Origin of the sequence: Spirosoma liriopis (genome assembly GCF_023196085.1) — a bacterium.
Lineage (GTDB): Bacteria > Bacteroidota > Bacteroidia > Cytophagales > Spirosomataceae > Spirosoma > Spirosoma oryzicola.
On sequence record NZ_JALPRF010000014.1, the window covers coordinates 1 to 57671 of the forward strand.

At 47.4% G+C, this 57671-nt stretch carries 55 protein-coding genes and 1 pseudogene (1 of these 56 running past the window's edge); 24 read left to right on the plus strand and 32 right to left on the minus strand.

The window, feature by feature from the left end; genetic code table 11:
- Both M0L20_RS29175 and M0L20_RS29180 read right to left on the minus strand, forming a co-directional pair.
- Positions 1 to 1054, minus strand: a 1054-nt coding sequence (locus tag M0L20_RS29175) for a sensor histidine kinase (RefSeq protein WP_248480794.1), incomplete at its 3' end; no start/stop codon positions are given.
- Positions 1055 to 1059: 5 nt separating this feature from the next.
- Positions 1060 to 1872: a LytR/AlgR family response regulator transcription factor gene (locus M0L20_RS29180; RefSeq protein ID WP_248480795.1), complete on the minus strand. Its 813-nt coding sequence runs from the start codon at positions 1870 to 1872 to the stop codon at positions 1060 to 1062.
- 171 nt (positions 1873 to 2043) lie between these two features.
- Between M0L20_RS29180 and M0L20_RS29185 the strand changes: the two genes are divergently transcribed.
- Positions 2044 to 2286 carry a helix-turn-helix domain-containing protein gene (locus tag M0L20_RS29185; protein ID WP_232564060.1) on the plus strand — a complete coding sequence of 81 codons (243 nt, stop codon included), beginning with the start codon at positions 2044 to 2046 and terminating at the stop codon, positions 2284 to 2286.
- Positions 2287 to 2849: 563 nt separating this feature from the next.
- Here the strand turns inward: M0L20_RS29185 and M0L20_RS29190 are convergent.
- Both M0L20_RS29190 and M0L20_RS29195 read right to left on the minus strand, forming a co-directional pair.
- Positions 2850 to 3314, minus strand: coding sequence for a cold-shock protein (locus tag M0L20_RS29190; RefSeq protein WP_248480796.1), 465 nt, complete (start codon positions 3312 to 3314; stop codon positions 2850 to 2852).
- 529 nt (positions 3315 to 3843) lie between these two features.
- Positions 3844 to 4041, minus strand: a complete 198-nt coding sequence (locus tag M0L20_RS29195) for a hypothetical protein (RefSeq protein WP_248480797.1) — start codon at positions 4039 to 4041, stop codon at positions 3844 to 3846.
- A gap of 830 nt (positions 4042 to 4871) precedes the next feature.
- Here M0L20_RS29195 and M0L20_RS29200 point away from each other — a divergent pair.
- Positions 4872 to 5747, plus strand: a complete 876-nt coding sequence (locus M0L20_RS29200; RefSeq protein WP_248480798.1) for a helix-turn-helix domain-containing protein — start codon at positions 4872 to 4874, stop codon at positions 5745 to 5747.
- 79 nt (positions 5748 to 5826) lie between these two features.
- Positions 5827 to 6939 (plus strand): FAD-dependent monooxygenase, encoded by a 1113-nt coding sequence (locus tag M0L20_RS29205; RefSeq protein ID WP_248480799.1) that lies wholly within the window; start codon positions 5827 to 5829, stop codon positions 6937 to 6939.
- Between the two features lie 339 nt (positions 6940 to 7278).
- Here the strand turns inward: M0L20_RS29205 and M0L20_RS29210 are convergent, their stop codons facing one another.
- A complete protein-coding gene (locus M0L20_RS29210; RefSeq protein WP_232564065.1) occupies positions 7279 to 7815 on the minus strand; it encodes a hypothetical protein in 537 nt (178 codons plus the stop codon).
- A 438-nt stretch (positions 7816 to 8253) separates the two neighbouring features.
- Between M0L20_RS29210 and M0L20_RS29215 the strand changes: the two genes are divergently transcribed.
- Positions 8254 to 8697, plus strand: coding sequence for a hypothetical protein (locus tag M0L20_RS29215; protein WP_248480801.1), 444 nt, complete (start codon positions 8254 to 8256; stop codon positions 8695 to 8697).
- Between the two features lie 67 nt (positions 8698 to 8764).
- Here M0L20_RS29215 and M0L20_RS29220 read toward each other — a convergent pair whose 3' ends face one another.
- From M0L20_RS29220 to M0L20_RS29245, 6 genes are all read right to left on the minus strand, one after another.
- Positions 8765 to 8962 carry a hypothetical protein gene (locus M0L20_RS29220; RefSeq protein ID WP_248480803.1) on the minus strand — a complete coding sequence of 66 codons (198 nt, stop codon included), beginning with the start codon at positions 8960 to 8962 and terminating at the stop codon, positions 8765 to 8767.
- A 270-nt stretch (positions 8963 to 9232) separates the two neighbouring features.
- A complete protein-coding gene (locus M0L20_RS29225) occupies positions 9233 to 9631 on the minus strand; it encodes a cbb3-type cytochrome c oxidase subunit I (protein WP_248480805.1) in 399 nt (132 codons plus the stop codon).
- Positions 9632 to 9680: 49 nt separating this feature from the next.
- A complete protein-coding gene (locus tag M0L20_RS29230; RefSeq protein WP_248480807.1) occupies positions 9681 to 10070 on the minus strand; it encodes a putative quinol monooxygenase in 390 nt (129 codons plus the stop codon).
- A gap of 575 nt (positions 10071 to 10645) precedes the next feature.
- A complete protein-coding gene (locus M0L20_RS29235) occupies positions 10646 to 11458 on the minus strand; it encodes a DUF5694 domain-containing protein (protein ID WP_248480809.1) in 813 nt (270 codons plus the stop codon).
- A gap of 324 nt (positions 11459 to 11782) precedes the next feature.
- Positions 11783 to 12577 (minus strand): alpha/beta fold hydrolase, encoded by a 795-nt coding sequence (locus M0L20_RS29240; RefSeq protein ID WP_248480811.1) that lies wholly within the window; start codon positions 12575 to 12577, stop codon positions 11783 to 11785.
- 204 nt (positions 12578 to 12781) lie between these two features.
- Complete coding sequence (locus M0L20_RS29245; RefSeq protein WP_248480813.1) at positions 12782 to 12946, minus strand: hypothetical protein; 165 nt, start codon at positions 12944 to 12946, stop codon at positions 12782 to 12784.
- A 529-nt stretch (positions 12947 to 13475) separates the two neighbouring features.
- On the opposite strand from M0L20_RS29245, the gene M0L20_RS30280 reads away from it, so the two are divergent.
- From M0L20_RS30280 to M0L20_RS29295, 11 genes and pseudogenes are all read left to right on the plus strand, one after another.
- Positions 13476 to 13601, plus strand: coding sequence for a hypothetical protein (locus tag M0L20_RS30280; protein WP_262924063.1), 126 nt, complete (start codon positions 13476 to 13478; stop codon positions 13599 to 13601).
- An 18-nt stretch (positions 13602 to 13619) separates the two neighbouring features.
- Positions 13620 to 14144 (plus strand): annotated as a pseudogene (locus M0L20_RS29250) (alpha/beta fold hydrolase); the annotation flags it as partial.
- A gap of 63 nt (positions 14145 to 14207) precedes the next feature.
- The gene (locus M0L20_RS29255) at positions 14208 to 14336 is read left to right on the plus strand and encodes an alpha/beta fold hydrolase (RefSeq protein WP_248480817.1); all 129 of its coding nucleotides are present in this window, start codon (positions 14208 to 14210) and stop codon (positions 14334 to 14336) included.
- 155 nt (positions 14337 to 14491) lie between these two features.
- A complete protein-coding gene (locus M0L20_RS29260; RefSeq protein WP_248480818.1) occupies positions 14492 to 15058 on the plus strand; it encodes a Crp/Fnr family transcriptional regulator in 567 nt (188 codons plus the stop codon).
- A 74-nt stretch (positions 15059 to 15132) separates the two neighbouring features.
- Positions 15133 to 15732, plus strand: a complete 600-nt coding sequence (locus M0L20_RS29265) for an HD domain-containing protein (RefSeq protein ID WP_248480819.1) — start codon at positions 15133 to 15135, stop codon at positions 15730 to 15732.
- 765 nt (positions 15733 to 16497) lie between these two features.
- Positions 16498 to 17574, plus strand: a complete 1077-nt coding sequence (locus M0L20_RS29270) for a replication initiation protein (protein WP_248480820.1) — start codon at positions 16498 to 16500, stop codon at positions 17572 to 17574.
- Positions 17575 to 18237: 663 nt separating this feature from the next.
- Entirely contained in the window at positions 18238 to 20181 is a 1944-nt protein-coding gene (locus tag M0L20_RS29275; RefSeq protein ID WP_248480821.1) for a glycoside hydrolase family 97 protein, read from the plus strand.
- Positions 20182 to 20374: 193 nt separating this feature from the next.
- Positions 20375 to 21487 (plus strand): Fic family protein, encoded by a 1113-nt coding sequence (locus M0L20_RS29280; RefSeq protein ID WP_248480822.1) that lies wholly within the window; start codon positions 20375 to 20377, stop codon positions 21485 to 21487.
- Between the two features lie 107 nt (positions 21488 to 21594).
- Positions 21595 to 22293 carry a response regulator transcription factor gene (locus M0L20_RS29285; protein WP_232564076.1) on the plus strand — a complete coding sequence of 233 codons (699 nt, stop codon included), beginning with the start codon at positions 21595 to 21597 and terminating at the stop codon, positions 22291 to 22293.
- The gene (locus M0L20_RS29290) at positions 22290 to 23552 is read left to right on the plus strand and encodes a sensor histidine kinase (protein WP_248480823.1); all 1263 of its coding nucleotides are present in this window, start codon (positions 22290 to 22292) and stop codon (positions 23550 to 23552) included. The genes M0L20_RS29285 and M0L20_RS29290 overlap by 4 nt, the downstream gene beginning before the upstream one ends.
- A 59-nt stretch (positions 23553 to 23611) precedes the next feature.
- Positions 23612 to 24460: an HAEPLYID family protein gene (locus tag M0L20_RS29295; protein ID WP_248480824.1), complete on the plus strand. Its 849-nt coding sequence runs from the start codon at positions 23612 to 23614 to the stop codon at positions 24458 to 24460.
- A 35-nt stretch (positions 24461 to 24495) separates the two neighbouring features.
- On the opposite strand, the gene M0L20_RS29300 is transcribed toward M0L20_RS29295, so the two are convergent.
- Positions 24496 to 24888 (minus strand): barstar family protein, encoded by a 393-nt coding sequence (locus M0L20_RS29300; protein ID WP_248480826.1) that lies wholly within the window; start codon positions 24886 to 24888, stop codon positions 24496 to 24498.
- Positions 24889 to 25614: 726 nt separating this feature from the next.
- On the opposite strand from M0L20_RS29300, the gene M0L20_RS29305 reads away from it, so the two are divergent.
- Complete coding sequence (locus M0L20_RS29305) at positions 25615 to 26511, plus strand: TlpA family protein disulfide reductase (RefSeq protein ID WP_248480828.1); 897 nt, start codon at positions 25615 to 25617, stop codon at positions 26509 to 26511.
- A 565-nt stretch (positions 26512 to 27076) separates the two neighbouring features.
- Complete coding sequence (locus M0L20_RS29310) at positions 27077 to 27730, plus strand: recombinase family protein (RefSeq protein WP_248480830.1); 654 nt, start codon at positions 27077 to 27079, stop codon at positions 27728 to 27730.
- A 40-nt stretch (positions 27731 to 27770) separates the two neighbouring features.
- Here the strand turns inward: M0L20_RS29310 and M0L20_RS29315 are convergent, their stop codons facing one another.
- Positions 27771 to 28208 (minus strand): DUF1810 domain-containing protein, encoded by a 438-nt coding sequence (locus tag M0L20_RS29315; protein WP_248480831.1) that lies wholly within the window; start codon positions 28206 to 28208, stop codon positions 27771 to 27773.
- Positions 28209 to 28735: 527 nt separating this feature from the next.
- On the opposite strand from M0L20_RS29315, the gene M0L20_RS29320 reads away from it, so the two are divergent.
- Entirely contained in the window at positions 28736 to 29377 is a 642-nt protein-coding gene (locus M0L20_RS29320; protein WP_248480832.1) for an AAA family ATPase, read from the plus strand.
- 11 nt (positions 29378 to 29388) lie between these two features.
- Positions 29389 to 29640 (plus strand): hypothetical protein, encoded by a 252-nt coding sequence (locus M0L20_RS29325; RefSeq protein ID WP_248480833.1) that lies wholly within the window; start codon positions 29389 to 29391, stop codon positions 29638 to 29640.
- A 195-nt stretch (positions 29641 to 29835) separates the two neighbouring features.
- Here the strand turns inward: M0L20_RS29325 and M0L20_RS29330 are convergent, their stop codons facing one another.
- From M0L20_RS29330 to M0L20_RS30455, 3 genes are all read right to left on the minus strand, one after another.
- Positions 29836 to 30330 carry a hypothetical protein gene (locus M0L20_RS29330; RefSeq protein ID WP_248480834.1) on the minus strand — a complete coding sequence of 165 codons (495 nt, stop codon included), beginning with the start codon at positions 30328 to 30330 and terminating at the stop codon, positions 29836 to 29838.
- 60 nt (positions 30331 to 30390) lie between these two features.
- Positions 30391 to 30600: a hypothetical protein gene (locus M0L20_RS30450; RefSeq protein WP_354004309.1), complete on the minus strand. Its 210-nt coding sequence runs from the start codon at positions 30598 to 30600 to the stop codon at positions 30391 to 30393.
- A gap of 108 nt (positions 30601 to 30708) precedes the next feature.
- Positions 30709 to 30864, minus strand: coding sequence for a carboxypeptidase-like regulatory domain-containing protein (locus M0L20_RS30455; protein WP_354004310.1), 156 nt, complete (start codon positions 30862 to 30864; stop codon positions 30709 to 30711).
- A gap of 1081 nt (positions 30865 to 31945) precedes the next feature.
- Here M0L20_RS30455 and M0L20_RS29340 point away from each other — a divergent pair.
- The 4 genes from M0L20_RS29340 (at position 31946) to M0L20_RS29355 (ending at position 40304) form a co-directional block, all read left to right on the plus strand.
- Entirely contained in the window at positions 31946 to 32332 is a 387-nt protein-coding gene (locus M0L20_RS29340; RefSeq protein ID WP_248480836.1) for a hypothetical protein, read from the plus strand.
- A gap of 219 nt (positions 32333 to 32551) precedes the next feature.
- Positions 32552 to 37015, plus strand: a complete 4464-nt coding sequence (locus tag M0L20_RS29345; RefSeq protein ID WP_248480837.1) for a CusA/CzcA family heavy metal efflux RND transporter — start codon at positions 32552 to 32554, stop codon at positions 37013 to 37015.
- 8 nt (positions 37016 to 37023) lie between these two features.
- Entirely contained in the window at positions 37024 to 38232 is a 1209-nt protein-coding gene (locus tag M0L20_RS29350; RefSeq protein WP_248480839.1) for an efflux RND transporter periplasmic adaptor subunit, read from the plus strand.
- Positions 38233 to 38576: 344 nt separating this feature from the next.
- Positions 38577 to 40304, plus strand: coding sequence for an FAD-dependent oxidoreductase (locus M0L20_RS29355; protein ID WP_248480841.1), 1728 nt, complete (start codon positions 38577 to 38579; stop codon positions 40302 to 40304).
- Between the two features lie 102 nt (positions 40305 to 40406).
- On the opposite strand, the gene M0L20_RS29360 is transcribed toward M0L20_RS29355, so the two are convergent.
- Positions 40407 to 41243 (minus strand): helix-turn-helix domain-containing protein, encoded by an 837-nt coding sequence (locus tag M0L20_RS29360; protein ID WP_248480843.1) that lies wholly within the window; start codon positions 41241 to 41243, stop codon positions 40407 to 40409.
- A 120-nt stretch (positions 41244 to 41363) separates the two neighbouring features.
- Here M0L20_RS29360 and M0L20_RS29365 point away from each other — a divergent pair, with 120 nt between their 5' ends.
- Positions 41364 to 42233 carry a 3-keto-disaccharide hydrolase gene (locus tag M0L20_RS29365; RefSeq protein ID WP_248480844.1) on the plus strand — a complete coding sequence of 290 codons (870 nt, stop codon included), beginning with the start codon at positions 41364 to 41366 and terminating at the stop codon, positions 42231 to 42233.
- A 176-nt stretch (positions 42234 to 42409) separates the two neighbouring features.
- On the opposite strand, the gene M0L20_RS29370 is transcribed toward M0L20_RS29365, so the two are convergent.
- From M0L20_RS29370 to M0L20_RS29440, 15 genes are all read right to left on the minus strand, one after another.
- Complete coding sequence (locus M0L20_RS29370; protein WP_232564034.1) at positions 42410 to 42805, minus strand: hypothetical protein; 396 nt, start codon at positions 42803 to 42805, stop codon at positions 42410 to 42412.
- 40 nt (positions 42806 to 42845) lie between these two features.
- Complete coding sequence (locus M0L20_RS29375; RefSeq protein ID WP_248480845.1) at positions 42846 to 43076, minus strand: hypothetical protein; 231 nt, start codon at positions 43074 to 43076, stop codon at positions 42846 to 42848.
- Positions 43077 to 43176: 100 nt separating this feature from the next.
- Positions 43177 to 44331, minus strand: coding sequence for a DUF7005 family protein (locus tag M0L20_RS29380; RefSeq protein ID WP_248480846.1), 1155 nt, complete (start codon positions 44329 to 44331; stop codon positions 43177 to 43179).
- 3 nt (positions 44332 to 44334) lie between these two features.
- A complete protein-coding gene (locus M0L20_RS29385) occupies positions 44335 to 47250 on the minus strand; it encodes an NHLP bacteriocin export ABC transporter permease/ATPase subunit (protein ID WP_248480847.1) in 2916 nt (971 codons plus the stop codon).
- Positions 47251 to 47264: 14 nt separating this feature from the next.
- Entirely contained in the window at positions 47265 to 49454 is a 2190-nt protein-coding gene (locus tag M0L20_RS29390; RefSeq protein ID WP_248480848.1) for an NHLP family bacteriocin export ABC transporter peptidase/permease/ATPase subunit, read from the minus strand.
- 14 nt (positions 49455 to 49468) lie between these two features.
- Positions 49469 to 50731: an NHLP bacteriocin system secretion protein gene (locus M0L20_RS29395; RefSeq protein ID WP_232564039.1), complete on the minus strand. Its 1263-nt coding sequence runs from the start codon at positions 50729 to 50731 to the stop codon at positions 49469 to 49471.
- A 4-nt stretch (positions 50732 to 50735) separates the two neighbouring features.
- Positions 50736 to 52307 (minus strand): TolC family protein, encoded by a 1572-nt coding sequence (locus tag M0L20_RS29400; RefSeq protein ID WP_232564040.1) that lies wholly within the window; start codon positions 52305 to 52307, stop codon positions 50736 to 50738.
- 20 nt (positions 52308 to 52327) lie between these two features.
- The gene (locus M0L20_RS29405; RefSeq protein WP_232564041.1) at positions 52328 to 52849 is read right to left on the minus strand and encodes a cyclic nucleotide-binding domain-containing protein; all 522 of its coding nucleotides are present in this window, start codon (positions 52847 to 52849) and stop codon (positions 52328 to 52330) included.
- Positions 52850 to 52967: 118 nt separating this feature from the next.
- Complete coding sequence (locus M0L20_RS29410) at positions 52968 to 53621, minus strand: helix-turn-helix transcriptional regulator (protein WP_248480850.1); 654 nt, start codon at positions 53619 to 53621, stop codon at positions 52968 to 52970.
- A gap of 210 nt (positions 53622 to 53831) precedes the next feature.
- A complete protein-coding gene (locus M0L20_RS29415; RefSeq protein ID WP_248480852.1) occupies positions 53832 to 54083 on the minus strand; it encodes a redox-active disulfide protein 2 in 252 nt (83 codons plus the stop codon).
- Positions 54084 to 54192: 109 nt separating this feature from the next.
- On the minus strand, positions 54193 to 54468 hold the full coding sequence (locus M0L20_RS29420) for a hypothetical protein (protein WP_248480854.1): 276 nt from the start codon (positions 54466 to 54468) through the stop codon (positions 54193 to 54195).
- A 462-nt stretch (positions 54469 to 54930) separates the two neighbouring features.
- Positions 54931 to 56136, minus strand: coding sequence for a cupin domain-containing protein (locus tag M0L20_RS29425; RefSeq protein WP_248480856.1), 1206 nt, complete (start codon positions 56134 to 56136; stop codon positions 54931 to 54933).
- Positions 56137 to 56802: 666 nt separating this feature from the next.
- Positions 56803 to 57168 carry a class IIb bacteriocin, lactobin A/cerein 7B family gene (locus tag M0L20_RS29430; protein WP_248480858.1) on the minus strand — a complete coding sequence of 122 codons (366 nt, stop codon included), beginning with the start codon at positions 57166 to 57168 and terminating at the stop codon, positions 56803 to 56805.
- 48 nt (positions 57169 to 57216) lie between these two features.
- Positions 57217 to 57573, minus strand: coding sequence for an NHLP leader peptide family RiPP precursor (locus tag M0L20_RS29435; RefSeq protein ID WP_248480860.1), 357 nt, complete (start codon positions 57571 to 57573; stop codon positions 57217 to 57219).
- A 60-nt stretch (positions 57574 to 57633) separates the two neighbouring features.
- A protein-coding gene (locus M0L20_RS29440; protein ID WP_248480862.1) for an NHLP leader peptide family RiPP precursor crosses the window boundary here: on the minus strand, positions 57634 to 57671 show its final stretch. The gene runs 301 nt beyond the window's last position; the window shows 38 of its 339 coding nt (coding positions 302-339); its start codon lies off the right edge, out of view — the gene reads right to left on this strand; its stop codon occupies positions 57634 to 57636.

A 57671-nucleotide genomic window follows, 5' to 3' on the forward strand; every position in this document is an offset into this window, starting at 1 on the left:
CCCCCCCCGGCTCTGTCCCGGTTTTATCTATCTCGGAGATGCCGAGGCTGTTTTTGACAATAAATGTGAATAGTCCGTCCTGCATAGAGGCATGTATATAAATAAAAGCTGCTTGCTTACTTTTGCGCACGCCATGTTTGAAGGCGTTCTCCACAAAGGAAATTAGCAATAGTGGGGCGATCTTATACCCTGCGAGATTTCCCCTTTGGTCAAACGTAATGGTTACTTGGTGCCCATGTCGGATACGTTCGAGATCCAGATAATTCTGAATGTAAGCCAGTTCTTTTGCTAAATCAGCCTGGCCTTGATTCGACTCGTAAAGCCCGTACCGCATTAAGCTGGCGAGTTTCAAAACCTGTTCAGCCGCTTGCTCATTCGTATCCATGATATCGACATAGACACTGTTCAGCGTATTGAACAGAAAGTGTGGGTTGATCTGCGATTTAAGAAAGTTGATTTCAAGCTGAAGATTTTCCTGCTCTAAAGCCAGCTTATCTCGTTCCAACGTCAGTTTATCCCGCTCCAAGACGATCCTGTCTAACTCTAACTTAGCGTTCTTTTTTTGGATGAAAATGATATCACGTATTGATTTGACCGATATGGTTATGGTTGGTATAAACAAGGCAAGGGTGTAATTCCAAGTGGCTATGCGTGCACTCTTGAAACAACCCAACCAGCCTCCGTCCTTCAAAAACAACTCCCAGGCTATTGTTATGTACGTCTTTTCTTTACCTACGTATCCATCCGTAACATCCAATAAACTCTTGAACATCAAATAATTGATCGCGTAAGTCACATAAAAAACACCTATCAGATACCCTAGTGTAACAAGTAACTTTTTTTTGTAAAGAAATTTAGGGAAAATGAAATAACAAGTAAGATAAAATAGAGTAATATTTATTAACAAATCTATCAGACTAACAACGTTAATAACCAATGCGTTGTCTCTATAGACTGCCTTTGTCACTACTCGCCCCACGCAGAAATAAAACAGTATCCACAATCCTACATGCAATCCAACTCTTAACCACTTCTTCTTTGTTAGCTGTTTCATGCTCCCTACCGCATCATCCGTTTCAACACGTCCATTACTCGCTCCCGGTACGTAACGCCAATGGGTACGCGCTTTCCGTTTAATGTTGTAATCAGGTTTCCATCTATTTCCTTTATAGCGCCCAACCGGATTAGATACGAGCGATTGACCCGTAGAAATTCATCCGCGGGCAGCATCGACTCCAGCTTACTCATTGTCATGTAGGTCAGAATCGAACGTTCTGATAAATGGATGGTCAGATAATCGCTGTCGCTCTCCACGAAGAGTATATCAGAAGGAGCCACCCGGATTAACTTCTTATCTTCTTTTACCAGAAAGAAATTCCCTTTTTGCCCCGCTGGCTCTGTCAGTTCTGATTCTGCGATAGGTGCCGGCACTGGCTCAGCGGTCGGTATGTTGGGTGTGCTATCGGGAGTGGTCACGGGTGCGATACTTACTCCCTGACGGGCTTTATACTTGTTAATCGTTTGCATAAACCGCTCAAAAGGAGTCGGCTTGAGCAGATAGTCTAGTACGTCGTGCTCGTATCCCTGCACGGCATATTCAGAGTAGGCCGTTACCATTACTACCGCCGGACGTGGAAAATTGGGCCGACTCGCCGGTAAAGCTTTTAGAAACTCGATTCCCGTCATCTCAGGCATCTCAATATCCAGAAAAATCAGGTCGGGTTTAGCCTGTTCAATCTCAAACAGGGCATCAACAGCATTGTAGGTCTGCCCTACGACCAGCAGGTAAGGTACGCGCTTAATGTATCTTTCGAGCAAGACATGAGCGGGAGCTTCATCGTCTATAATAAAGCAACGGATAATGGGCTGCATAGGTAAGGTTGTATCACAGGGAGGTAAACGATGAGTTCAAACACCGTAATAATACATGGATTCACCGAAACGGATGCGCAGTTGACCGAAATAAGTTGATCGATTTCATTGACGGCATTTACTTCGATTCACCAAGCAACCCAAAATTAAACAACCAAACGCTGTACTCACATGAATCCAATTGCGCTCAAAATCCGTAAGCTTCGCGAAATTCACAACTACCCACAGGAATATGTTGCGTTTCAGTTGGGAGTAAGCCAAGCCGCCTACAGCAAAAAAGAAACGGGTCGCACCGAACTGTCGCTAACTGTTTTACAGCAGGTGGCCACCCTCTACGGTATCAGCCTTGTAGACCTCATTGGTCTGACACTACAGGATCTTATTGTTCATGCCGTGAAGCAGCAGGTTTCGTAGAGCTTATTGATCGTATATTCCTAGAAAGCTTGACCAGTTTTAGACCCATTGTAGGTAGTAGGCCCTCCCGTTCACCTTCCACGGGTGAATAGCGAAAATAGTTAAGCTAGGAGTAACTATCCTATTCAAAGGCTGAGTTATCTTGACTGCCCCCGGTTGATCATTCCGAGAGTCAATGCCAATACCCGGCAAACCCAAAGCATAGCTCAGTCTGACCATAATGAGGAGTAAGAGACCGTTAAGAGGTCGACCAAAGCAATCTTCGCCGATGTGCAGCAATCGTTGTCTTCTTCCAGTACCAGTTGTTAATTCTGGGGTAATCCTGTTTTGATCGGACTCTTTGCTTATGTAAGCGTCAAGCGACTTAAGTTCCAAAATCAATCCGAAAGCGGTAGCTTAATTCTGAAGGTCATCAACGCATAGTATAATACCCGCACCACGGTGGCCTTCACCATAATTGAATCTTTAATCGGGCCGACGGCATCAAATCAAAAAAGTTGACATGAACGGGGTCAGACCTCTCGTTTTTGTCAACTTGTACACGGGGCAGGGGCTATCGGCGCTTAATTTGGAGTCTTGACCAGCTTTCTGACCTGTACGGCACTGGCTCCTTTGGGCGTATTTTTGATTTCGAACGTAACCCGGTCATTCTCTTGAATCGGATCGATTAGTTCGTTCTGATGCACAAAAACGCTTTGCTGGTTTTGCTGATCCCGGATGAAACCAAAGCCTTTTGCCGAATTGAACATGGTTACGGTGCCGCGTCTGACTACCTCTACCAGTTCAGGCTCACGTTTGGCGATCCCAATCACAATTTCCTCCTGGTCGACAGATTTATACCCTTTAGGGTCGGGTGGCGTCGTGGACAGATTGCCATTTTCGTCGACATACGCTAACATCTGATCCAGGCTCTGCCCCTTCGTGAGGTTAGCTTTTCGATCGTCGCGCTTTCCCTGCTTGTCCTGTTTCTTTTTTTGCCGGGCTTTTTCTTTTTCCCGTTTACTGAAGGTTTCGTTGGATGCTCCCATGGCCCGTCAATTAGTTTAGTAGTGAATAATAGCTGTTCGAACCGACAGCACGCTTGTACGACTCCATGCCAACCAGTCGCTCTTGGCTGTTTCCGAAAAACAATCTGGAGTAATACGATTATCGTCGGTAGACTGCATGATGACCTATGATCATCGACTGGGACAAATCAGGAAGGAACTACCGGATGAGCGCTTTAACGACAACCGGCAAATTAATTCTTTAGTTCTACTAACGAGGGTTGTGGGTTATTAAGCCGGGAGAATGGCTAGGTTTTGCCTGCTTCTTGGGATGGAATGCGGAGCAACCGCATTTACCAAGCATTATTTGTTTTGCGCGAACACACCGACAGATAAGCGCCTGAAATGGTTTTTCTTGTCAACGTACCCTTGTTCATTTTTAGTGCCTGTTCCACTGCCCTTAACGCCAATTTGCAGATCCGATAGTGCAGACAAGGACTGAACGACAAACATATCTAAACCAACCCGCGTAGCAGACCCATCATTTCGAAAAAGATGGGTCTAACCGATGTTATGACTGGCTCAGTTGATCAATGACAAAATTGTATTCAGCAGATAAGGCTCTGCCTACCAGATAATGGCTACTAAGTAAACCGATGAACAGCAGCGGGCTTTTATTCATTGCCCCCAGCACCGCATTATGTTCCAATAACTGACTCTTAAGCATGTACTTACGTCGATACAGCTTCTTACGGACCTGATAATCCATAGACTTATTCTGTTATTCTTTATTAAACGGTAACCGCCCCTATTAATTGTTCGAGTACACGAATTTATTTATAACGTTGATTAGTAGCGTTTGTTGGCTGTATTTTGAAGAACGGCTTAGAACACGCTGGTTCGTCCCCCATCGATTCCGGTTAGCTAGCCATACTGTTTTTACTACTGATCGGGTGTTCGCTCAACGATCTTTACTGCGTTTTTTATGCCACTGCCTCACTCTTAACCGCCCCGGTTGTCCCGGCGGGTTATAGAGCCACGTAGTTAGTTTAATGTGTTATGATCGAACTGGTAAGCCCGGATGCCCTGCGCCCGGGCTTATTTGATCCCGTACACTTGGATTCGATCCAAAGAAGCCTAACCGCTAGCTTCTGACCGTAGAGAGCAGCTTTTACACCAGTGAAAACTTACTATTATCAACTATGGCCATTGCGCGCTGTTTTAGCAATCAGGCCAGCCAATAAAAAGCAAAGTCCGGGCCATCGTGGGTCCGGACTTTTAATGATTGAACGTTGAGTATGAGTAATCTATCTATAGCAAAGCTACTCGTGGTAGCGAACAACTGATGGAAAGTAATGTCTGTATAGATATACCTTACCCAAAACGTGCCAATTTAAACTCAATTCAATAATCAATTGATAATCAGCAAATTGTTCTTCTACATTAATCTCCCTAAGCGGTCAGGGTGTGATTTTTATCCTCAACTTTGTCTTTTCAGGTCAACACTGAATATACACGCGTTTCCACACCGTACTGAAACAACCGCTATTAAGTAAGTACCTTCCCCGGCTGAATCTCCCGGCAACTACAGCGCATCCAATGGGCAAAAAGAAAACATCTATACCGGTCAACACCATGACTGACGACCGGGACGCCGGGATTGCCATAGAGAAAGTCGTTTTTTCCCGTTTGCCGCCACCTGGCAGCGGAAATACCGTCGAAGCCAATCGAGAGGTACACCGCCACAACACCCATACATTTCACCTGCTACAGAAAGGAATCGTTCACATTGACATCGATTTTGAACACTACACGATGGAGTCTCCGTCGGTCATTTACGTTCATCCCGATCAAGTGCATCGCACAACGGCCATTGATCAGGTAACCGTTGTCAGCCTGGCCATTACCAACGAAAACCTAAATCCGGAATACCTGAACCTACTGGAGAACCTCACTCCCGTGAAACCCCTGGCAGTCGCGCCCGACGCGCTGACACTCCTTGACGATGCCGTATCGCTTTGCCTAAATGTGTCCGAACGCCGGGAAAACAGATTACATCACTCCTTGCTGAAAGATGCCTGCAACACCCTGGTTGCCTTGATTCTTTCGGCCTATGTAGAGCAAACAAAATCGACGGGCCGACTTTCACGGTTCGATCTGGTAACCAAAGCCTTTCGGGAACAGCTGGACCGTCATTATGCAACGATTAAACGTCCGGCAGACTACGCCCGGAAACTACACTTGTCAACGCCTTACCTCAACGAATGCGTCAAACACACAACCGGTCAGTCTGTTTCCGGGCATATCCAGCACCGCATTATTCTGGAAGCCAAACGGTTACTATATCACTCTGATCATTCGGTGAAAGAAATTGCCGCTCAGCTAGGCTATGACGATTACCCGTATTTTTCCCGGCTCTTTGCAAAAGTGACAGGCATGACTGCACTAGCCTTTCGAACAAAAAACCGCGATTAGTCCAATACCTACCCTACCCCGGCCTTTCCGGCTTCGATCCGTCAACGTTGCTTTGTGCCAGCAAAAAATCACCTGCACAATGGACACAATCACAGGAAAAGAAGTACTGATTTCGGGGGCCAGCATTGCCGGGCTTAGCACCGCCTGGTGGATGAATCAATTGGGCTATCGGGTAACGGTAGTAGAGATGGCTCCGCAACCGCGTGTCAATGGGGCCGCCATCGATTTGAAAGGCGATACAATAGCGGTTATTAAACGCATGGGTCTGTTTGACGAGTTGACAAAGCACCGCTTACACGTTGACCGCGTCGAATTTAAGAATGCGGATGATATGACGGTTGGTTCGGTACAGACAGCGGACAACGAGTCAGACGAACTGGAAATCGAACGGGAAGCCTTTATTCATATCCTGCTGGAGAACCTGATCGACAAGGTTACTTTTCAGTTTAACGACAGCATCACCGCCCTTCATCCGACCGAAGACGGAATGGCTGTTGAATTCAAGCAGGGTGCCCAGCGCTTGTTTCATCTGGTGCTGGGCTGCGATGGGGTACACTCGGGCGTCAGACGGCTTTGGTTCGGGGACGAGGCTGAGTACGCCCACTTTATGAACGCCTACGGCTCGCTCACCATTCTGGATAAACTACTGATCAGGCCAGGCACGATGCAGTTGTTCCGGGTGCCGGGCAAGTCAATTACCCTAAATGCCTATCGCACTAAGACAGACGTTATTTTCAGCTTTGTTTCAGACACAAAAATCGATTATGATTATCGCAACAAGGGGCAGCAACGACAGCTGATTCTTGACCAGTTTGCCGGGCAGGGCTGGCGAACTGCCGAGCTCCTGGCCGAAATGCAGCAGTCAGATAATTTTTACCTGGTTGAATTTTATCAGATCCATATGCCGTCTTGGACCAAAGGCCGGGTGGCGCTGGTAGGCGATGCGGGCTATTGTGCTTCTCCGGCTGCGGGTATGGGTGGCTCCCTGGCGGTGAGCGGGGCTGCGGCCCTGGCCGATGCGTTACAAAAACACGCTGGAAACTTCGAGGTGGCGTTTGAGGAATATAATGACACCTTTCGTCCGTTTATCGAACGCGTACAGGCCGAAGCCCGGCAAAACCTAAAAACGGTGTTCCTGCCCGAAACCGAAGAAGGTGTTCAGCAAAGTAACGCCCAAACAAACCCTTTTTAGGAGTTGATGTAGCAATCGGTTCGGTCGTTCTATTCCCCATAAAGACAGCTAATTGTTAATAACCATCGGTTCATCCTCCTGGGCACCCCCCAACCCCGGTTCAGATAATCGTTGTCTAAACCGGGGTGGGGAGTTTACTTATCTGGTAAGCCCGATCAGAACATAAGCAAGAAGGGGCTTTTTGTTTTACAAGTCGTTTAACTTAATGTGGTGCCGATGGCTGTTGCAGGAAGGCTGAAAGATGCTAGTTAAACTAGCTATGTTCAGCCTGATTATGACTTGATAAACAAAGCAGTAACCGCCAATAGTACGGTATTATGGCATTTAAACTGGTCTTCTTCAGTGCCCAAAGTAAAAGTTAACCGATCCTTGAAAACTTGGTTGAAACCAGTTGACCTGTGTTAATTTACCTACTTTAACGACTCCTTCTATTGACAGTTGCTTTCGAAGGGGATACTCAAGACCGAAGCCCGCATTCAGCTTAGCACTATAGAAGGGCTGAGGTGGCTGCTGACCCTGCTCAACCTCCCAAACCCAGTCCTTGAAACGACCGTAGGAAAGTCCGGCCTCCGAAAAACCGGATATAAAACCGCCATTCCACAAATAATAACGGCCAAAAAGTCCCGCTTCCTGCCGTTGCGAAAAGAAATTATGCACCTCGCTCTCTACACCAACCCAGCTACGGTTGGCTACAAACTTGCCTACTTTAGCGGTAAATCCAAGTAAAGTTAGCCCTCCCCCAGCTAGCCATCTCCCCTGCTGGTGATAAGAGACAGAAATTTTCTGCCAGTCGCTGTTTTTGTCTTCCGTTTGGGCAAAGCTGGTCGAATACAAGCCACAAAGTAAAGCGGTTATCAAGCTATAGTTGTTTTTCATCTGCTGAAGGCATTGGGTTGGTTGAAGGTGTAGGTTTATTTTATGTAGATCGTCATGCATTGACTATACATTGTACTAGTGGAATCCATGCTCTAGATAATTCAATCTCTCAGGGTCAATACACGTTGAATTGTGATCTTAAAGCTATTGCTTTTCCATCAATACCTACTCAGGATACGGCTTATGTTATCAGAAAAACCGTCCGTACACATGGGAATTAGAATTACAATGACCGAATCAAACTAACAGAAATACGAAGGAAATACGTGGTTCACTTTTGTACATTTCGTCACGGTGAGCAACTCATGAAGACACGTGGTTTCCAGGTAAAACCGACTAACAGAAGCCACTTACACAACTTTTAACTATAAACGTAGTTTATATACCTGAGTTGCTTATCTTACGTCCAGAAACTTAATTTTCTTAAATCTGTCAATCATGGAGCGATTAAGATTGCGTAACAATATATTTTTCTTTCTGTCATTTCTTACGTTTTTACTGCTGGCTTCCTATCAGAAAGCTTCCAGCGCTGACCGCGAAGTTGTAGTAACGACTCTACGAGGAAAGGTAATTATCAAGTTGGAACCTCACGGTAGTATTCGGGCCAAAGTATTTCAAGGCCAAGCGTTACAATATGAATTCATTTTAGATCGGGAGTCTCAGCAGAAACTGCTCACTCACAACATTGACAGAGCGAATATCTACTTGGTTGGTAAGCACGGAGAAGAATTGGTGATTGACGATCTGAAGACACAAAAGCGATTTATTTTATCAATGGTTGCTCGAGAGAGCACGTTCAAAAATAAACCATCCGCCCGAACCAGAACTATCCTCATAAAAGGCTATTCAGTAAGCCTGATCGATTCTCTCTCTTGTATGTAGCCGGTATATAGAATAGCATCCCCTTTGGACGGTTCTAAGAAAAGTCTCTTTACACAGGATGAGGTGTTCAACTGACCTTTATCTTACGTTGAGATCGACTTTTCCAAATGACCCTAACACCACTTAAACCGACCAACAATCTGAATTTTTCACTTTTAAGCCCATACAGCAGACCGAACTCGCTTACCATGACACCAAGCACATCATCTGAATGAATTTGACCGTTAAAGCTGTAGCTGGCAGGAACAAGAGTTGGTTTGTTCATAAACTCGTAACCCAGAGCGATCATACCACTGGGGTACTAGCTTTTTCCTAAACATAACCCCAGCCAGTAGTTATTCGGGAAGAGTTTTTAGGATTAAATTATGCTAGCCGAAGATGATGGTAAATGCAATCAAGACAGTGCTAAGCTTTACCATAGATGACACCGCAAAATAAATGAGCTTTTCATCAAGTATAAAGCTTAGACAACTTCAGATTTTGCCTGTCTTCGGGAAGAATTGTGTGATTAGAATATAGTATGCGACTCGCTAATCTACTTTCGTAATAGAGTCGCTACACTATTGACTATATAGGCACACTGAGCCAGGAGAAGTGTTAATAGCACTAAGAAAAGCCATTCTGTACCTGCCAAGCGATCACTGCTGAATAGAGGTGAAGTAACTATAACTAATCCACCTATAGTCAGAGAAAGATGACTTCGTGCAACAAATGGGTCGGTCGTTTTGCCACTCAAGCCTATTAACCAGTAGCCCATTCCAACGACTAGCAATAATATTGATCCTGCTAAAGCAACGTGCAGGTTAGCAATCACGAAATAAGTATCATAGAACTGGACATTCAAAGTATGCTCTCTAAATAAGAGACCAACCAAGACGAGTAAAGGAATAGCCAACCAGCTGATAAGATACGGCTTATTAGGCAAAATTTTCATGTCCATTCTGGTATATCAGTACTATTAAGTAAAGCCATAGAACACCGAATTATTTTATTTTCATAAAAGGTATAAGTGGATCGGTTTCGACTAGTTCAAGCGATTTGACCATGTTTTTTGTGGCCGTTTTATATTTAATAAAATGGGGTGTTTGTAGGTGTGCGCGATACGCTGTTGAATCAGCATAAATCTCTAAAATAGTAAAGTGAGTAGGATGTTCTTTTTCCGAAACAGCATACAAGGTCAAAACACCTGGCTCAACACGTAATGCTGTTTCAGCTCCCTCTTTTAACAACGCTTTGTAGTTTTCCAATTGAGTTGAATCAATGACCAACCTGGCTAATCGCACAATCTGTTTCTTGTCCTGGGCAAACGAATTGCTATAACAGATTAACAGCAGCAGTAGTGCAGCAGCTTTAGTTGGTAGTGACCCTATCATACGTGTTTTTATCTAACTGATCAAGGTTTCTAGGCTAGTGACAATTTTAAAGCATAGACAGAATTGTGCCTGTTGGTTCAAGCAGCTTCCATATTTTCTAACCAAACAATACGTTAAGCTACTTAGAATTGTTACGCCATTTGAGCTTGTAAGTTTAAAGAATGTGAATAAACCACATTACTTGCCTTGGCTTTCAGGCTGTGCTTCCACATTATGTTTTGAGGCCCGAGGTATGGACTATAAACACATTACCACTCCCCATCGTATTTATTTACCTTACCGGCCTGGTAACCGAGCATTGGATTGGCGCTCCCGGTCATTGTTGGGTTGCCCGCCTAAAGGCCGATCAGAATATCGAGGTTACCCAGTGTAGTCGAATTAGGTGTAGTAAGTACGTAAGTCTTAACTCCACTGTAGTCGTACAACGGCCATGAGCGTTCAGCAAGACGCTGACTAGTAAGAGGTTATTCGTCATTGATGCTCATTTCCAGCTACTCGCCCACAAAGAATAAACGTACGGAAGTGAATCGCTCCGTTCGTCAGAAGCGTTTCTGTAGTCTGGCGGATACGGTTACTTATTTCTTGAGTACATCGCTTACGTCAACTACCTCAAATTGGGTGTTTGACTCGAAGAGGTGTTTCAGAATAGGAATGTGACCATAACCAAACAACACCATAATGGCTCTATCACCGGGGCGAATCGCTCGTAGAATGTTAGTATAGATATGGAGATTTGTACTGTACCAGTTGGCTACCAGATCGGTACCCGGATAGTTTGATCCCTGTCCAATCCGTGTTGCAAATTCCGTATAGATTGAGGCATTTTTCCGAAGCTCCTCCTTCGAGTTGATAAACCGGTACAAGTCTGTTATCGATTGCTTTTCCTGAACGTCTACCACACCGGTCATGGTACGACTGGCAAACTGATCGAGTGCTTCCAGTATCGCTGTCTGCCCGTTCGCCTTTGCATACGCATTAACAGGCTCCAAGTCGAATGAGCCCCGGTAGTTGACGCAGGTTAGGGTTGGTAGTTTGAGCCGCTTCGCCAGCGGATAGGCGATCTGGTCAACTTCATCCGTGCCAGGTTTGAATTGACCTTTCAAATACTGATGGTATTCACTGTCGACCTTGCTTTGTCCCTTCGTAGGAACCTCAATACAGATTTGGTTTGGCAAAAACTGGCTCAACTGCGTGAGCATCTGATCAAGCTGCTTCTGGCGCTCCTTATCCCGAACATCAACCACCTTGTTTTGATAGGCGTCTTGAGTGGATGGGGTGAAGTGAATACTTCCCACCAGCAACACTTTTATCTTGGGCGAAGCCGCTGACTGGGCAGTTACGTTGAGAGAGATCAGAAAAAAAAGAAAACCAAATAGATACTTGAGCATAAGGTTGCGCGGTTCAGCGAGCAAAGGTACTCGCCTAGCCGTTTGTCCTTACGTATGAGCTAAAGTTTCTCTGTTTTTGAACCTGGAGAGTTGTTAGCAACAGGATTAACTCTTTTCAGTCTATGATCAGTCATGCTATCGGAGCAGTCGAACACACTATTATCCGGGTGAACGCTGCGGTAGTAATCGAGATTTCCATAACTATGCGCCCGAGAATGAGAACAACCGAATTTTTAATGTCTTCTGGTAAAGATGGTTGCGGTAATCTGTCGTAGGATCAATTTTGAATCGCACGGTTCCTTTGTATCTAGTAGATCTGATAGATTACAAGTGTTGCTTGTAGAAATGGACAATTTCTTCGATCAACAAGGCTGGCTTATCTTGAGGAATGTTGTGAGAAGTGCCTGCTGCATAAACCAGATGCCGGTTACCATGTCCTTTCACCAGGTTACGCTGGTCAGCCTTAAATCGCTCGTTTTCGCTAGCTTCTGAAAACGGTCCCCGCTCAGCCATGATATCCAGCAAAGGAATACTGGCGGGCAGCGTCAGTTGCCTGACATAGTCACTGGTCCGCTCCATGCGAGCCAGCAGATAGTACAAGCTCATGTACCCCGCTTCATAGTCTTTTCGATCCAGACGCTGAAAATAGGTTCTAGCTAGGCGCATGTCGGCGTAGGAGGGTATGCGCGGATCAACCAGAATAATGCCTTTCACCTGAGTCGGATGCCGGACCGCGTAAACCCAATTGTAAAAAGCACCTAACGACTGGCCAACCAGTAACAGAGGGGTATTGCGGTAGCCAAACTGGTACAACGCCTTCTCTAAACTTTTGATTTCCTGGAGGATCGTGTAACCCGCCGTATCAAAACTACTCTGGCCAAAGCCCGCCCGATCATAGGTAATGACAGTTGCCCCAAGACGCTGGTGCACAACTGCGGCAATCGAGTCCCACTGGGAAGCATCCTGTCCGCCCCCCGATTCGAAAAGGATGGGGGCCTTCTTACCTTTTAGCATCCTAACATGAAGTCGATAAGGCCGAGCGTTAACAAGTGTATCGATTAATTGCGCATGGGCATTCACGGTCAGTAGTAACAGCCAGACAAAAAGGATTTGTTTCAACGTCATTGGGTATTGTAGGCTTACTTGTATGTCTGAACGTGCGGCTTCGTATAAAAGAGTTTTCAACGCAACGATACCTTTCGCCGAAAGATGAAACAGTATGTCTTATAGCTAGTAATGAGGTAGTAAGCCCGAACAAAAACATAATCTAGACATTCGTTCGAAAAGCCAAGAAATAGGCCTGATATGCATGATGCTTACCTTTTAACCCCGCTTACTTGCGATCAATCGTCTCTGCCGACGATAAGACAGGCCAGCAGCCAGAAAGAAAAAGTCAGCGGGATACGCAAACAGATAATTACCCGTCATAGCAATGACTATCACACAGACAAGACCAGATGCAAGAAGACCTATATAGTTCATTTTCATGATTAAAAACGATTTAGAAGTTCTATAAGTGACCTTACGAAAAGCTATGTATATCAATCTTAACTTTTCCCCGGATCACATCCCAGAAAAACGTTTTCAGTTGACTAGCTATGTTCTTTATGCCTGAAAAAAATTCTATCTGTTTCATGATTTCTGAAGTCGTATAAGAGCCTATGGGTTGTAAGAGCATATGGATTGGTCGATCGACTAAACTGTGTACAATATAACAAAATATGGTAGAATAGAACCCAGCATGCTTTCGTATAACGTTTGTGCAAATGAGCCTTGTCAAGATTACAATATTCACTATCGAACATCTTCTGTCAAGATGGTGCTTATCATGCCCAACAAATCATAAAATCACTTAGGCCAGCTGGCAAATTAACCAGTGCATGGTTGATAACCCTCCCAGAGCGCCATAAATCACCTCTAATGCCATCAAAAACTTTTTATGAACCCTAGTTCATTTACAATAATAAACGCCGTAAAAGACAAATAAGGCATGTAGACAATTAACACCGCCGATCTTATGGCTGACGAAGAATTAGTAAAACAGTTACCCGGTTTCACGAGCAGCTACCTGACCGTCGATGGCGTTCGGCTCTACTACGTTATGGGTGGCCAGGGTAAACCACTGGTTCTGTTGCCCGACTGACCCCAGACTTGGTGGAGTTACCACAAAAGTATGCTCCTGTTGGCCGAAAATTACCAGGTAATCGTGGTTGAACTACGAGGAATAGGTAGTTCAGCCAAACCTCCGACGGGTTATACAAAAAAAGCGATGGCGGGCGATGTGGCGGGCTTGCTGGATCAGTTGGGCATCGGGCAGGCGAATATTGCTGGTCACGACATCGGTGCTGCCGTGGCTTTCAGCTTCGCGGCTCACTTTCCCCGGCAGACCAGCACGCTTATTCTGCTGGACAGTCCACACCCCGACAATCTGTACAAACTTCCTATGCTTCCAGTCGGAGCGGGTGTTTATCCGTGGTGGCTAGCCTTCAACCAGATCAGGGATTTGCCGGAACAACCACTAGAAGGCCGGTTTGATCTGGTGCAAAATTGGCTGTTTGACCAATTGCTGGAAGATAAGACAGCCATCAGCCCTTTCGACCGGCAGGTCTACGCACGGGCTTACAACAGCCGGGACGCGATACGAGCATCCAATGGCTGGTATCAGGCCTTTACCGAGGACATTTAGGCTGTCAGAGGCCAGAAGATCGAAGCACCAACGCTTGGCATCGCCAGCCCGGCCGGTTACGCGATGCTTACTTTAGTGCTCCCTCCTTATGTCAATAACCTGACACTCCAGAAAGTAGCGGGGTCAGGCCACTTCGTCCAGGAAGAGAAGCCAGTCGAAACAGCTAGATTCATCAGCGATTTTCTTGGCTAGACCGTTGCTCGGCGGATAAAGCCGTGCCAGCCTAACGATATCTATCGGGTATAAATCCAGGTAGACGGCACGACTTTATCCGCTTCGTTGTTCAGCAGGAGAACTTGTTCATCATTTTTACCGACACAACTACCGATCAACACCGGCTTTGGCCAATGGAAGAACTCTTCACCTATCTGGCCCAATTCGGCTACCTCAATGCGCAGCAGCGCGAACTCATCCGGATCAGGGCTAAACGCCGGACCATTGCCAAAGGGGCCTATTTTGCCGAAGCTGGAAAAATTTCTAACCAGATAGGCTACGTTACAGACGGTATTTTCAGGGTTTGTTACTACGACAAACGGGGCGACAGCTTCACCCGCTATTTCGTTTATGAAAACCGGTTCGTCGTCGACATCAACAGTTTTCGTGATGAGCTACCTTCTGCAGAATACATCGAAGCCATCACGGATTGTGATCTCTGGGTATTTTCCCGGAAAGATTTCAACCAGCTTTCCACACTCATCTCCGAATGGCCCGGCATGTTCGCCAACATTACACTGCACGCGCTGGAAAACAAGCTGAAATTTACCAGCAACATGCTCGTACAGGATGCCCAGCAGCGGTATCAGAACTTTCTTGACCATTATCCGGGGTTAGCCAACCGGGTTCCGCTCACGATGCTGGCGTCCTACCTGGGTATCACTCCTTCCTCGCTAAGCCGGATACGAAGAAACCGATAAGCTATTTCCTGTCATTTGGCAATTGAGTTTACACCCGTGCGGCTCAATTTTGTCCCATCACTAAAAAAACACCGATGAAATCGACAGATCTCTTCCGGCAAATTGCCTTCATCAAGGAAGTGGACAAGCTTAAGTACATTCTCCGCAGGACGAAACTTTTCAACAGTGACCGAAACGAGAACGACGCCGAGCACAGCTGGCATTTGGCCCTGATGGCGCTGGTCTTGGCCGAACATGCGAATGTTGCGGTTGATCTACTCAAGGTTATTAGGATGTTACTAATTCACGACCTTGTCGAGATAGACGCTGGAGACACGTTTATTTACGACACACAGAAAAGCCATGACAATACCGAGGAGGAACGAAAAGCCGCGCACCGGATCTTTGGTTTATTGCCCAATCATCAAGCCCAAGAACTGATGGCTGTCTGGGAAGAGTTTGAAGAAGGGCAAACCGACGAAGCGAAGTTTGCCCGCGCTATGGACCGACTGGAACCCCTACTTCAAAACACATCGAATAACGGGGGCACTTGGACTGAATTCGACGTGGACTACGAAAAAGTGTACGCTAAAAAGCAGGTTATACAACGAGGGTCCAAAGTCATCTGGCAATATGCCGAGCAGCTGATCAACGATAGTGTTGATAAAGGAATTCTTAAGAAGAAAGACGTCTAGTGCCAGTTCACAAAATTGTTCTGACTAATCACCCCCCTAAAAGCAGGCTCTTCATGGCTACGCAGACGGTTACTTTCAGCGTGATCTGTGTAGACAGAAGAGTTTGCTTTATTTACCTGAAAAGTAAATATTCCCTCTAGCCTGTTTCTTTTCTTTCTCCTCCGCTCTTTTGATTTTTTTTGATTTTTTTACTCTCGATGCAGATTGTGATGAGGTGATCAAATTTTGAAAAAGTTATCAAATATTTTTGTTTTGATTGATTTGTATTGATTAAGTGGCTTGCAACCAATTGATAGTCAACTTATTACAAGGAGAAAACCGACTTTTGGGGGGAGTAAAACCGACTTTTGGGGGGAGTAAAACCGACTTTTGGGGGGAGTTTCTGTAGTGAGAAAACCGACTTTTGGGGGGAGTAAAACCGACTTTTGGGGGGAGTTTCTGTAGTGAGAAAACCGCTTTTCCACAATTAAAAGTCGGTTTTTAGTTATAGGATAATGTAACGCCTGGTAATCTCTCTCAATGGCTACAATTTAGTGTAGCTATGTACAGTTTTTGTACACTAACTGTATTCTTTATACACCATACTTTACTTTTTACTTCTAGCTCCTTCTATTTTATAGCTTATCACACATAAAACACACACCCTTAGAAAACCGACTTTTGGGGGGAGTTTTTATTAGGTATATTCATTGATAATACCGACGTCATTCTTTCTGAAGTCGGTTTATATTCTTATCTTTCGTCCCTTAGATGCCCTCCTATCCCATGAGCTCGCAGACGGAACAGTTACAAATCGCTTTCTATCCCCGACCCAATAACTATCAGCCTAATATCATTACTGAAAGCAGGCAGGAGTTTACGGAGATGGAAAAGAAGATTGTAGTTCTAGCTATTAATCAGCTTCGACAAATCGCTCAGTCATGGCAGAAGGGGCAGAACGTTACCTTGCTGATCCCTTATACCGAACTGACTGACAGCCACCACGGCAAAATATCTGCGGCAGCCAACACGCTTAACACAAAACGCATTGTTTATCAGAACTTCTCTGATCCTTTCGAGCCAGAATTTGATTACATAGTGCCTTTTCCCCGCGTACGCAGTATGATACTAAACGGGAAGCGACACCTAGAGCTGTTGATGTTGTCTGAAGTTGTTCCGAGTTTCATCGAATTAGGAAAACGCTACACCAGCTATAGCCTCAAGCTCATGCTGTCGCTCTCCTCCATCTACGCCCAGCGTATGTACGAGATTATCATGATGTTCTACGGACGAGGACAGAAAGAGTTTACCTATGAAGTATCGAAATTACGTACCGCGCTCAACTACCCCCCCGAACACGATTACTACGATTTCAAGCGAAAAGCCCTGACCGTTGCTCAATCGGAACTGTCTCAAAAGATTGGTTTACAATTCGACTTTACACCTTCCCTCAAAAATGGCAAAGCGGTCACCGAGTTGCGCTTTGTAGTGCAGTCAGATCAAGACCTGATCAACAATGATGTGGAAGTTGATCTGCTCACGGCTCAGACTATGCAGCCTCACGAAGTCGTAGTCATTGCTCGTAACCTCATCCACGATTACAAGTTCACTAAAAAACAGCAGAATCAGATTCTGGAAGACATCGAGTTGATGAACACCTTTATCCGGCTGCACACCGAGTTCCATCACGGGAAGCGGGTGGCCAAGAACCCCACTGCCTACATGGCTCAGGCCCTTGGCTTCGGTAAAGCGGACACCAAATCGGAACCCCTCACTAAAGCAGCAACAGGCCGGAAAGGCAAACCGAAGGTGGTGAAGAATCTGTTGACTGATACGAGTGATAAACCAAAGCGTAACGCGTAGCTCCTTTTGCCTACTCGATGATCTTACACAACCTTTCGCGGTGTGGGCTATGATCATGCTAATTGGCTTAGGCAATTGGCTATGACAGATAACCAAACAAATAGCACTAAAGTAGTAGCATTAAGAACAGCTTGTTTTACTCGCTTAATGATCTTCAACTTACTGAATATCAATACTATGAGCGCTCTTATACTTTTGCAACCGTACGGCAGACCGTAGCCGCTCCCTTTTTATTATCTGGATTAATTTATGTTGTCAAATGCTTCCGAAATTGATTAAGCCATCAATCATCTCATTACCGTAAATTAGTCTTATCGCTTTCTTGATGCCCTTGTAAATGTTATAAAGGTTGCGGCAGACTGTAAACGCTCCAATTTTGGATTGACCCGGTGGGTCAATCCGTAACCTTTATCAGTATAAATCCGGTCAGCCTGCCTTCCAGAGTTGACTTTCAATCCGATACCAGCTTCTGCCCAGAGCTAGGAATCAGCCACTACTAGCTGTGCTGATGCGTGTTCTATTACCCTGGCATACTCGGGCATTTAGCTCTTCATTGCAATTCGGCATACAAGGTGGTAACGGGACGATGTCATTGAACGCCACGTCGCAATTTACGCCGTGAATAAAACAGTCCGCCTACATAGGATTCGTAAACCCACTTCTATGAAAATAAGTCCTTTAGCCTACCCGCTGCATTTTTTCAACGTTCTTTTCTGTTTAGCGGGAGCCATCGTCCTTTTCAGCGGCTTTGACGCAGCAAGCCAGTCGATGAGCCTGGGTTCGAAGCCTGAATCAACTAAAATCACCTTGTCTTTGACTAAAACCGGCGAATTACGTTACAATGTAACCCGCCGGGGTAAAATGATTATTGCCGACTCTCCGCTCGGACTGGACTGTAATGACCAGAACTTTACGGCTGGACTTTCAGTCGTTCATGTTTCACCCGTTGACGTAAGACGGGAGAATTATGAATTGAAAACAGGTCATTTCAAAACGATAAACCACGTGTTTGAAACAAAGAGCATAACGGTTAAAAATAAGTTGGGTGCTCGGATGATCATTGATTTGCTGACCGGTAACGAGGGCGTAGCTTTCCGCTATCGATTTCCGGATCAGACATCGACAATGCGGGTGATCAATGCGGAACGCACAGGGTTTCAGATTGAAAAAAAGGCGAAGGGCTGGTTGCAGCCGTATAACAAAGCCGGAAAAGTTACGCCGGGCTATGAGGATTTTTATTTTAGCGTACATCCCGGCGACTCAATCAGCAATCCCCGTAACCCATCTGTAGGGTGGTGTATGCCTGCCCTATTTCAAGTAAATGAAGGCAAAAGTTGGATCTTACTGGCTGAGTCGGGAACGGACGGTTCGTTTCCAGGGTGTCATCTGCAAGCCGATTCAAAAGGTGGACTGTATAAAATTGCCTTCGCTGAAAAAGACGAAAAATATACCCTTCCCCTCGGCGCTGACAATCATCCAACATCCACTCTTCCCTGGGCAATGCCCTGGCGGGTCATCATCGTTGGCGATCAGGCGGGGGACATTCTACTGTCAAGCATGATTACAGATCTGGCTCCGGCCTCTAAACTTGAGGATACGTCCTGGATAGAGCCAGGAAAAGCTACTTGGTCCTGGTGGTCCCATCCCGAGGATCATTCCCCCGAAATGTATAATCAGTTCACGGATTTGGCCGCTTCATTCGGTTTTCGTTATACGCTGTTTGATGCGGGCTGGGAAAAAGCCAACACCGAAGGAGGAATCATTGCCAAGGCCACTGCCAGGGGTATCAAGCCCATGGTGTGGGGCTATTCAGCAGCGTATTTCGACGCAGAAAAACGAAAAAAACGATTCAAAGAGTTGGCAGCAATGGGCGTCAAAGGAGTTAAAATCGATTTCTGGTGTTCGGATCGGCAGGAGGTGATGGCCTGCTTTGATTCGCTTTTTAACGATGCCGCCAAAGAGCATCTACTTATCAATCTTCATGGTACTACCGTTCCAAGAGGCTGGCATCGAACCTGGCCTAATTTTATGACCGCCGAGGCTGTTTTAGGAGCGGAACACTATTTTTACGAACCTAGATATCCAGATCTGGCCGCCCAGCAAAATACCGTGTTGCCCTTTACCCGAAACGTTGCAGGCCCTACCGACTACACTCCGTTTGCCTTAACCATTCGAAAATATCCCCGGTTGAACACGGCCGTTCACGAGTTGGCTACTGCGATGATCTATACATCGGGAATTATTCACTTTGCGGATTCAAAAGAGGTATTTGATTCATTGCCTGTACCCGTCCGGCAACTGCTGAAAGACATGCCTGCCAGTTGGGACAACACGGAAAGTATCGTAGCTGAACCGGGGGAACAGCTTATTCTCGCCCGTCAGAAGGAAGGTCTTTCTTACCTTGTCGGCATCAATGGAACAAATAAGGCAGTGCCCGTCAAACTGAACCTGTCCAAATACACAAAGGGTTTTTCAAAATTTAAAGTCATTGTGGAAGGTGAAGATCCATTGATGGACTTCAAAACAGAGACCTATCCGATCACCTCTATCTGGCAACACACGTTTGCGCCCAAAGGGGGCTTCATTATTCAGTTTGTTAACGAGTAAACGTATTCTGCGGGCTTGTCAATATTCGTTTGATCAGAGGTTTTCGCTTGTTCTTCGGCTAATGCCCTCATCCACTTTACCGCAACGAATTACGGCTAGCTCACCCAGGTACTACTAAAAATGAGGCATAGAATTCGTTCCTTTAACTCACTTTTTCAGTAATATTGAGCTATAGAACACGAATTGATAACGCATGAGATGGATTTGGCAGCTACCGAACTGGCCACAGTTTACATTCGATCCCGCTCAGTTTGTTCATTTTGAACGGGAATTTCATCGAAATGCGGGGGTCATCATTGGGTCGCTGGCCGCCGTTTCTGCCGACGAGGTCAATGAATTACGGGTTACGTTACTCAGCAATGAAGCGCTGGACACCTCGAAAATCGAAGGTGAGATCCTGGATCGCGATTCCGTTCAGTCGTCAATCCGCCACCAGTTAGGCCTGCAAACGGACGGCAGGAGGTCAGGGCCAAAAGAAACAGGTGTTGCTCTGATGATGGTCGACTTGGTCAAAAGTTACCAGGAGCCTCTTACTCAGGAACACCTTTTTTTGTGGCATAAGATGATCATGAATGGTCGAATTGATCTGGAAACGATTGGTGGCTACCGGACTCATACTGACCCCATGCAGATTATATCCGGTCGGTTGGACAGGCCCATATTGTTCTACGAAGCTCCTCCGTCTGATCAGGTGGAAACGCAGATGAGCCAATACATCGACTGGTTCAATCGAGCCATTGAAGCGCAGATGCCAACGGTTGTTCACGCGGGCATGGCCCATTTGTATTTCGAATTGATCCACCCCTTTGAGGATGGCAACGGGCGGATCGGACGTATTCTTGCCGAAAAGGCACTGGCCATCGGAGCCCGACAATCATTGATTACCGCCTTGTCCACTACGATCGAACGAGACAAAAAAGCATACTATCAGGCTTTGGAGCGGGCCGATTTCTCGTTGGATATCACCGAATGGTTGATCTATTTCTCTGGAATGATTTTGGAAGCCCAGGTCTACGTTCAGAAAATGATTGCCTTTGTTGTCTATAAGGCTCGGTATTTTGACACGTACCGTGGCCGGTTAAATGATCGGCAGACCAAGGTAGCGTTGCGTTTGTTTGGGGAAGGACTCGCTGGTTTCAAAGGAGGTTTAAGTGCTGAAAATTACATCCGGATTGCCAAAACCTCCAGAGCTACCACGACCCGTGATCTGGCCGAGATGGTCGAAATGGGCGCGCTAACAAAGCAGGGAAAGCTACGCCATACGCGCTATTATCTTCCCGTCTGGGAAGCCGCTGTTACGAACTAAGGCTCGTCACATCTCCAGGAAAATAGGCGACAAATAACGTTGGCAGAACCAAGATTCCAGATTCATTCCAGATTTTATGCCTTGATTTGTGCATAGCCAGGCAAGCCATGAAATTATTACTTATTGAAGATGAGCAGGCTCTCAGCCAGACGATTATTCGATTCCTGAGTCAACAGGGACACGTCTGTGAGCTGGCCACGACCTATCAGCAGGGGCAGGAAAAAATTGGCGTTTACACCTATGACTGCGTTTTGATCGACCTTATGTTGCCCGGAGGAAGCGGTATTGATCTGCTCAGATTGCTAAAGAAAGACCATAATCATACCGGAGCCATCATTCTTTCGGCCAAAGATTCACTGGACGACAAACTGCTGGGCTTAGACCTGGGAGCCGATGATTATTTACCCAAGCCGTTCCATTTATCCGAACTCAACTCACGGATCAACTCGCTGTTGCGACGCCTGAAATTTAAAGGAACAGCCAGGCTAGAAATCGGTGCCCTGCAAATCGATACGGACGCGCGGGTGGTGTATGTACATGAACATGCCCTAGAGCTGAACCGAAAAGAGTATGACCTGCTGCTGTTGTTCGCCACCAATCCAAATCGGGTCATCAAAAAATCAGCCTTAGCTGAGCATATATGGGGTGACCAGTCTGATCAGGTCGATTCCTATGATTTCATTTATTCGCAGATCAAAAATCTGCGCAGACGATTCAGTCAGGTTGGGTATGAGTTAGCGATTCAAACGGTTTACGGAATCGGCTATAAGTTCACGCCCACCGATCAGCCAGCGATACCCTCATGAGACTATTGACGCGAAGTACGCTGATCAGTTCCGCTATTTTGCTGGTGGCCCTGCTTATCAGCGGATTGTATATTTACGACCAGGTTAGCCAGGAAGTGCGGGACGAAATTGACGAGAAGCTGCTCAACCGCAAGCTTGAAATTCTGGCCAGTCTCCGCTCCTGGGAAGGAGCTATCCGCCCGATACCCATAGCGACCGATTTTCGCCTGGACTCAATTAGCGCTCAGGATTACAACGCCCTGAACGAGCATTTTGAGGACATTTCCCGGTACGAGTTGGTCGAAGGAGAAAACGAACTTCACCGGCAGCTGGTGACCAAGTTTAAACGAGCCGATACTTATTATTGCCTGCGCATTCAGACGTCACTGCTTGACCTGGAAGACATGGGTGAAATAATCGCCTATAGTACACTGGACGTCATGGTGGGCTTGCTTCTGATTGCCTTTCTGGTCAATAGCCTTCTTCAGCGCAAACTCTGGAAACCCTTTTACGGAACGCTTCTTCAGCTAAACGCTTTTCGGCTGGATCAGGTGACGCCATTACAACTGCCCGGTAGCTCCATCAAGGAATTTAATCAGTTAAATGAGACAATTGCGAAGCTGACAGCCATTAACCAGCGAGTCTATCAACAACAAAAACAATTTGTTGAAAATGCTTCGCACGAAATTCAAACGCCCCTGGCAATTGCCCTGCACCAAACCGAGCAACTGATTCAGAACCCAGATCTGACCGCCAATGATGCGCAGGCTCTGGACATACTAACCCAGCAGCTGGAACGATTATCGGCTATGAATAAGGCGCTGTTGCTCATCAGTAAAATAGACAATCAGCAGTTTGGCGAAACGCAGTCGGTCAACGTAGGTGATTTAATTCGTCAGACGGTCGATGAGTACTCGTTTCTGGCTGAGCAGAAATCTCTTCGTGTCGAACTGGATTTCCAGAACGAGATCGTTGTTGCGGCTAATCATCATTTGATGGCGATGCTGGTCGGCAACCTGATTCGCAATGCGCTGGTTCATTCCGCTAGCGAGAGCCTGATTACGATCCAACTGGCTGACCAGTCTCTGCGCGTTGAAAACACGGCTGCCACGCCCATCGCACAACCCGAAACGTTGTTTGGCCGATTTGTCAAGCAAAGTGATAAACCGCAATCGCTGGGACTGGGCTTAGCAATCGTGAAGTCCATCTGCGATACCTATCAGTTTACCCCATCCATCGCTTCGCAGGGAAACCAGTTTATTTTCTCCCTCTCTTTCTAAAATTCCAGATTCGTTCCAGAAACACCCCGGAGCTTTGACCCAACAAAACAGCAAAGGGTATGAATAAGGTGTTTTTAGGCTGGATAGGAATGTGGTTGCTGAGTTACGGACCAAGCTGGGCCCAGCGCCCGAGTGCGTCCTTCGATACACTCGTTAAACCAACTGAGGAGAAGGTTCGACTGGCCAAGATTTCCCACGCCGAACCTTTGTATCTGGACCTGGTGCGGGATCTGGGGGCTCGCCGGGGCGAACGAGAATGGAACGTAGGCACCGAGTTCAGCCAGCAGAAAGGTGCGACAAGCTGGCATCCGTTCATTGAATACGAGTTTGCCCCCGTCAACCGGCTCGGCCTGGAGATCGAATTGCCGGGGCAGGTAAGCCTGGCTGACCCGGATCAGGGCCAACCCAGATCGGCTTCATGGCGTCTGCACAGCATTAAAACGTCTATCCAGTGGACCTATGCTGTGCTGGAGCGCTGGCAAACCTCCTTGGCGGTAGGGTATACCAATGAGTTAATGCTTCCCCCGGCAGCCAACACCGCTGGCTTTTCGGCCATCGAAGCGGGCCATCCTTTTTTGGTAGCTGCCAAAAAGTGGGGAGCGCATTGGCATACCCTGGTTTATGCGTCCTGGGCAGGGGAACTATCTAAGCAGGGGTCTATCCAGGCGGGTGGCCATGAACTGAACATAGCGGTGCACTACGTCATCCCTCATTCCAAGGCGTTTATGGGGGTAGAACTGTATCAGTCCTGGCCTGCCTCAGACGCACTGATGATCCGTCCTCAAGTGCGTATCGCCCTGAAAAATAACGTACTCCTTGGCCTTGTTGGCAACATGCCACTTAACCAGTCGACCGTAAGCAGCTGGTTTATCCGACTCATCTACGAACCCCGACGCAGCGCCCGCTGATTGTATGGTACAAACCATGAAAAGTACGTGTTTATCTACTGACCAATCAATCGGATGGTTGGATGGTCAGCAATGATTGCCAGGATAGTGTCAAAATACGTTTCGCCACAGCCACGCTCAAGTGCAATCAGCTTTTCGTTAAATAAGGTTTGATTGTAAGGCGATCCGGGACGCAGCTTTTCCAGATAATACGCACGGGTGGCCTGATAGCCTAAGGCCTCGCGGCTATGGTCCATATTGTGCCAGATAAGTTCTACCGATTGGGCTCCTTGTAGAGCACCATAGCCCCCGTACAGTAAATCATCAAACGCGTCGAGACTAGGGCCGATCCGCCAGTTTTCCCCGATCATAAACACCCGGTTGATCTGCTCATAAAAAGAGGTAATATCGTGGATTGCGTTTCCGTCGATCTCAATCTGTTTAACCATCGTTTTTTTCTAAGCCCATACACACCGGGCTAACGTCTTGTTCGACCAAAGTAGCTTTTTTCTGAGTGCGCTCTCCCTTGATAGAAACGCAATATTCGTGCACCTAATTTTAGAACACGAGAAACAGCCGTCCTCTAAGTGGTTGCCTGATTAGGGGCACAGTTACCTCGCTGACCGATTCATGCCCGTAGCCCTAGCCAGGTCTTTGCGCGGGTAACTTATTAATTAGTAAGGCTTAAGTAGTAATGCGTACTATAAATTATAGTAATGAACTGTTCCAGAAAATTAGCTTACTTACAGACAAATAAAATTGGATGATCATCCGCCGTATCACACATCATTCATAGCTGACATAGCCAGCCACTTTTAAAGGATATGAAGCCGCATCTGCTCACGCTTGGTTTGTTCTTTGTGCTAATTGGCTGCCACTCCCAGGAGGAGCAAACCACATACCTCGCCCGAATACCCTACCAGCTCAAAACGGGATATGGGCCCTTCTACCCCAACTTTGATATCCTCCATCCTGAGGATCCACAGGACCCTTTATGGGGTAAGATGTGCCAACCCCTTCGAGGGATTCCAAGGAATTGGTCGAGTCGAATGAAGTCCATGATCTGGCTTAATGCCCCTCAATTAGTCTATCAAAATTATAAATAGGGCCGAATAACCCCCGCTAATTTTAAGCGTCTTCAACGGGATTGGAAATGGGTACCCGATACAACCACGTTGACAAATACGCCCATTCACTGCTTTCTTAATGCCGTCAGTGGTTTTGACGAAGATCGAGGACAATGGGCGGTTCTAATCGATACCAACAATGACCTTGATCTGGGTGATGAAAAACCTATTTACCCGCAGTCGATCAAGCCCGGCACAGTACTGGAAAAGCTGACTGACTTCCAACTTATTCAGTACGAAATCTATCAGAAAAGAGCAATCAAACGCTTAGAGTTGCCGTTGGTAATCAAGCGTATGGGCGATAGCTTTGTTTACCATTTTGCCCAGTATGGGGTGGCTACCCTACAAGTAGGAAACGATACGCATAAACTGTTCATCTCCTCGGGGTTTTGCCGACCTGACTTCAAAGCCACAACGCTTATCGACGCTACGTCCTGTTTAAAGTCAGGAAAAATAGACCCTCAGCAATTGGTGAAACTTGGTGAAACAATCGAGATAGGTGGTATAAGCTACATCAATAAGGGTTTGGATCGATACCATGACTGGCTGGAACTGGAAGGGAGCACAGCCCCTCTACCGGCCACTCATAATTTACGGACAGGTGTAGAATTTCAGCCTTTGGTGGCCAACGATTTTGTTACAGGCAAGCCTTTTTCAACCGCTACTCTAAAGGGAAAATACGTCTACGTCGACTTTTGGGGTACCTGGTGTAAAGGTTGTATTGCCGAAATACCCCACTTGCAGCAACTCTACAAAGAAGTTGACTATCAGCGGGTTGAGTTTGTCAGTATCGCTTGTCACGATTCAGCGAAGCGTCTGCAACGATTTCTGAAAGATCATCCACTCGGTTGGCCTCAGGTGTTGTCGGACGAAAACAAGTTTAGCATTACCGAGTTAACAGCTTTCCTAGTTCTATACTCATCGACCCACAGGGTATCATTGTAGCACGAGATCTTCACGGTTCAGCTTTAGCCAGCAAATTGAAAGCACTGACAGACTCTAACTAAATTTTGCCCTTTAACGCTTACACAGTTGAGGAAAGCAGTATGGCGTCTGCTATAGAAGTTTTTTACCAACGATGCGAGTCTGGTTCAGCTGGCATAACCAGTTCCTTTTTTTCCGTAGAACAGCTAAGCTAAGAAGTCCGGACCTGCTGTTATAGTTAGATTAGACTTAGGCAGTACCAGGTCAAGCATATTCGAACGCTAGTCATACCCTAAGAGTTTGGTACGCTATCACGAGCGAGCAAGCTTAATCTGTTGTGAGAACGCTAGAAACACCATCAATCTAACCTCGCCGAGATTGTACTAACGCTGGACATACTATGTACTGTTCAGTCATCACCTTTTGTAACATTTTCACAATGACCGTCGCGAAAATGTTACAGACACTCGATTATTCCTATATTCGCCCGTGGAACACCTAAAAAAGAAAATTTTATGGTAGAGAGGAAAGAAGTTTCATCTTTTGTCCTCTTCTTGACGAGCACTTCCATACGCAGTAAAACAAGATGAAGTATGTCCCCTATTATCGAGTGTCGACCGCAAGCCAGGGCAAAAGTGGACTAGGCCTCTCGGCTCAACAGGACATCGTACAACGTTTCCTCAAAGCAGGCGATGAACTGCTTGACGAATTTATCGAAGTTGAATCGGGTAAACGATCGGATCGGCCCCAACTAGCCGTAGCCATTGCCCATGCCAAACTCCATAAAGCACGTCTTCTCATCGCTAAGCTGGATCGTCTAAGTCGAAATGTATCCTTTATCTTTTCACTCCGCAATTCCGAGGTGGATTTTGTGGCCTGTGACATTCCGGATGCCAATACACTAACAGTCGGTATTATGGCGGTGCTGGCTCAGCACGAGCGGGAACTGATCGGTGAGCGCACCCGAGCTGCTTTGGCAGCAAAGAAGGCACAGGGGTACAAACTGGGCACGGCCAACATTACACCCGAGATTACCCAGCGAGGTCTAGCCGCCCGCCAGCAGAATGCCCAGACGAATCTGGCCAATCGGCAAGCGGCTGAGCTTGTCCGTCTCTACCGCAAAGAAGGGTTGACCTACCGGGCCATTGCCGATCGACTGAATCAGATGGGGTATCGAACCCGACGCGGTCAGGAATTTCTGGCTATGAGCGTCAAGCGGCTAGCTGGCTGGCACACTTGAGAAGGCTGACTCTCCAAACCGTGCACCTAATTGACATTCTTTAACCGTCCGTCTTCTTCTTTACCAAAGCAAGGGTTCTCTCATCCGACTCTCCCTGAAAGTATTTGTCCAGCACCTCTTGAAAAACAGATTCCGTGGGCTTGGCCAGACTAAACAGCGTCATGCTTGATCTCAGTTTTAGATCGTCAGGACTACCCATGATTTGATAAGCCGTTTTTCCTTCGAGATCAAGCAGTACCCGGGTAATTTCCACCAGACGGCTGCCCAGCACGGGATGGTTTACGTAGGCCTTGGCTTCCGCCAAATCTTGTATAGCGTAATAATGTGCAGTCTGACTAAAACCTAAGCCAGCTATTTGGGGGAAGATGTACCACATCCAATGGGTTTGCTTACGCCCCCGGCGGATCTCGGCCAGGGCATCTGTGTAGGTTGACTGCTGAGCGTCGAGAAAGCGGTTTAAGTCAGCATGAGTTTGCATAAGTATAGGGGCTTGACCAAACAAGCACAACCGATAAGCTTTTGTTGCCAGTAAGCCACTCAACTGATTTTTTGGCCATTTAACGCCGAAAACGAAGGAGGAAGACTACCCCCTATTTCTTTTCACAACCCGGACTGATAGCCTAAGTTTGTTAGTTTCAGATCTACAGATTATTTAGTACTGACTAGATCCTCATAGTGGTTGGAATCTCTATAATTATACTGTCTTTTACGTACAAAGCGACAGGCTATACGCGTAGCAGATCATCCTATTCCAGACTACGTTACGCTCATAACATAGCCTTGTAAAAAGGCATTCTTTATCCATATTTTATATAAAGTTCTAATAGCTAGAGACTTATTTTTAAAGAAATACAGAAATAATGAAACATGGTTTACTGCTTTTCTTTATTTCTGTATTTACACATTGCCGTATAATCGTGTTTCTTTACTTCTTTAAATACAGAAGTACGCTTTTCTTTATTTCTGTAATAGAATACCTTTGCCCACCCAGCAACTAAATACAACATGATTCTTTCAGTAACCAGTCTTAAAGGGGGAGTAGGGAAGTCAACGATCACACAAAACCTTGCCGTTTGTTTTGCCCACGCTGGCTACAAAACATGCATCTGTGACGTCGATACAAACCAGAGTGCCATTCACTGGTCAGGCTTACGACCGGAAGACGCCCCCGCTATCCCCGTCTTTGGCTGGCCAGACGGTATTGAGCTTTCCAAAAACGTTAAGCTCATCAGTAAAGATTACGAGATCATTCTCATCGATGGAACCCCGTCGCTGAATAAGCTCACCAGTAAGATTATTTTGTTGGCCGACCTACTGCTGATACCGATTCTACCCAGTGGCCTGGATATATGGGCAACTAGACAGTTTCTGGAGCGCTATCAGGATGCCGAGGCTGAGAAGGAAAAGAATATACCGGCTTATTTTCTGATGAATCAGTTCCAGCCTGCTACCAACATGAGCAAGGAGGTGATGGAAGTCTTGCAGGACGAGCCGATTCCAGTTTTGCGTACAACCATCAAAACGCGTACGGCCTATCGGGAAGCCGTAGTTAAAGGGTTAGGAGTGATCGAGTACAAAGATGAGAAAGCAAAGCAGGAAACAGTGACGTTATTTAATGAGCTAACGAATATCATTCAAAATCTTTAATCGATACAGCAATGGCTAAGGAGAAATTAGGATTAAAGAGCAGCCTGGGTCTCAGTCCCAAGGTTGAGATCAAGAAGTCGGAGATTGACGTTGAGCAGACAGAAAAGGCGGTGAAGGAAATTCATTCGAAGAAGCCGGAGGTGCATCGACTAACCATTGATCTGCCGATGGATTTGTACAAAGCAATGAAAATAAAAATTCTGGGCGAGAGTTCGGTTCGCGATCACATCATCAAGCTAGTCAGTGATGATTTAAAGAAATAAGGAAATGCACAAATAAAGATTTCTTTATTTGTGCATTTCCTTATTTCTTTAAATCATTAAAATAAAAACCAATTGTAAACCAGCTGATTAAGGCAGATACACAAACACATTACTTCGACAGCATAATACTCCGATATAGACGTTCATAGCCGTTACAAATAAATTTGCTCATCCGGATTATAATCCAGCGGCAGATCATCCGCTATTAATTCCCAAGTCCAGTAAGTACCCTTCGCTGCGGATACCATGCGGACGCCAAAATTGACCGGTGGCATCGACCGTCACACTGGCTTCCAGCGTTCGCAACAAAGAATATTGGAAGCCAGATCCGTTGGCCGTGCTGGCCGAACGGCGGGCGCGCTGAAAAGCATAAGGCTCCTGCTCTTTCGTGTACGTTACCTGAATCAGATCGGTGAAATAAACAATGGGTTCAAGCGCTGTTGACCGAACGGTATCCAGGATTACTTTGTACGAGGCCATTGGCAAAGCGCGTATCTTCTTGGGATTAGTCAACGAGTATATTTCCAGCAGGCTGTCGCCGGGTAAACCGATTAGGCGAACGTCGCCCCGGCTGTTTTTTCGTTCAATCACTTTCTGAATGACAAATCCCTGCTGAGTCAACTGCCGGGTAAACAAGGCCCGGCCAAAATGCATTATCGAACCAAAATAAGCTTTGCGCCGATTCACCATCTAGCACTGTGCTTCAAGGGTGTCGTTGGGGATCAACGGCTCAAAGACCGAATTGCCCTCCTAAGAAACGAGTAAGGAATCATAGCTGTAGCGGAAATAATCTAATTGAAACCGTAGTCGATAGCCTAGAGCCTTGTTGTCAATAACCAGTGGCTGCTGAGCGCAAACAATCAGCGTTTGCCCGCTTTGGTTAAACATCAGAACGTCTGGATTAACGATCCGGCACAGGTCAGCATTCTGACTTTGCCCAATAAAGTTGTTGGTAAACAACAGGAGTTGCTTTCGCCAGTCAGGCCCACGACGTCGGTGTGCTTTGACCGTAATAGCGTCCAGCTAACTATCAACGGGCTTAAGCTCAAACCGGTACGTATGCTGATCCTAAGTCTCGATTGTAGTTTTCAGCGTAGCGAATTCAAGGTAGGAAACGATCAGATTGAACTTGCCGGAGGGAGCGTTCGATAAGGTAAAAGAGCCCACCTGATCGGTAACTGTTCCTTTGGTGGTACCTGACAGAAAGACCGTGGCGAAGGGCAACGATTGATGATCCTTTCCGTTAATAACCCGGCCCTGAATGGTAAATTGGGCCTAGCTTACGTGAGTCAGCAGTACGGTTAGCAGCATTACTGGCTGTATTCTGAAAACCAGTAGAAAAAGCCGTTTCGATTGATCCACTTTATCCGGAAAGCGAAGGCTAAATAAACACAATGATTTATTCTAAAGATGATTTCGAGAAATATAGGCCGAACAGGATCGACTCTTATTGCATAAAAACAGATGCATGCGGCTTAGTTGATAAATAGCCCTCATTCTCAGTAGAGAGCCGACCATTGATGATTTTTACATCCTTTATGGAAGGACACATATGCGAACTGTGATCCTGCATTTCCGGTTATAAACCGACTTTTAGGAGGATTCTGCGTATATAGACTCCAGAAAGTTGGTTTTTCAAGGACTATCGTCCGTTTAAATTGAGTCTGAATCAACTGCGAAGCAAATAAGAACCGATAAAATATAGCGCTCCAAAGCAATATAGTATATAATAATGCTAAATTAATACAATAAGCTATAGTTACAAGGGTTAATTAATGAGTACCGGCTTTCGGCTAACTCCCCCCAAAAGTCGGTATTTAACCTGCAACGAATGTGTGGCTCATTACGATTAAAATCCTCACATACAACATATTATTTTCTTTTAATCAACGGTTTTCATAGTACTCAGCTTTGTGATTTTCCGAAAATATGATTCCTCTGTAAAGCAGTTTCGTCCACCGGTTCCAGGATTAGCCCCTAGCTTCGACCAATACAATCAACAAGTTACACCTGATAAGCGATTGCCTCGGACGCCCGGATCAGCGAATCGGCTGCCAGCTAGGATCTACCGGTCTTTTTCGGTTATACCAAGCACACTAACCGACCTGCGCCGTATGACAGCAACCGGGTCCATACTAAGCCGAAGGCGCACCCAGACAGGATTTCGTTTGTATCGTTTTGGATGACCTGTCCTGAAACAAGTTTACCAAGTCGATTCTGGTCTATTTCTAAATTAAGATTCGGGCAGGGCTTTCTTGAACTTTCTGCTGACCTTTGCGCTAAAGCAGGTAAGGGAATCGAGACAATGAAGTCAATTGTTGCTTTTTTGCTGGCTATACAACTCCTGGGAAGTAGTTTGCTTCCAGGCTTCGGTATCGATCAGTCCAGTCGGCTGATCGATCTGGTCCAGCATTTTCAGCAACACCAGGCTACAAACCCTGACCTTGGCTTCCTGGATTTTATGGTGATGCACTACGGCGCAGATTCCGCCCATCAGAAGCACCCCAACCACAGTCACCATAATCTGCCAGCCGCCGGTCATGCCGCGCCTATATTTACCGCTCCTGCCATCGTGCTGCTTTCATCAGCACCCATATGTCTGATGATCTTGGCTAGATCAGCCTGTTTTCGTTACGCCAACCTATACTCTTTCGTCAGCGTAAATACGCTGATCAATCCGCCCCGACGCTGATGTAAGCGTACCTCTTGGCCGGATTGTATCCATGCGAGCTGGTTTTCTTACCAGTTTTCTGTTTTTTCCATAACACATTCCTGTTAAGCAGCCGGGTCGATCCGGCTATATGTCCTGTTTGCCCGACGGCTTACAGCTGCCGGTTGCACGCCACCAGACAGCGCTCTGCGCGTCTGTATCCTCGCCTAATCTTATCCTGACTCATTGTTTGTCGTCACGATGCTGAACGCTATCATCTATTTTTCAATTCGTAATAAATTAATCATTGGTCTGTTTACGCTGGCGCTGATCGGCTGGGGTATCTGGTCGGCCTCGCAGTTGCCGATCGATGCCGTGCCTGATATCACCAACAACCAGGTGCAGGTCATCACCAGCACTCCGTCGCTGGCGGCTGAAGACATCGAACGGCTGGTCACGTTTCCTATCGAAGTAAGCCTGAGCAGCATTCCCGGCATTACAGAACTCCGTTCCTTTTCCCGTTTTGGCCTGTCGATTGTAACTGTAGTCTTTACCGACGCGACGGATGTGTACTGGGCCCGTCAACAGATCAGCGAGCGCTTACAGACGGTTGTAGGGCAAATTCCCCCCGGCGTTGGCTCACCGACAATGGCACCCGTAACGACGGGCCTGGGCGAAATATTTCAGTATACAGTGGTTCCCCAAAAAGGCTACGAAAACCGCTACTCCTTGAGCGATCTCCGCACTATTCAGGACTGGACCATCCGACGATCTTTGCTGGGTACGCCCGGGGTAGCCGACGTGAGTGGTTTTGGTGGTCTGCTGAAACAGTACGAAATCGCTGTCGACCCCGACCGACTTCGCAGTGCCGGGGTCACGATGACCGATCTTTTTACCGCCCTTCAGCAAAACAACCAGAACACCGGTGGCGCTTACATCGACAAAAAGCCGAATGCGTTTTTTATCCGGTCGGACGGTCTTATTCATTCACCTGATGACATAGCCGACATTGTTGTCCAGCTGAACGCGCAGGGGTTGCCCGTGCGGGTACGGGATGTTGCTCAGGTAGGCATCGGATCGGCAGTGCGTTACGGGGCCGTTACGCGGAATGGACAGGGCGAAACCGTGGGAGCTGTTGTAATGATGGTTAAAGGCGAGAACTCCTCGGCAGTCATTCAGCGGGTCAAGGAAAAGATTACCCAGATTCAGCAGACGCTGCCTCCTGGTATTCAGATCATTCCTTTCCTGGATCGTACTAAAATGGTGAACAGCGCTATCGGAACCGTTGAGCGTAACCTGCTGGAAGGAGCTACCATTGTGATCGTTGTGCTGGTTCTACTGCTGGGTAATTTCCGGGCGGGCTTCGTGGTTGCTTCGGTCATTCCGCTGGCGTTGCTATTCGCAATCTCCTTGATGAATCTATTCGGCGTATCGGGCAACCTGATGAGTCTGGGCGCTATTGATTTCGGTCTGATTGTCGATGGAGCCGTGATCATTGTTGAAGCGACGCTGCATCACATCACGCTTCGCAACAAGGATAAGCTGCTCACGCAGCGTGAAATGGACGACGAAGTATTTCTGTCGGCAGGGCGTATCCGGTCATCTGCCGCTTTTGGCGAAATCATTATTTTAATCGTTTACCTGCCGATTCTGGCCCTGTCGGGTATCGAAGGAAAAATGTTCCGTCCCATGGCGCTGACGGTAGCGTTTGCCATTCTGGGCGCGTTTATTCTTTCGATTACCTACGTACCGATGGTTTCGGCCTTGTTGCTCAACAAAAAAATCACGCATAAAACTTCGTTTTCGGATCGGATCATCAAACGCATTCATCGGGTGTATGAGCCGATTCTGGTAAAGGCTCTTGCGCATCGCCTGCTGATTCTGAGTGGTGCCGCCGGGCTACTGGTCGTAGCGGTTTATGTATTTTTCCGTATGGGCGGTGAGTTTATTCCGCAGCTTGATGAAGGCGATTTTGCCGTCGATACACGCACGCTCACAGGCAGTTCACTTTCCGAAACGATTGACGCGACACAGAAAGCCCAGCGCATTCTGCTCAACCAGTTTCCGGAGGTCGAACAGGTAGTGGGGAAGATCGGCTCTGGCGAAATCCCGACCGACCCGATGCCCATCGAAGCGGCTGATCTGATGGTTATTCTCAAGCCGAAGGCTGACTGGACATCGGCTTCCACGCGTGACGAACTGGCGGAGAAAATGGCGGACGCACTGGCCGTTATTCCGGGCGTAACCTTTGGTTTTCAGCAACCCGTGCAAATGCGTTTTAACGAATTGATGACCGGCGCACGGCAGGACGTAGCCCTGAAAATATACGGGGAGGATTTGGCCCAGCTCACTAAACTGGCCGACCAGGTGGGTAGTTTGATCCGGACAATTGACGGTGCCAAAGACCTGTACATCGAGCAGGTAGGGGGGCTATCCCAAATCCTGATCCGTCTCGACCGGGCACAGATTGCCAAGTTTGGGCTGAACGTATCGGATGTAAACCGGGTCATCAATACGGCCTTTGCCGGGCAGTCGGCAGGCCAGGTGTTCGAAGGTGAAAAACGCTTTGATCTGGTGGTTCGGTTGGCGGCTGACAAACGCCAGAGCATCGATGACATTCGCAACGTATACGTACCGGTTGCCGCCAGTGCTACCAGACCCGCGCAGCAGATTCCACTCGGTCAGCTTGCTCAGGTAACCATGCAGGAAGCACCCAATCAGATTCAGCGGGACAACGCGCATCGACGAATCACACTCGGGTTTAACGTTCGGGGCGAGTCCACGCCGGGCGAGTCCACGCCAGACGCATCTGCGCGGAGCGAATCCACAGAAGGCCGCGATGTGGAAAGCATCGTTACGGAATTGCAGCAGAAAGTAGGACAGCATATCAAATTTCCTCCCGGTTATTCGATTACGTACGGGGGGCAGTTTCAAAATCTGGTCGATGCAAAAAAACGATTGAGCATTGCCGTACCGATTGCCCTGGGCCTGATTTTCGCCCTGCTCTTTTTTACCTTCAACTCCGTCCGGCAGAGTTTACTTATTTTCATGGCAATTCCGCTGGCGGCCATTGGGGGTGTGTTTGCCTTATTGATCCGGGGAATGCCTTTCAGCATATCGGCCGGTGTTGGATTCATTGCCCTATCTGGTGTTGCGGTTCTGAATGGCATCGTGCTGATCGCTGAATTTAACCGGCTGCGGCACGAAGAGGGCCTGACCGATATGACCGAAATCATTCGGCTGGGTACCGAAGTACGACTCCGGCCCGTGATCATGACGGCACTGGTCGCTTCATTTGGTTTTATTCCGATGGCCGTTTCGAACTCAGCCGGTGCCGAAGTACAGAAACCACTGGCCACCGTCGTGATCGGCGGACTACTAACGGCGACTGTGCTGACACTCCTTATTTTACCCATTCTTTATTCGCTGATCGAACGAAAAGCGGTAACCAAGGAAGCCAGAGCCGCCAGTTCGTCAGGACTCGGCCCGGCGGCAGGACTAGTTGTGATACTGCTTGTAGCGCTGACTACCACCAGCCGGGCTCAGGGACCGCAACAAATTACGATTCAGCAGGCAATCCAGCAGGCTACGAACCGGAACGGTCAGTTGCAGACGGCCAATCTGGGTGTGAGCCAGCAGCAGGCCCTACGCCGGACGGCCTACGATGCCGGTCGCCTGTCAGCCTCGCTTATGCTGGGCCAATACAACAGCCGTCGGTTCGACAACAACCTCACCCTTACGCAAACTATTCCCAATCCAACCCTGATGCGTCGACTGGCCCAGCTAAACGACCAGCTGGTAAGCGCCCGGCAGGCTGGGGTAGCCGTAACGCAGCAAGATATCCTGTACGGGGTTAAATCAGCGTATTACGAGTTAAATTATCGCTACCGGAAGCGAATACTTTTTCAGCAGCAGGATACCGTCCTGACGGAGTTTGTAAAGGCGGCCGGGCTACGCTTTAAAACAGGCGAAACGGGTAGTCTGGAAAAAGCGTCGGCCGAAAGTCAATTGGCCGAGCAGCGGGTACGATTAGCGCAGCATGAAGCGTCCATAATGGCGAGCCGGGTCCAGCTGCAAACGCTTCTTTACAGCCAGCAGCCGATTGATATTTCGGTGGAGCCACTGCCCAAGCCGGCCATTGAAGCCATCCGGGACAGTGCTTCGCTGGCCCGCAACCCGCTGCTGCGGCAGTTGCAGGAGCAGATCCAAGTTGCGGAACAGAGCCGGCTTGTCGAGCAGGCCCGGATGAAACCAGATTTTCTGGTAGGCTTATTCAGCCAGACTCTGATTGGCAATCAGTTGATTAACGGACAGGAGCTTTTTTTCGGACCCGGTTATCGGTTCAATGGGGGACAGATCGGTATTACACTTCCCCTACCTGGTCAGCCGCAGAAAGCCCGCATCAATGCCGCCCGAATCGGCGAGCAAATTGCCCGGACGGAACTGAAGAATCAGCAGTTCGCACTTAGTCAGCAGCTGAGCCAGGCGGTTCAACAATACGGGCTATTTCGGCAGGCACTGGCCTATTACGAAGCCAATGGACTACCCCAGGCCGAACTGATGCAGCAAAATGCCCGCAGCAGTTTCAGCCGTGGCGATATCGGTTACGTAGAATTTCTGCTGGCGCTTCAACAAGCCTTCACGATCCGGTCAAACTACCTTGACCTGATTAATCAATATAACCAATCGGTTCTATACATCAATTATTTACTGGGTAATCCCTGATGAACCACATGACTTACAAACTATACGCGTATAGCCTGCTGACGGTCCTGATTATAGTTGTTGCTGCCGGGTGCCGCTCGACTGACAATCAGGGCAGTAAAGAACGTACGAATCAGGCGACAGCGACCGAGCCCACGAACGATTCCGCCACCGCAGGCCCGATTCAGGTGTCGCTCACGCAGGCTCAGTACAACGTAGCGGCCATTCAGTTGGGCCAGCCTACAGTGCGCACCCTTCATTCTACGTTGAAAGCGACCGGAACGATTGATGTGCCTGCGTCGAACCTGGTTTCTGTTGCCATTCCCTTCGGCGGATACATCCGGAAAATCGATCTGGAACCGGGCATGAAGGTACGGAAAGGGCAGCCGCTGGTCCAATTGGAAAACCCCGATTTTATCCAGCTCCAGCAGGATTATCTGGATACGAAAGCCAAACTGGAATTTGCAGATCTTGACTTCGTCCGCCAGCAGGAACTGAGTCGCGAAAACGTAAACGCGTTAAAGGTTTTTCAGCAGGTGCGAGCCAGCCGACAGAGTTTACAGGCTCAACTGGCAGGTATGTCCCAGCGCCTGGCGATGATGCATATCGAGGCCAAAAAGCTCAGTCCAAACCAGTTGACCCGCGTAGTTACGATCCCATCGCCCGTATCCGGTTTTGTTACCAAGGTACCCGTCAACAACGGTCGGTTTTTGAACCCATCCGACGTACTGGTTGAGATCACCAACGTCGATCACCTGCACGTTCAGCTCAATATTTACGAAAAAGACATCAGCCGGATTCACGCGGGCCAGCGGGTCCGTTTCAGCCTGGGCGGAGACTCCTCCTACGTGCATCAGGGAGAGATCTTCCTGATCGGAAAAGCCATCGCAGCTGACCGGACTATTACTGTACTGGCTCATCCGGACGGCTACGCAGCCGATTTTATTCCGGGAGGCTATGTATCAGCCCTTATCGAAGTACAAACGCAGCCCTTACCCACTCTGCCCGAATCGGCGGTTGTTCGGTACGGAGGCAAGTCGCTGGTCTATGTTCTCGCGAAGAAATACGGTAACCCGACCCGATACCAGTTCCAGCAGGTAGAGGTTCAAACAGCCGTTCGGGAGAATGGCTACGTAGCTGTAACGCTGCCCGCTGGTATAGATCCAGCCGTGACACCGATTGTGATCAATGGCGCTTACAGTCTGCTCGCCAAACTCAATAACAGCGAAGACGAATAAAAGCCTAAACCAGCGATTCCCATTCGTATTTCCTGTTAAAGGCGGCATGCAATTGCGAACTGTTTTGCGAAACGAGTCATCGTTGAATTAGTCACTACCCTCGTTTGGGTTTCAGCGAGTTGGAACGCTTCCCCGGATCGTCCTGGGGAAGCATCGGGCTTACCTGACGAACACTATTCTGATAAAACCGGCACGAAGCCGAAAAGAGACCGGCTTACCGGTCTCGTCTTTTTATCGGGCAGGTATAATCCGCACGCATCGTCTTTTTAGTAAGTAACCTGTTTCCTAAACAGACAAGCCGGTGTGCCAGCCAACCGACAGGTACACCAACTTCCTAAACCCTTATGAACCTGACTCGTAAAGCACAACTTAACCACACGTTCGATGCCATTGTGATTGGTTCGGGCGTCAGTGGCGGCTGGGCCGCCAAAGAACTTACTCAGAAAGGATTGCGGGTACTGATGCTCGAACGAGGGCGCGACCTTCAGCACGTTACCGGCTACGACACGGCAATGATGGCCCCTTGGGAGTTTGCCCATCGCGATCGTACTATCTTGCCCAAAGATGATCCAGCCCCTGATTTTCGGGTGATGGGCTACAATGAGCAAAACGGCCATTTTGTGTTCGACAACCGAAACGCACCCTACAAAGAAACCCACCCGTTTCTTTGGTACCGCCCTGACATTCTGGGTGGTAAATCGGTCATGTGGGGGCGGCAGAGCTATCGATTTAGTGAGATGGATTTCGAAGCCAACGCCCGCGATGGGTTCGGTACCGACTGGCCGATCCGGTACAAGGATCTGGCTCCCTGGTACAGCTATGTCGAATCGTTCGCCGGGATTTCGGGCAATAAGGAAGGGCTGGACCAGTTACCCGACGGTGAGTTTTTACCGCCTATGGATATGAACTGCGTGGAAGAGCACGTTCGCGGGAAACTGAAAAGTACCATGAATCGCGTGATGACGATCGGCCGAACCGCCAACCTGTCGAAAGCCAACCCGGTGCACACCTCAATTGGTCGCGCTCCATGCCAGTACCGAAATCATTGCGCCAGAGGCTGCCCGTACGGTGGCTATTTCAGTTCCCTATCATCTACATTACCAGCCGCCCGCAGCACCAGTCGGCTTACGGTTCGGACTGATAGCATTGTGTCGGAGGTGTTGTTTGACGAGAAAAAAGGGAAAGCAAGTGGCGTTCGGGTCATCGACGCCCGAACGAATCAGACAACCGAGTACTACGCCCGGATCATCTTCCTGAATGCGTCGGCGATGGCCACAAACTTCATTCTACTCAACTCGGTTTCAACTCGGTTTCCGAACGGACTGGGTAATGAAAGTGGTACCCTCGGGAAGTACATCATGGACCACCATTTTCAGGTCGGCGCCAATGCCCAAGCTGATGGCATGGGGTTCGACGATAAATACTATTACGGGCGTCGGGCGAACGGCATCTACATTCCCCGCTACCGGAATATCGGCACCGACAAACGGACGTACCTGCGGGGCTTTGGCTATCAGGGCGGAGCATCCCGGTCCGGCTGGCAGCGACTGATTGCAGAAGCCGCTGGTCCTGATGAGGATTTTGGAGCCGCATTAAAGGAAAAAGCCTCGCAGCCAGGTCCTTGGACGATGGGGATCATGGGATTCGGCGAATGTTTACCCTACGAAGACAACACGATCACGCTTAATCACAACCGCCTTGACAAGTGGGGATTGCCAACAATTGTATTCGACGTAAAATTCCGGGAAAACGAGGAGCGTATGCGTCAGGACATGATGAATGATGCCGCCGAAATGCTTGAAGCGGCTGGTCTGAAAAATATCGCTACGTACGATCGTCATTCGATACCCGGTATGGCAGTTCACGAAACGGGCGGGGTCCGCATGGGCCGTGATCCCAAAACGTCAATGCTCAACGCGCACAATCAGCTTTGGGCAGCCAAGAATGTTTTCGTTACCGACGGCGCTTCATTTGCGTCGGTAGCTTGTCAGAACCCGTCGCTCACACTCATGGCTCTGACGGCCCGGGCGGCCGATTACGCCGTCAGCGAATTGAAAAGGCAGAACTTATAACCGGAACCTATTCTGATTTTTCGTTCATCGTCAACGATGTGCTGACCGTTGACGATGAACGAAAAAGCCTACTCAGGCTTCAGTCTCTTCGGAGAGTTGACGTTAGAGTCCCCGGCGGAAAGCGGTGGGTGTATGACCAGTATACTTCTTGAATTGTTTACAAAAATGGCTTTCGTCCGTGTAGCCAAATTCCTCGGCAATCTGGGCCAGCGTCCGTGAACTGTACAACAACCGGGCTTCAATCAGCTTAATTTTGTATTTGGTAATATACTGTTTGAGGGATTCCCCGGTATGTTTCTTGAAAAACAGACTAATGTAGGCCGGTGAATAGTGGAAGGCATCGGCCAGATGGTCGATACTCAGGATTGCGGGCTGGTGAATGTGCTGCCGGATATACAGCAGGATTGCCTCCAACGAAGCGCTCACAACTGGTTTGGCCGGAACATGCCGAAACAGGTTTCGGGCCAGAATCAGCAACATGCTGCGCAGCAAACTGTCGCGAATGGGGTCAAAGTAAGGAGATTGCTGCCGCAGGCTTTCTTCTTCCAGCACCGCCCGTAGGTGATGCAGCTTCTGCTTTTCCAATGAATCGGTTACGATAGACCCGCGACTCTGCGAAGAGGTAGTCAGCAACGCCCTGATCACGGGTTGCCAGGAGCCATCCTGTCCAGCGGATGCTTCGCTGTGGATCGATTCGTTGAAGCGGACAAAGCTGAACTCGGTCAGGGTGTCGATCGTAAAATGGTGGTAATCTTCGGGGCCTAATAAAAACACATCGCCAGCCTCGTAACCGAACGCATTCCCGTTGATAAAATGTGTCCCACGGCCCTTGAGGATAAAAATAATTTCGAAGTAGGTGTGTTTATGGGTAGCGTGCGCCCAGGTAGTAGCCTCAAAATGATAAATACTAAAAGGGGCGTGTAAGACGTATCGCTTCATGCAGCATTCAGACGTGCAGTAAATGTACCGATAAAGAATGGATTCTTACAACGTACATCGTTACCCCCTCCGCTACATTTGCCTTCGATAAACGGCTTTCCACCCAACTTATTCCATCGGATGATTTTTGTTACTAGCTTATTTATCTGGCTAACGGGCTTATTTGCACCAAAAAATGCGGGTGTCCCCCCAGGCTGGACCCCGTTACTGGACAAAAATCTGTCGCAGTGGGAAACCTACCTAAGTTATTCGCACAAGACGGGTTATAATGGAAAAATACCAACCGATGCCGCAGGCAACCCGATTCAGCCTATCGGATATAACAAAGACAGCACGCACGTATTTTCGGTTAGCAGCGAACCGGGTGGCCCCGTGCTGCGGGTAAGTGGAACGATTTACGGGTGCCTATTCACCCGCCAGGACTACGAAAACTATCACCTGACACTCCAGGTCAAGTGGGGAACGCAAAAACACGATCCCCGAAAAAATATGCTGCGCGACTCCGGCATTCTGTATCATTCCACGGGCGAAGCGGGTGCCGAATACTGGCGCTCCTGGATGCTTTCCCAAGAGTTTCAGATCATGGAAGGGCACATGGGCGACTTCTGGTGCCAGGCCAACTCCGCTATCGACATCCGTTCTTTCCAGTCAGAAGGCATCATGAACCGGGTAGCGGATGAAAAGCAACCATTTGCCCCCTTCAAAAAAGGGAGTGATTTTTTCTGCCTCCGATCAGCCAATTACGAAAGTCCGGTGGGCGAATGGACGACGCTGGAGCTAATCTGTTTTGAGGGTAAAAGCCTGCACATCGTCAATGGCCACGTGGTAATGGTCCTCAAAGATTCGCGCTATACAAAACCCGATGGGCAGGATGTTGCCATGCGAAAAGGAAAACTTCAACTGCAAAGTGAAGCAGCCGAAGTCTTTTACCGGGACATTCGCATAAAACCGCTGACGGCCATGCCCCAGGCGTACGCAGGACTGTTTTAAAGTGGGCTTTTCTTACAGACCGACGGCCAAGCAGACCATGTGTATCTAGTGAATTCAACAATTTTCATAAAGGAGCCTACACAATCGGCTATCTTAGGATTACACACAAAGATGGGCGATGTGAACACGAAGTTCACATCGCCCATCTTTGTGTGTAATCCGTTACCTGATTTGGTTTACATCGACGTGACTTCCCGTGTACGCAGATTTCGGACGATCTCGTCACAGTTGGCGCAGGCAGTAGCCCCCTGCTGATGGAACCACCGGCAACGGTCGCGAATGGCGCAGGTCACCAGTGTAGCTTCAGCTTTGCGGTTCATCGCGTCCACGATTTTGCCGACCAATCCGCAGCTAGTACTCTCTTTCGTCCAGTGACTACAACCGTTTTTAGCGCAGTTGCTCGCAAAGCGGAACCGTTCTTCGGGCGCTCGCCCCTGCCGCGCTACGTCGACAAAGGTCTGGTCGATGACAATAGATTCATCAAGGTATTCAATCCGGCCCGACCCGTTCTGCACGCCAAATAATTCGGCACCGGGTTTAGCCACCGTACTGGGACAGAGCAGAGAAGCCATCGTTGCATGATAGTTATAAGTTTGTTACCAGATGATTGATCTATTCACTCAAGGAACTGAAATCGGTGGGATTACTTATAAAGCCGATGGGACCTGTAATGATAGGAGAGATATTAGGTTTATCCCCTCCAAATCCCCCGCTGACGGCGTCCAATGCGTCGTCGGTTAACTGCCCATCTTCGTCGATTTGAGCCAGCGATTTCATCAGTTCCTCCTGATTTTCGGCTTCGTTGCGTAGCGCGTCGATCTTGTTGTTAATTGGTTTTTCCACGATTGCTAATAGTTATTGGGTATATGTTTAATTACGAATCAAAAGTCGGTCGTTAACTGCCCGGAAGCTATAACAACAGGTTGTACTCTAGTCAATCTGGTTATACCGCAACGGCATCATTTAGCTGAAGGGCCGTCATGCGGTCGGTATAGTTCTGAAAAAGTTGTTCCGAACCGTTCGCCGAAGCCAGCACGGCCATATCCGTTAAACATAGTGCATCCATTCGACACGCCTGATCGTTGACTGAAAACATTTTTCCTACCCTGGCGTCAAATTGGGCAATGGAGTTGACGGCTCCTTTGATCAGGCCAGTAAGCTGGTGAAAACCCGCTGTTGATAATCGGGTATTGCTCACGTAGTTCTCTAACCGGGCTCCTGTTCGGTAAGCTGGGTAGTCTTCCAGACCGAAAAACGCCAGCATCCACTCCTCCTTGAAATGGCCTACCGCTTTGCAGATGCCCATGTAATCAGCCACGAGTTCGTCGTGCAGATTGTTGGATGCCGAGCCAAACCGGTTGAGAGTATAGAGATGCGTGCATTCATGCTCAAGCCGTATCGACATCGAATAGGCTACCCATTCCTTCGAATCCAACCCCAGCTGTTTCGCCGATACGTTGCTGTAGGGTTTGTTACTCAGGATAACCAATTTATCCTTGTACAAGCTGGGGTTCGGTAGCACACAGCGCGCAAACTGTTCATTCCAGCTTTGCAATGAATTGTTTACTATCCATTGAGCTTTTAACTCGCGAATCCGCTCCCAATTGTTGATGCCATTGGCCAGCAGCGCACCCATCGACGGCGGAATCGCCACCGGGTTGTTTTTGTGGAGGAGGCATTGAACGAGCTTTATAAAATCGTCATCGTCGGGCACAACCAGAACAGGAATCAGACCGGCAAAGCTCTCGTGGAGCGTAAGTTGTAGTGATTCGGGCTGGTTGAGAACAAGCGAATGCCTAACGTCTATACCCGCCGGTTTGCCTTTCAGCACGGCATCGACGTATGCCTGCGTTTTGTTGATGCCGTCCTCAATGGGGAAATGTAGCTGCGGATAGCACGTTTGCAAGAACGCAAAAGCTTTTTCTCCGGCCCATTCTCTCCCGCGACTTGCCCAGAAATCAAGGTAGGGTTCGTCGCCGGAAACGATCCATGAGCCGTTTTCAGGCGAACAAAACTTGTTGGTAAAATAGTCGCGCAGTTCCTCCGGTACCCCAATCCCATTGCTCTGTACGGCCCATGTTGATGCGGTTGCTCCCATGACTTAGGCGATTTGGCGTTTGGCGAGTTGAGCAAATAGGTTGTCATTTTCCATCAATTCGTCGTACGTACCCGACTCGACAATGGTCCCCTTGTCCAGGACGTAAATACGGTCAGCATTTTTGATCGTACTAAGCCGGTGGGCAATGATAATCCGGGTTGCCTGGAGTTTATCCAGACTTTGCGACACGGTATTTTGCGTTCGGTTGTCCAAAGCACTCGTGGCTTCGTCCATAAAGAGCAGTCGGGGTTTGTGAGCGATAGCCCGCGCAATCATAAGTCGTTGCCGCTGACCACCCGAGAATGTACCGGCTCCCTCGCTGACCACTGTATGCATTTCCATTGGCATGTGCTTGATGTCTTCTTGCATTCCCGCCATGCGGGCTGCTTCCCAGGCATCGTCCAGGGTCAGCTCCGAATTGCCAATAATGTTCTGGAAGATGCTGCCCGACATCAGCGCCCCGTTTTGTAGCACAACCCCAATCTGACGACGCACTAGCTCCTTGTTCATCAGCTCATACGAGTTGCCGTCATAATAGATTGACCCGGCCTCGGCCTGTTCGAAGCCTAGCAGCAGCCGCATAATAGTTGACTTGCCCGAACCCGAAGCACCCACAAACGCAACCATTTCGCCCGGCTTAATTTTAAACGTGATGTTGTTCAGCACCAGGGGCTGGTCTTGCTTGTAGCGGAACGAAACCGAGTTCATCTCGATCTCACCCGCCAACTCACCGGGGTCGACACTCTGCTCAACGGATTCCGTTTCTGCCTCCAAAATAGGCTTTACTCGTTCGTACAGCGTAACTACGTTCAGCGACGTGATTAGCGCCATGCTAAGCCGCAGGCTGTCATTCAAAAACTGGTTGAACGACGTGATAAAGGCCATGAACACCCCTACCGAGAGCATCGCCGTTACCGAATCGGCATTTGAAACGGTGTAATAAAGAAATGAGAAAAAGAAAATATTGGTCAGCAGCGGGTAAGACGCGTTGAAGACTTCCACAAAATTCTGGTAGGTACCCGAATTGAAACCAAGCTTCTTGAGGGTCGAAAATTTATCAGCCCACAGCGCAAAAACGCGTCGTTCGCCACCGGTTATTCTGATTTTGGTTATCCCCGACAGAAACTCGAAGAGAAAGCCCTGAATTTCGCCCTGATAGGTTGATATCTGTCGGTCATATTTCAGCTTGAGCCAGCCAATACCCACCATAAATGCCCCCGCCAGTAAGCCCAGTCCAACACCCACCCAGGCCAGCTTCGTGTCGTAATAGAACAGCAGGATGAGGTTAACCGACGAAAAAGCTCCGCTCAAAACGGCGGTCATCAGGGTGCTGGAAACAATCTGACGGATGGTATTGATACTCAACACTCGGTTAGTCAGGTCGCCAGCGGTATATTTTTTATAGAACGTCACCGGCAACCGAAGCATGTGATCCATCATCCCGGCCTGTAAGTTGATGCTCGACTTTGATTCGACCCGCAGCTGAAGTGCCCCCTCGACTAATTGTAAACCCGCTTTTACGAAAGCGATCATAATCAGGATCAGGAAGACTTCCAGATGCAGCGATCGGTCTGCCGTCGGCACCACTTCGTCGTACATAATACCTGATAGTATCGGTACCAGCAGCCCAATCAAACTACCCGCCAGGGCCGACAGCATCAACCATTTTGCGTCTCTTTCGACGCCTTTGATGGCAAACGAGAGTACCTTTTTTACGGAACTCATTTTGCCGTCGAACCCCGAAAAAAACATGTAGCTAATGGGTTCTAAAGACTGCGCAATCTCGTGATTGATCACCGCTTCATGACCCGTTACCAAGTTTTTGATCAGATAACTGGTGGGTGTTTTTTGAAGGAGCGCAACGGGGGTTTTCTCTTTTTTGGTAAAAGCCAGCAACGGCCCGCACTCTTCCTTCCACCAGGTATCCCTGAGAATGATTTTACGAATGCGCAGCTTCGAGCTTTTGGCGATCAGGTGGAGTTGGTTCGTGACGTTGTTCTGATGTGACTCAACGTATTTTGGCTCTTCCAGCGTAAAGCCAATCTGATTGCCGATGAGCTGACACGTCTGAAAAAGAAGATTCTGTTGGGTTCGCTTTCCCGTAACCTCCGGTCCCTGCCCGCTGCCGTTCCCCGCTACAACCGACTTTATTTTGCCGAGGGTCGTTTCCAGAGCTAGTTGGTCCGTAACGCGCTTTTCGGACAAATACGTAATTTCTTCCAGTTGCTGCGCGTCTATAATCTGGTTGATCTGGGCGTAGAAATGGGCTTCCAGCTTGCGCAGGGCCAGCAGAAAATAAACTTCTTCCTGTAAGAGCATCTCACGGGTGCTCAATACGCGCACAGTCGTATTATCCGTCAGCGATTTCAGCCACAGTTTGTTGGAGACTGGTGCCAGAAAATCAGGATACTGCGTGTGACTCACTTCTGTACTTTGCGCGAACAAACTAACCTCGCCCCGAAGCAATTGAATCCAGCTAATACCCATCGACGGGAATGCGATGGTATTGGCGTCCAAGGATACTTCCTGATACTCGTCGAGTGGTTTATAGACCCTGGGCGCGTTGGCCGCGCTGATGGCGGAGGATGTCTTTACGATCCATTTATCAATCATGTTCTTCAAAAAGAAATGATCGACGTTCAGCAGATCGACTTTATCAATTGCCAGCAACGTAGCCTCGCCGGAAAAAGCAATGAGTCGAGTAGTGTCGGCAACTGCCGGGGCCAACAGGCTAAACAATACCTCCCCCTTTTTGGCCGTATACAGAAATTTTAGTCGATTCGTATAATTTCCCTGGTCATCAATTCGGGTATAGAAAACGTTTACCTCTCCGGAGAGCACCATCCAGAACCGGTCTGTGCTGTCCAGAACCAATGGGTTTTCGGCACAGATAGCTAGTTTTTCTTTTATAGCTGACATAGACGTAGTATCGTTTATTTCGTTTCGATCAGGTGGGCGTACACTCCATTTTTCTTTACCAGCTCCTGATGGGTGCCCCGCTCTACGACTTTGCCATATTCCATCACAATAATTTCATCGCAGTCGATGATGGTGCTGAGCCGGTGCGCTACAATCAGACACGTACAGCCCCGCTTCTTGATATTATCCATGACAATCTTTTCGGCCGTGGGGTCCAGCGCGCTGGTGGCTTCGTCCATGATCAGGATAGAGGGGTTGGTAGCCAGCGCCCGCGCGATCTCCAGCCGTTGCCGCTGCCCGCCACTAAAGTTGGACCCGCCTTCCGAGACGGCACTGTCGTAGCCATCTTTCCGGACGGATATGATGTCGTGAATGGCGGCATCGCGGGCCGACTGAATGATGTGTTTGTCGGAAATGGTTGAATCCCAGAAGCTGATGTTTTCTTTCACCGTACCCTTGAAGACCAACACTTCCTGATCGATGACGGCCAGCGAGTTCGTGACGACATGCCGCGGAATGACGCTTTTCGATTTGCCATCGAAGAGTACTTCACCGCCCCAGATCGGATACAAGCCGGACGCTATTTTGGCCACGGTCGATTTGCCGCTACCCGAGCCGCCAACCAGCGCCACCCGGCTCCCCGGCTTTAGCTTCAGGTTGAAATTTTCGATGAGCGGGGGCATGGTTGTGTTATACCCAAACGTTACGTTTTTCAATTCGAAATAGCCGGTCAGTTTCGTACAGATGCCGTCTGACTGCGCAGCAGCAACAGCCCCCGGCCTGAATTGCTCGTCCAGTTCGTAGTTCAACACGTCGTCGATACGGCCCATATCGCTTTCGGTTTCGTGCAGCATCGTCCCGACAGCAATCAATTGGTTGACTGGCCCGATGAAGTTGCCCATCAGGTAGGTGAAGGATACCAGCGCACCGAGTGTCATTTCGCCATCCATGATCCGTAATGCCCCCAGACCCAGAATCAGCGTTGTGGTCAGCGACATAATCAGCGGGGGCAACACGTTGAGCCGGATGGTGAGCCAGCCTAGTTGCTGCTGCGAATTCATTACCTTGGCCAGGTAGCCAATCCAGTTCGTGAAGAAGTCGTTTTCACGACCCGATGCTTTCAGAGTTTCGATCATGCTGATGCCCGAAGTGGTGGTTCCGAGCAGCTTTCCTGTTTCGTTGCTCAACAGACGGCTTCCGTCTTTCCGGGCTCTGGACACGTACCGGAGTGCCAACACATTCAGGCCCGCCATGCCGATACCGATAAGCGTCAAGGGTACGTCATACGAAAACATCAGAAAGGCGTAGAACAGCACGATAATGACGTTCAGGACCGCATTGGCCAGATCGCCACTGAGTAAACGGGCCACTTTATCGTTGAGCGAAACCCGGTTGCCAATCTCCCCACTGTATCGTTGCGTGAAAAACGAAATGGGCAAATGAAAGACGTGCCATAGGAATTTGCTGGACGTGGTCAGGGCGAGTTTGGTTTCCAGTTTCAGCAGGTAATATTGCTGGAGGTACACCAGAACCGCGTTGACCGTCAGCACCCCACCCATAATTAGCAACAGGGGCATCACAAAGTCGGCATGGCCGTTGACCAGGTACTTGTCGATAAATACCTGGATGAACGATGGAATCACCAGGCCCGGAATGACCAAGAAGAGGCTCGCCAGAAAAATATACGTGATACTCAACTTCGAATTAGAGACTCGGGTAGCCAATGACGCAGCCAGGCCCCGTTTTTCATTCCCTTTTTCGAAGCGTTCATTCTGTTTAAACGTCAGCACCACACCCGTGTAGGCTTCGTTGAACTCTTCGTAGGTAACTGCGTACCGTCCCTGAGCAGGATCGCTCAGGTATACTTTATCTTTTGAGAAGCCCTCTAAAACCAGAAAGTGGTTGAAATTCCAGAAGATAATGGCTGGCGTTTCAATTTGCATCAGTTTCTCAACCGACTTGGCGTAGCCTTTGGCGTCCAGGCCAAATTCACGGGCCGCTTTAATGATGTTGGTCGCCTTTAAGCCGTCTCGGGAGACACCACAGGCAATTCGCAGCTTTTCGAGGGGTACAAATTTGCCGAAATGGCCCAGGATGATGCTTAAAGCGGCTGCTCCACATTCTACACTTTCCATCTGTAGAACGGTGGGCACCTTAACAGGCCGCGCCTGTTTCCCAATAGGAAAAGTTGTATGGGTTGCCATCTCGAAAATCAGTATCAGTATAGATTGAAGAATTTCTTAAATGCAGGAACGACAATCGAAATTGGATTCTCCTGTTTAATGGTAATCTGGCCCATGCAGGAGGTACCTTCTTTAATAGCAATGTCGGGTCCTTTAGCCGATGTCCACTTGAAGCCGCTGTATGACTCATTATCTTTCTCGAAGACGACATGTACTTCGAAGAGCGGGCCTATTGCCAACAAACCTTTGGCTAGCTGATCATTTTTAACCGACGTCATCATGCCCTGCTGGGTGATCGGGAAGTCAGAAACGTACGTGACCCGGCCCTTAATGAATCCATACTCCTGTGGCTGTACGGTCGATGGCACCACGAAAGCCTCCATATCGCGCTTAATCTTCTTGCCATCCTGCGACGGAATGTAAAGAACACCCTTCAGGCTGGCCAATTGACCTTCTTCCTGGTTTTTGAGTTTGAACAGCGGGGTCCCTGGACCAACCATTACGCCCGCATCGGTGAGCACTTCGACAACTTCGCCACCGTAGGGGCTTTTAATGTTCGACTGTATATCGTAGCGCTCGGTCAGGAACTGAAGACTCCGTTCGGCTTCGGCAATCTGTTGTTTCTGGGTCGCAATGCGTTGTTGCAGCGAATACCCCGCATCATGCTGCCGGTTGGAGACTTCGGCCAGCTGTACTTTCAGGCGTTCGATTGTATTCTTCGACGCATCGATCTGCTGTTTGGTACCAGCCACCTGCGCTTTCACAATCAACCCCTTTTCGACCAGGTTAACCTCCGATTCAAGCTGATTCGCCAGAAAAGCCAGCTTCTTTTTCTCGGCTTCAATTTCGCCCTGAATACTTAGCCGGTTCTGACTCATCAGCTCCCCTTCCAGCAAAGTGCCTCTGTTGCCGTACGAGATTATTTTGGTCAGTTCGTGTTTGCGTTCCGACAGGGTGGCTTTGGCATTCTCAATCTGCTGAACCAGCTCCGGCTGCTGCACCGTAGCCACTACGGCATCTTTCGCCACGTTATCGCCGATTCTGACCTGTAGTTTTACAAGCTGGCCCTGCGAGGTAGCTACCACTTCATGGACTTCGCCACCCAGTACGACCCCGGTTACATTCAGTTTGGTGCTTACCCGCCCGAAGACCGACCAGCCAATACCCGTAGCCAGCGCGGCAAAGACCACCGAAAGCGTAATCCAGGCTTTAGGACTGGTTACCTTAATCAATTGATCGAGCTTCTCGGGAGTCGACAGTTTTTCCAACGCCGACTGTCTAAAAAATCCTGCTGCCATGACGTTAATTATTGTTTATATCAGGGATGGTATAAAATGCGTTTCTGTCGATCACAAAGCCTTTGTTGTCTGGGGCTACCAGCGTTCCGGTGTCGTGTCTGAGATTGATGATTGCTCGGGCAAATTGCTGGTAAGCCTGTAGGTACCGGAGCTGTGCAGAAGTAAGTCGTTCCTGAAACAGGATCAAACTCAGGATGGTCGTCAGGCCCGACTGGAATTTGACCTGTTCGTCTTTGAACACATCCCGCGTATAGTTAAGGACTTCTTCGGCTTTCTGGAGGTTTGTAACGCTGTTGTCCAGATAGTTCAGGTCGTTACTGACGTCCAGCTCAATAATCCGCTGGATGTTGTTGACCACTACGTTTTGGTCGGTGACAGCCATTTGACTCTTGGTCAGACTGCCTCTCGCCCAGTTGTTATTGACCGGCATAGTGAACGTTAATTTGGCACCAGCTCCAATGTTTCTGCCTTCGTTGTTCGAGAAGGACGCCATCACATCACTCATTCGATTGCCCGTACTGGCGCTTCCGTACGACACAAACCCAACCAGATCCAGCTGAGGTTTTACGTTGTTTTGTGCCAGTACATACTGCTGTTGCAGAGCCTCGTGGCCATGCCGGGCTGCCATTAGATCGGCTCGTCGCTCTTTGGCAATTCGGATAAAATCAGCTTCGGCAAGCCCTCTTTTGAACGCTGATTCGGAAATTGTCGGGAAATCATTTTCAGGGATATCGATTGACAGGCTTTCCTCCGTGCTTAAGCCGATCACTTTTCCCAACTGTATCCGGGCGTTATACAGGTCTTGCTGAGCCATGATGGTTAGCTTTTCCTGATTAGCTAAGTCCGACTTGACCTGTATCAGGTCGCCAGCTGGCTTTTTATCGCCTTTTACCAGCTCTTCTGTTACAGACAATACGTTCCTGATCCTGTTTTCACTCTGTTTATAGATTTCCAGGCTCTTAAACGCGGTGTAGTAATTCCAGTAAGCCAGTCCAATTTGCCAGATCTCCGATGAGGTGGTAAACTCGTTACCACTCTTTGCATTGAGCACGTAGAGTGAGTTGGCTCGCTCCAGGGCTGTGACAATTGGCCTTCCTTTGCCTCTCAGCAACGGCTGGGTCAACGAGACATTCAGTGTGCTGGTATTACTTCCCAGATACAGACTTATTGGCTGGTTAAAGCTGTTGATCGGATAATTGTTGTTAGCGAACCCGTAGTTGAAGCTAAACTCCGTTAACTGCCCGGTACGTAGCCGCTTCCGTAAACCGGCCGACATATTCAGCGTGTTGTTTAGTAAGATGCTGTTTTCCAAAAAAGCGTTTCGAGGATCAGCCCCTAGCAGCCTGTATTGATTGTTTTGAAATACCAACTCGGAGAACGAGTTGAGGTCAAACGTGCTTCGCTGAATCCGTAGGTCCGCTTCGGCACTACGGATAGCCAATCCGCTCCGTACGAGGGTAGGGTTCTTATCAAACGCTTTTCGGGAAATCTCAAGTAAGTCGCACTTGACCTGGGCGCATACGTCGCTGGTCAATGCCATTACGCCTATCAGAATACCATATAGACAGTGTCTCATTGCCAGTCGATTTTCAGTTGTTAAACTTCCGAGAATCGATGCAACAGCTTGACAAAGCGCGATCCGGCCTGGGCCACACCATCCAGTACTTTAGCGTCTACCAAATCCTCGTCACCAGGGTTACCAAAACCGAGTTGCTCCGTAGTTTTCCGTAGCCGGTTCGACAGAAACAAGGCCAGGGCGTAGTAAAAGTTGGCTCTGAACTCAGCGTTGGTCAACAGCCGCAGATTGATTGTTTCCCGGGCAATTTGATAAATGACAGACGGGGCCGTAACAATCACCGAAACAGATGGCGGAGTCGATTCCAGAAAAGACATTTCACCCACCACTTCGCCAGCTTCCAGCTTGGCAATGCACTCATTGAAATTGTCATTGGCGCAGACAGCTAACTGACCCGATAAAACAATAAACAAACTATCGATAGCTTGCCCTTTATTAATCAGTCGATCTCCTGTTTCCAGTGTTAGTTTATTACCATTCTGGAGCATCCATTCTACATCTCTATCACTAAGATGACCTAAGAAATACAGTACCCGCTTCATAGAATTTATTGATTTATAGTATATGATTATTGTCTTTAAATACTGTCTAATGCTCCACTCAGATGGTCACGCCAAAAAGGCCGTCACAACCGCTACGATATGTGCAACACGTTCGTATTTAGCGGGAAGAGTCTAAAAGTTGCTTAGGAGAAATACTGTATTGTTCGGCGAAAAGCTTTGAAAAATAATGTACGTCTCTGTAGCCAACCGTATAGGCAATTTGTGAAACAGACTGCTGTACGTAGCTGTCAATCAGTTGCCGGGCTTTATGCAGGCGAAGTATTCTTACGTATTTATTGGGAGTCAATAAAATTAGGTTCAGAATTTTGCGGTGTAACTGTCGCTCGCTTATCGCCATCTTATACGATAGTTCGTTTAAGTCCAGATATTCCTGCCTTATGCTACCGTATACTTCTCGCTCCAGATTTACCAGCCAATCCTGATCTTTTTTGGCTACTTTCTGGGGTTGCAACTCCCCCAGACACATCTTTCTGACGTTTTCATTGGATTCATAAATATGGAATATATCCGGGCGATCATGGTAGGTCAGGCTCAATGCATTTGTTTTCGCTTTGACCAAAATGTCTTCTACTATATCGCTTATTTCTTTGCTACTGGAAAAAAGAATCTGCTCAATACGTTGCTTATCATACATGCTCCCATTTTTGCTCACATTCATGATAGTCTCCAACGGATTTCTGATGTGTTGAGCAAGTTGCTCCAATGCATTAGGCGAATTCCAGTCAATGGCATTTTTCTTTGCTGTATGCATCGTAAATAGGATGGTGGTTGGCGATGAGTGAAAAACAGAAAATGGTACCATGCACTTTCTAACCCGCACACATCAATTCCTTTGCAGGTAATACAAGTATTAATTTCACTGGAATTCGTCCCGGTGTACATTTGAATTGAACCATTCTATAGTTTTGGCCCCCCGCTTATAGCGTCAAAGTATACAATGGACTACCAAGAAGCACACGGATCAAAGGGCAGTTTTTCGGATGCTGAGTTCCTTTCTGATTTCCTTAAGACTTACAAAGTTTAAACCAAGGAGTGGCAACAAGGAGAAGGGAATGACGAGAAAAGGCGTAAAACCTTTTTTGATCGTCAAAAGAATTGTCACAACGAAAAGGACAGTGAGTATACCCGCAAATACAGATGTAGCGGCTATGGTTGTCTTTTCCATCTTCATCAAGCTCTCTGTGCTTTTGCCTTTGTAAGTATTAGTTTTCATTATCGTAAGTTCCAGTTTACTAGTCTATTATTTTGTATGTATATTGATCACAGAGTAATTCTCTAAGAAAGCGTATCATTCGTTTCGAAGAGTTGTACCACTATAGGACTTACTTCCTTATTACTTCTGACTTAATTCGGGCGTCAATCTCAGTGGTAACTTCTTTTTGCCTTTTAGCCACCAAAGCCCCTAAAAACACAGACGCAAGTATCGGGATAGAATCATAAGGAAGACTAACTTTTAGATAAATTCGAATAAGCGTACTCACCGTCGCTATGATCATAATAATAGTACTTACCTTTCCAGTGGTATTAAAGAACTGACCTTTTTTTTCAAGTTCGTTAACCGTCAATTCAGATAATGGTTTGGGAGAAAATATACTCATTGTAGTAAGAGCCTTTAATAATTGACTATTCTTATTTACTTAAGCACAACTTAATTTTAATGTCTTTCAGCTTTTTATAGTATAGTAGCGTTAAAAACACTACCCACTCATAAAAATTATGCTATTTCTCACTGTGTAAACAAATGAATAGGTTTAACTATATAGTGAGAATGAAATAGATATTATGAAAACAGCTAGAATACAAACCCTTAGTCAATAAACAGACTATAAAAGCTGTATTTTATTCGTTAAGCTTTGAGATAATGATCAATTGGAAGGTGAATTACTTGTGTGGTGAAGGAAATAGACGTTTCTTGTACTTATTTTTTTTATGCAAGTTTATCATTCCGATACGTAAGGAATCTTATACATTTCAATTATAAGATTCCTTACGTATCGGAATGATGACAAGTAACAGTTATTGAATTTGAAATGCCTAAAGTAGCTTCATAATGAAACATTCTACGCTACTTTCAGTAACCCACCTCTAACCAGTCTTTTTGCTACTTTTAATTTATTTTCATCATTCAGGAAAGGAATTTCTCGAACGGAAAAAGCGTCTTCCTGTTGTGAAATAAACTCGAGCGACGCAACGATTTGGGAAGGACCTTTTACCACATTGCCTTGGAAAGAAATTCTGGCTCCGGTAATGTGATTACTAACTTTAGATGTCAATCCGTCTCGTTTAATAAGAAGCGTATCTAAGCCAATATGATTGAGTTTGTCCAGACTAGCGAAGTGGCCATCGGGTCTTGGCTGTTCTTTCGTCCGGAATTCTTCTTCCAGAATAGATAGGCAACCGTTAACAGTATCTTTCCGAAAAGCCTGTTGAAGAATAGAGATGAAGTTCAATTCAGCATCAGCCGACAGTAATTCTTTATTATCTGAATTTAGGAATCCTATGGGCAAGGCCTGGCGTAGTTCGATATGTTTTTGAGCCAAGCTAATCAGCGACTTCGTGATAAAGTCGATCCACTGCGTTGAGTGAACGCCAATGGTAATGTGCATTGACGACTGATCGGTGGTAAAGGCTTCGTGAGGTACGCCACGGGGGATATACATGATATCGCCTGCTTTTAGCGTTACTTGTCTGGCTCCGGTTAGGTGTTCTCGCTGAAAAACAGGCTGGAAGCTGTGTACGAGTGGAGTTTTACAATACGTATCATCATATAGAAGCCAGTGTTTCTCGCCCGAAATTTGTAGCGCGAATACATCGTGAGAATCGTAGTGTGGAGATAAGGCTTTTTCGTTTTCCGGAGTCAGGTAAAGGTTAGCCACGACCTGGTGACTCATGTACTGACGCATATTCTCTACCAAAACTTTAAGGGGATCCCAGAAACGCTGAACCTCATTAACAACAATCGTATGGCCGTCGGCATAGGCCGTATAAAGTTGATTCAGATTTATGCTGCCATCTTTATTCTCGTAAATAGTAGGGTTCATAGGCTGTTGGTTTTTTACAACGCGTAAACTACTACCACGAGGGCGATTATATTCTAAAACCCTGTCTAAGTCCTCTATTGAGAATAATGACGAAAAAAAGTTAGAATCGTCTCTTTTTACATGTAAAACCTTTTGCTCCCAATAGTTGGCCTCAAAATCTTCAATACCGATTGGTTGAAACAAATCAGTAATATTATCTATTTTAGAAATTGATTTAGTTTCCATGTTATATAGTTAAAACTATTAAACAATAAATTATTTATACTATTTTTTATGTAAGGGTTTAATTATGAAAAAGTAATTATATATCTGAAACAAAATACCTATGCCCAAAAAAACTATCCCTAAAGCTTTCTGATGGAAGACTACAAACGCAATCAGACCAAGGCTGGCTATCAATGAACCAATAATTGGCAATAACACCTTTTTCATAAGAAAAGAATTTAAAAATAGTTAACTAAAATGAGATTGCATGTTAATTAAGCTCAACTAAAATACCAACCTGATACCGATCAAATTACAGTAGTTTCACAGATAGAAAATTCATAATACAGCCTCGTAAATGCACATTAAAGCCCATTTTAAAATTAAGATAGTTTGAGAAGGAATATTGACGGGAACCGGCACAAAGATTCATCCCTACAGCAAACGCTGGGTGCTTAAGCATAAGACTACTTAGAGCAATTGCTCGGGCGATCTCGTTTTTTTCGCCGGATTGCCAGGAATTATGGGCATACAGTATCTTCCTAAGTAAGCTGGCTATATCTAGTAAACTCACAAATTATGTCACACCGGATCCGACTCAGAACCCAAATTTAATTTTTAATGTGCTCTAAACCCTTCTATCTATGAAACTACGTAAGTTACTTCTGCAAAAAATTCAAATTCGTCTTAATCTATTGCTTTGCATATTCCATAACCAATAGCAGCGCCCAATAGGCCAGCGCCAACAATAAGAGCCCCCACGCCAACCGAAGCCAACACTTCACCCCCAGATACCATTTCTAACTGTTCATCGGTGAGCTCAACTTCGTCTAAATTGGGTTTTGCAGGAATATTAATGTATATATAGGCCGGGTCTGATTGATCCTCAACAACAATATTTACTTCTTTAGAGATAACAGTTCCATATAAAGCTTCTATAGCTGCGTGTGGATTATCTAAAAGATCACTTTTGAAAGATGAGTTTTTAAAGGACTTTTCGATTAGTTCGTTCACTACATCTAGACCTTTTTTCTGATTTTCAAACGTTACCATTTCTTTTTTATTTAGTAATAAAACAATTCATTTAGCTATAAAAATATACTATTCTGCCTTCTGGTGAGTTGCGGCATAGATGGCTACACCAACACCCATACCTGTTAGAAACGCACCTCCTATAGCTATGGCCACTACAAACTCGCCACCGTTAACCATTTCAAGTTGCTCGTCTGTAAGTTCCAGCGAATCTAACTGTGGTTGTCTTGGGATATTGATATAAGTTACAGCTTCGCTAGTTTGGTCATTCACTATAACAGTATGTCCCTGTGGTAGGTCAATCTTATAGCCAAGTTGCTCAATTGCATTGACAGGGTTTGCCACTAAATCTTTTTTAAAGGTTGCATCTTCCCAAGCCTTTTTTACAATTTGTGCGTACATTTTTTGATCCTGTGTGTATTCCATTTGATTGGTTTATCTAATGTGTGATTATAAATTTTACGTATTTATTTAAAAAACTATGTGTTATTTTTCAACAGTTGTAATTGGGAAAGTAGGCGTTG

What these genes read in the sequence shown, in the direction of transcription:
- M0L20_RS29380 (WP_248480846.1), bottom strand. Translation starts at nt 44,331, where the DNA reads ATGGGAGCAACCGCATCAACATGGGCCGTACAGAGCAATGGGATTGGG.
- M0L20_RS29350 (WP_248480839.1), top strand. Translation starts at nt 37,024, where the DNA reads ATGACTTACAAACTATACGCGTATAGCCTGCTGACGGTCCTGATTATA.
- M0L20_RS29265 (WP_248480819.1), top strand. Translation starts at nt 15,133, where the DNA reads ATGAAATCGACAGATCTCTTCCGGCAAATTGCCTTCATCAAGGAAGTG.
- M0L20_RS29410 (WP_248480850.1), bottom strand. Translation starts at nt 53,621, where the DNA reads ATGCATACAGCAAAGAAAAATGCCATTGACTGGAATTCGCCTAATGCA.
- M0L20_RS29325 (WP_248480833.1), top strand. Translation starts at nt 29,389, where the DNA reads ATGGCTAAGGAGAAATTAGGATTAAAGAGCAGCCTGGGTCTCAGTCCC.
- M0L20_RS29285 (WP_232564076.1), top strand. Translation starts at nt 21,595, where the DNA reads ATGAAATTATTACTTATTGAAGATGAGCAGGCTCTCAGCCAGACGATT.
- M0L20_RS29260 (WP_248480818.1), top strand. Translation starts at nt 14,492, where the DNA reads ATGGAAGAACTCTTCACCTATCTGGCCCAATTCGGCTACCTCAATGCG.
- M0L20_RS29270 (WP_248480820.1), top strand. Translation starts at nt 16,498, where the DNA reads ATGAGCTCGCAGACGGAACAGTTACAAATCGCTTTCTATCCCCGACCC.
- M0L20_RS29360 (WP_248480843.1), bottom strand. Translation starts at nt 41,243, where the DNA reads ATGAAGCGATACGTCTTACACGCCCCTTTTAGTATTTATCATTTTGAG.
- M0L20_RS29340 (WP_248480836.1), top strand. Translation starts at nt 31,946, where the DNA reads ATGAAGTCAATTGTTGCTTTTTTGCTGGCTATACAACTCCTGGGAAGT.
- M0L20_RS29415 (WP_248480852.1), bottom strand. Translation starts at nt 54,083, where the DNA reads ATGAAAACTAATACTTACAAAGGCAAAAGCACAGAGAGCTTGATGAAG.
- M0L20_RS29395 (WP_232564039.1), bottom strand. Translation starts at nt 50,731, where the DNA reads ATGGCAGCAGGATTTTTTAGACAGTCGGCGTTGGAAAAACTGTCGACT.
- M0L20_RS29345 (WP_248480837.1), top strand. Translation starts at nt 32,552, where the DNA reads ATGCTGAACGCTATCATCTATTTTTCAATTCGTAATAAATTAATCATT.
- M0L20_RS29355 (WP_248480841.1), top strand. Translation starts at nt 38,577, where the DNA reads ATGAACCTGACTCGTAAAGCACAACTTAACCACACGTTCGATGCCATT.
- M0L20_RS29215 (WP_248480801.1), top strand. Translation starts at nt 8,254, where the DNA reads ATGGAGCGATTAAGATTGCGTAACAATATATTTTTCTTTCTGTCATTT.
- M0L20_RS29365 (WP_248480844.1), top strand. Translation starts at nt 41,364, where the DNA reads ATGATTTTTGTTACTAGCTTATTTATCTGGCTAACGGGCTTATTTGCA.
- M0L20_RS29225 (WP_248480805.1), bottom strand. Translation starts at nt 9,631, where the DNA reads ATGAAAATTTTGCCTAATAAGCCGTATCTTATCAGCTGGTTGGCTATT.
- M0L20_RS29370 (WP_232564034.1), bottom strand. Translation starts at nt 42,805, where the DNA reads ATGGCTTCTCTGCTCTGTCCCAGTACGGTGGCTAAACCCGGTGCCGAA.
- M0L20_RS29405 (WP_232564041.1), bottom strand. Translation starts at nt 52,849, where the DNA reads ATGAAGCGGGTACTGTATTTCTTAGGTCATCTTAGTGATAGAGATGTA.
- M0L20_RS29195 (WP_248480797.1), bottom strand. Translation starts at nt 4,041, where the DNA reads ATGGATTATCAGGTCCGTAAGAAGCTGTATCGACGTAAGTACATGCTT.
- M0L20_RS29210 (WP_232564065.1), bottom strand. Translation starts at nt 7,815, where the DNA reads ATGAAAAACAACTATAGCTTGATAACCGCTTTACTTTGTGGCTTGTAT.
- M0L20_RS29180 (WP_248480795.1), bottom strand. Translation starts at nt 1,872, where the DNA reads ATGCAGCCCATTATCCGTTGCTTTATTATAGACGATGAAGCTCCCGCT.
- M0L20_RS29245 (WP_248480813.1), bottom strand. Translation starts at nt 12,946, where the DNA reads ATGAAAATGAACTATATAGGTCTTCTTGCATCTGGTCTTGTCTGTGTG.
- M0L20_RS29330 (WP_248480834.1), bottom strand. Translation starts at nt 30,330, where the DNA reads ATGGTGAATCGGCGCAAAGCTTATTTTGGTTCGATAATGCATTTTGGC.
- M0L20_RS29275 (WP_248480821.1), top strand. Translation starts at nt 18,238, where the DNA reads ATGAAAATAAGTCCTTTAGCCTACCCGCTGCATTTTTTCAACGTTCTT.
- M0L20_RS29190 (WP_248480796.1), bottom strand. Translation starts at nt 3,314, where the DNA reads ATGGGAGCATCCAACGAAACCTTCAGTAAACGGGAAAAAGAAAAAGCC.
- M0L20_RS29425 (WP_248480856.1), bottom strand. Translation starts at nt 56,136, where the DNA reads ATGGAAACTAAATCAATTTCTAAAATAGATAATATTACTGATTTGTTT.
- M0L20_RS29420 (WP_248480854.1), bottom strand. Translation starts at nt 54,468, where the DNA reads ATGAGTATATTTTCTCCCAAACCATTATCTGAATTGACGGTTAACGAA.
- M0L20_RS29200 (WP_248480798.1), top strand. Translation starts at nt 4,872, where the DNA reads ATGGGCAAAAAGAAAACATCTATACCGGTCAACACCATGACTGACGAC.
- M0L20_RS29255 (WP_248480817.1), top strand. Translation starts at nt 14,208, where the DNA reads ATGCTTACTTTAGTGCTCCCTCCTTATGTCAATAACCTGACACTCCAG.
- M0L20_RS29235 (WP_248480809.1), bottom strand. Translation starts at nt 11,458, where the DNA reads ATGCTCAAGTATCTATTTGGTTTTCTTTTTTTTCTGATCTCTCTCAAC.
- M0L20_RS29320 (WP_248480832.1), top strand. Translation starts at nt 28,736, where the DNA reads ATGATTCTTTCAGTAACCAGTCTTAAAGGGGGAGTAGGGAAGTCAACG.
- M0L20_RS29220 (WP_248480803.1), bottom strand. Translation starts at nt 8,962, where the DNA reads ATGAACAAACCAACTCTTGTTCCTGCCAGCTACAGCTTTAACGGTCAA.
- M0L20_RS29205 (WP_248480799.1), top strand. Translation starts at nt 5,827, where the DNA reads ATGGACACAATCACAGGAAAAGAAGTACTGATTTCGGGGGCCAGCATT.
- M0L20_RS29290 (WP_248480823.1), top strand. Translation starts at nt 22,290, where the DNA reads ATGAGACTATTGACGCGAAGTACGCTGATCAGTTCCGCTATTTTGCTG.
- M0L20_RS29295 (WP_248480824.1), top strand. Translation starts at nt 23,612, where the DNA reads ATGAATAAGGTGTTTTTAGGCTGGATAGGAATGTGGTTGCTGAGTTAC.
- M0L20_RS29280 (WP_248480822.1), top strand. Translation starts at nt 20,375, where the DNA reads ATGAGATGGATTTGGCAGCTACCGAACTGGCCACAGTTTACATTCGAT.
- M0L20_RS29400 (WP_232564040.1), bottom strand. Translation starts at nt 52,307, where the DNA reads ATGAGACACTGTCTATATGGTATTCTGATAGGCGTAATGGCATTGACC.
- M0L20_RS29435 (WP_248480860.1), bottom strand. Translation starts at nt 57,573, where the DNA reads ATGGAATACACACAGGATCAAAAAATGTACGCACAAATTGTAAAAAAG.
- M0L20_RS29310 (WP_248480830.1), top strand. Translation starts at nt 27,077, where the DNA reads ATGAAGTATGTCCCCTATTATCGAGTGTCGACCGCAAGCCAGGGCAAA.
- M0L20_RS29230 (WP_248480807.1), bottom strand. Translation starts at nt 10,070, where the DNA reads ATGATAGGGTCACTACCAACTAAAGCTGCTGCACTACTGCTGCTGTTA.
- M0L20_RS29430 (WP_248480858.1), bottom strand. Translation starts at nt 57,168, where the DNA reads ATGGTAACGTTTGAAAATCAGAAAAAAGGTCTAGATGTAGTGAACGAA.
- M0L20_RS29390 (WP_248480848.1), bottom strand. Translation starts at nt 49,454, where the DNA reads ATGGCAACCCATACAACTTTTCCTATTGGGAAACAGGCGCGGCCTGTT.
- M0L20_RS29300 (WP_248480826.1), bottom strand. Translation starts at nt 24,888, where the DNA reads ATGGTTAAACAGATTGAGATCGACGGAAACGCAATCCACGATATTACC.
- M0L20_RS29315 (WP_248480831.1), bottom strand. Translation starts at nt 28,208, where the DNA reads ATGCAAACTCATGCTGACTTAAACCGCTTTCTCGACGCTCAGCAGTCA.
- M0L20_RS29185 (WP_232564060.1), top strand. Translation starts at nt 2,044, where the DNA reads ATGAATCCAATTGCGCTCAAAATCCGTAAGCTTCGCGAAATTCACAAC.
- M0L20_RS30280 (WP_262924063.1), top strand. Translation starts at nt 13,476, where the DNA reads ATGGCTGACGAAGAATTAGTAAAACAGTTACCCGGTTTCACGAGCAGC.
- M0L20_RS29385 (WP_248480847.1), bottom strand. Translation starts at nt 47,250, where the DNA reads ATGTCAGCTATAAAAGAAAAACTAGCTATCTGTGCCGAAAACCCATTG.